The organism is Nocardia sp. NPDC003963, assembly GCF_053605105.1.
In genome coordinates, this window is the sequence record NZ_JBSGIP010000002.1 from 373,457 (window position 1) to 430,263 (window position 56,807).

Sequence of the window (56,807 nt, forward strand, 5' to 3'; positions counted from 1 at the left end):
GACGCGTAGGGCCATTGATTCTCCTGGATACGGGGGATCGCGCCGGCGAAACTGCTGCTCCGCCGCCGCCTTCCGGCTCTGGTCATGGTTCCGGAACAGTGTCTAGAACGTGTTCCAGTTTCATGGTAGCGTCACCGCCATGGGACGTGTAGACGGCAAAGTTGCCCTGATCAGTGGCGGCGCACGGGGGATGGGCGCCGCCCATGCGAAACTGCTCGTGGCCGAGGGCGCGCAGGTTGTCATCGGCGATGTTCTCCACGACGAGGGCAAGGCCCTGGCCGACGAGATCGGTACCGCCGCACGCTATGTGCCGCTGGACGTCACCGAACCCGAGCACTGGGAGACCGCCGTCGCCACGGCCGTCACCGAATTCGGCAAGCTCGATGTCCTGGTGAACAATGCCGGAATCGTGAACGGCGCGCCCCTGCAGAAACTCTCCCTGGAGAAGTTCCGTGCCGTCCTCGAGGTGAACCTGGTCGGCACCTTCCTGGGAATGCGCGCCGCCGTCGAACCCATGATCGCCGCCGGCGGCGGATCGATCATCAACGTCTCCTCCGTCGAGGGCCTGCGCGGTGCGCCGTTCGCGCACGGTTACGTCGCGTCGAAATGGGGTGTCCGCGGTCTGGCCAAATCCGCGGCACTGGAGCTGGCGCCGCACAAGATCCGGGTCAACTCGGTACATCCCGGCCTGATCCGCACCCCGATGACGGAGAACATTCCCGACGATCTGGTGACGATCCCATTGGGCCGGCCCGCCGAATCCGACGAGGTCGCCACCTTCATCCTCTTCCTGGCCAGCGACGAATCCTCCTACGCCACGGGTAGCGAGTTCGTCGTGGACGGCGGCCTGGTCACCGGGGTTCCGCACAAGTAGCCCGAGCACGCGGCGGGATCGTCCGGCAGGACCACCCGCCGCACCACAGGTCAGGCCCCGTAGGCGGCCAGGAAGGTCCGCACCGACGCGTCGACCGCGCGGTCCATCTCCCTGTCCGAAGGCGACTCGTCGCCGAACCGGTGACGCGATCGCAGCGAAGCCGTGAGCAGCGCCGCCCACTGCGCAGCGGCCAGGTCGGGGTCGTCGATGCGGAGCAGGCCCGCGAGCGCGAAACGAGCGAGCCGGTCCGCCAGCACTCGGCCGATATTTTCGGCGACGCCGTCGACCAGCTCGAACAGATCGGGAAACTGCCCGGCCTCGGCACCGAGCAGGCGGCGCAGCGCCCGGGACTCGGGCGAGCAATAGCACCTGATCAATTCGCCCCCCACCGCACGCAGCGTCACCCCGAGATCCGGCCCCGGGTCGGTCAGCCGTTCGAGCACCGCCAGATTCGCGGTCAGCGCGGCCTCCGACAGCGATCGGACAGCCGCCCGGAAGACCTGTTCCTTATCACCGAAATGGCTGTACACGGTCGCTTTGGCGACCCCTGCCTCCGCCGCGATCCGGTCTACCCGGGCCTGCGTATACCCCGTGCTGCTGAACACCGCGAAGGCGGCGTCGAGTATCGCCTGCTGTTTATCGACGCGGCCGCGAACCGGAGGGGGAACCGAATCCATACTGCACACACTAGACCCGCGAGACCAGTTTTCCGGACCGGGAATACTCGCTCCATAGCCACGCTTCTAGACTCATGAGTTCAGAACAATAGACGCGCCGGTCTGATGCTCGGCGCAGGCGAATGGAGAGCGCCCATGAAGACCGCGGTGATCACCGGAGGTACGGACGGTATCGGACGAGAACTGGCGGAAACCCTGCTCCGACGTGGTGACCGCGTGGTCGTCATCGGCCGGGACCCGGCAAAGGCCGACGCCGTCCGCGCCGCCGCGGACCGACTCGGCGCCGCCGACCGACTGGAATTCCTACCGGCCGATCTGAGCCTGATCAGCGAGAACCGCCGTGTCATCGGCCATCTACGCACCACCTATCCGGTCATCGACACACTGGTCCTCGGAGCCCGCTTCTACCGATCGGAACGCGCGCTGACCACGGAAGGCTTCGAGGCCTCGTTCGCGCTGTTCTACCTCAGCCGCCACCTGCTCACTCACGGCCTGGCCGCGGCACTCGGCCGGGCCGCGGCGCCGATCGTGCTGGACCTGTCCGGACCCGGCGGCGAGCTGTCCCGGATCCACTGGGACGATCTGCAATTCGCACACGCTTACGATCCGGACGCGGTGATGCACCAGTGCGGCAAACTCAGCGATCTGCTCGCCGTCGCGTTCGTCCGCCACCACACCGACAGCGGCATCCGCTACCTCCTGCTACATCCGGGACTGACCGCCACCGGTTTCACCGGGTCCTATTCAGCCGCGGACGCGGCCGTCGTGGCCGGGATGCACCGACGCGGCCAGCCCGTGGAGGCTGCCGTCGCCCGCATCATGCGCCACCTCGAACACCCACCGGCGCAACCCCTCTCGGCCTTCATGCAGGACACCCCGGTCGACACCACGGGCGCCGCGTTCGATACCGCGGCGGCCGAGCGCCTCGCGGCTCATACGAGGGAACTACTGACGAATACCGGACCCGGCCGGCCCTCCTGAGAGGTTCATCGGGGCCACCCACCCGAGCACGCCACCGGTAGCGAGTTCGTCATGGACAGCGGACCGGTCACCGGGGTTCCGCACAAGTAGCGAGCGGAGCGGGACCACACTCGGGTCGGCGACCGACCCGAACGCCTTCGCCGCGACCGCGAACGAACCGCCCACCGGTCGCCGAGCGATCGACCGATGCCGACCGCCGGGGCCGTGGCGTCAACAGGCTCCGGCGCGGTCGGGGACCGATTCCGTTCCGGCAACTTCTGTCCCGCGGCCGGCCGGCGAGTTATACAGTGACTCGATGCGTTCGAGGGATCACGGGGCGAGGTCGGCCGCCATCGTGGTGTGCACACTCACAATCGTCGGCGTCGTATGCATTATCGGCAGCGTCTATGCTCTACGGCCCGATAACAACGACGGTCCCGGTGGGGAGATGGCCTGTGGTGCGCCGGTTTTCTGCACCGCGACCCTGCATCGCGAGGTCGCCCACGCATCCGTCGAGTTCCAGGGGTCGCAGATACAGCTCGTCTCGGTCGACGACGATTCCGTAGCGGTCAACGTGGACCCGCCCTGGTGGTACTCGGACCAGCAATCCCGACTCGAACTGGGAAAAAGCGCCGAATGCGCCGGACTCTCCTTGAATCTGACCGAGATCACCGACCGCCTGGTCGTGATCGAGGTCGCTACCCGGTCGAACTACTGAGCCACCCGCGCGCGACGCCGGGCGACCCCGCACGATAGCGGAACCGCTCGCGTGCACGGGCCCCGGCAAAGCTGATGCCACGGCCGATAACGCCGGTCACCGGCCACACACCGGCGCCGCCGGCCGACACCGGATCACCCGGCGATGCGGTCGGGTATCACCCGCTCGGCCACGTCACTGCCGATGCCGCTTTCCTCGTCGGTTTCCCGGCCACCGGGCACCGACCCTGCGGCGACATCATCGAGGTCCCCCGGCCGACCGCATCCCACGCATACCCGGGCGTCCAGCGCACCGGCGGTCACCGCTCCCTCCCGCCGACCCGCGGGCCGCACAACACCGTGCCGTATTCCGTTGCCCGCGTGCACTCCCCACGCGAAATCACGAACCGATCGAAGCAGTCCTCGCATCACGAAACCTCCACTACACAGATCTGTAAAGTCTGTCGTCCTATACGATAGATACACAGACCTGTGAAGGCAAGGGAGGTGTGCATGTCCGGCACCACAGACAGCGGAAAACTGACTCCGGGCGCCCGGCGGATCCTGGAGACCGCCGGCGAACTCTTCTACGCACGCGGTATCCATGCCGTGGGGGTCGATACCATCGCCGCCGAATCCGGCGTCACCAAACGCACGCTGTACGACCGCTTCGGCTCCAAGGACGGTTTACTCGTCACCTATCTCGAAGATCGCGACCGGCGCTGGCGGGGACGTATCGAAACGCATCTGGCCGAGCAGACCGACCCACTGCTCCGGTTGCTGGTGCCCTTCGACGTGCTGCCGGAGTGGCTACCGGGCAACAACAGGGGATGCGGCTTCATCAACGCCTTCGCCGAGCTGCCCGAACCGGATCATCCGGGCCGGCAGGTGATCGTCGCGGAGAAGACCTGGTTACGCGACCTCTTCCGCGAGCTGGCAGCAGCGACGGGAGCCGCCGACCCGGACCTGCTCGCCGTCCAGCTACTCAGCTTGCACGAAGGCGCGATCATCAGCTACTCGATCGCGGGCGAGCGCGACGCCGCAGCCGCGGCGCGGGCAGCCGCGCTCCAGCTCACCGAGCAGGCCGCGCAACGCTGACCCGCTCGGCGAGAAAACGACGGGTCAGCCGCGAACCCGGGCGAGCACAGTATCGACCGCGGAATCGGCGGGCACATCCACGGTCTCCCCGGTGAACCGGTCGCGCAGTTCCACCTTGCCCTCGGCCCAGCCCCGGCCGATCACCAGCACATAGGGCATACCGAGCAGCTCGGCATCCTTGAACTTCACCCCAGGTGACGCGGTGCGGTCGTCGAAGAGAATATCGAGGCCTTGCGCGTTCAGCGCCGAGACCACTTCTTCGGCCCCGGCCCGGGCCGCCTCGTCCTTGTTGGCGATCACCACGTGCACGTCGTACGGGGCGACTTCGGTCGGCCAGCGCAGCCCCTTGTCGTCGTGCTGCTGTTCGGCGATGACGGCGACCATGCGGGAGACGCCGACCCCGTAGGAACCCATCACCAGCCGCACGGGTTTGCCGTTCTCCCCCAGTACATCGACCTCGAACGCGTCGGTGTACTTGTAGCCGAGCTGGAAGATGTGCCCGATCTCGATACCGCGCGCCGAGACCAGCGGGCCACGGCCGTCGGGCGACATATCCCCGTCGCGGACCTGCGCGGCCTCGATGGTGCCGTCCGGAGTGAAATCCCGACCGGCCACCAGGCCGACGACATGTTTGCCCGGCTGGTCCGCGCCGGTGATCCACGAGGTGCCGCCGACGATCCGGGGATCGACCAGGTAGCGGATACCGTTGGCCTGCAGCCCCTTCGGGCCGATATAACCCTTCACCAGGAACGGGTTGGCAGCGAAATCGGCGTCGGTGAGCAGCTCGACCTCGGCGGGCTCGACCGAGGCGCCGAGCCGTTTGTCGTCGACCTCACGGTCGCCGGGTACGCCGATACCGACGATCTCGGTCTTCCCGTCGGGGTGGCGCAGTTTCACCATGACGTTCTTCAAGGTGTCCGCGGCGGTGACCGGGCGGCCGTAGTGTTCGGCGATTCCGGCCCCGTTGGCCCAGTCCACCAGGGTCGCGATGGTCGGGGTATCCGGGGTGTCGTGCACCTGCGCTTCGGGCTTGCCCTCGATGGGCAGCGGTTCGGGTGCCGCGGTGACCACGGCCTCCACATTGGCGGCGTACCCGGACTCCCGGCACACCACGTAGGTGTCCTCGCCGACCGGGCTGTCGGCCAGGAACTCCTCGGAGGCACTACCGCCCATGGCGCCGGAGGTCGCGGCGACGATCACGTACTTCACGCGGAGCCGGTCGAAGATGCGCTGGTAGGCCTCGCGGTGCGCGTTGTAGCTGGCCTTCAGCCCGTCTTCGTCCAGGTCGAAGGAATAGGAATCCTTCATGATGAACTCGCGGCCGCGCAGAATCCCGGCGCGGGGGCGTTCCTCGTCACGGTACTTCGCCTGGATCTGGTACAGGGTGACCGGCAGATCCTTGTAGGAGTTGTACTCGCCCTTCACGGTGAGGGTGAACAGTTCCTCATGGGTGGGGCCGAGCAGATAATCCGCGCCCTTGCGATCCTGCAGGCGGAACAGCGCGTCCCCGTACTCGGTCCAGCGGTTGGTGGCCTCATAGGGCTCGCGCGGCAACAGCGCGGGTAGCGAGATCTCCTGCGCGCCGATGGCGTTCATCTCCTCGCGCACCACCTCCTCCACCTTGTGCAGCACCCGCAGGCCCAGCGGCAGCCACGAGTACACACCCGGCGCGATCCGGCGCACATAGCCGGCGCGCACCAGCAGCTTGTGGCTGGGCACCTCGGCGTCGGCGGGATCGTCGCGCAACGTACGGAGGAACAGTCGGGAGAGGCGGGTGATCACGGTTGCCCAGCGTAGCCCCTGTGCGTTCGCCGGCCACACTCGATTACCGGCGGCGGGCGCACCGCGTCCGCGACCGTCCCGCCGGAACCGCGATATCGCTCCCGCGGGGACCGCGACAGCACTGTCCGTGCGGCCGGGGCAGGCGGGCGCGCCGGACACCGACCGGTACCGTAACCGGTCGTGCTGGTGCTGCTCCCTCCTTCCGAAACGAAATCCGACGGCGGTTCCGGCGGCCCGCTGGATCTGTCGGCGCTGGCGTTCGATTCCCTCACCGAGATCCGCGAACAGCTGGTCGGCGAGCTGGTCATCCTCGCCGGTGATCCGGACGCGTCCCGGTCCGCGCTCGGGCTCGGCAAGAACGCCGACAGCGAACTGGCCCGCAACGCCACGGTCCGCATCTCCCCGACCCGGCCCGCGCTGGAGCGGTACACCGGAGTCCTGTACGACGCACTGGGCGCGGGATCGTTCACCCGGGCACAGCGCGCCAAGGCCGGGGCCCGGATCGCGGTGGGTTCGGCCCTTTTCGGCGCGATCCGCGCCGACGACCCGATCCCGGCCTATCGGCTCTCCGGCGGATCGAAACTGCCCGGCCGCCCCACGCTGGCCGCTGTCTGGCGGGACCACCTGGGTCCCGCCCTGCGCGACGCGGCGGGCGAGGAACTGGTCGTGGACCTGCGCTCGGGGACCTACCAGCAGCTCGGCCGCGTACCGGGCGCCGTCACCGCCACGGTGCTCACCGAGCAGGCCGACGGATCGCGCACGGTGGTCAGCCACTTCAACAAGCATCACAAGGGCCTGCTGGCCCGCGCCCTGGTACTCACCCGGGCCGAACCCACCGATATCCGCGCCGTCGCACGGGTCGCGGACAAGGCCGGACTGCGCGTCGAGATCGCCTCCGACACCGAGCTGGTGGTGCTGACCTGATGGGGCCGGACCTGTCCATGGTCCGCGCACGACCGCAGCGGATACCGGGATAGTCCGAAACGCACGGCCGCGGCGAACGCGCAGGTACGCACGGTCACAGCACACCATCGAGGGTCCCGTCCTTCTTCCCCGAACTTCTCCCGCGCCGGATCCCGCCGCTGCGCTTTCCCGCTGCGACCTGCGCGCGGTTCCGGTACCGGGCGGCTGCGGCGAGCGCCGCGCCGGGCCGTAGGCTCGAGCCTTGTGCCGAACACGTCAGCCGATACCGACAACCTGTCCGCCGGGGACTCCAACTACCTGGTGGGACTCGATCTGAACGAGCGGCGGGTCGTCGTCGTCGGCGGGGGCACAGTCGCACAGCGCCGGTTGGGCCTGCTCATCGCCTCCGGCGCGGTCGTCGAGGTGATCACCCGTGCGGCCACTCCCGCGGTGGAGGCGATGGCCACGGCCGGGCAGATCACCCTCACCCTGCGCGATTACGCCGACGGCGATCTCGACGGCGCCTGGTACGCCATCGCCTGCACCGACGAACCCGAGACCAACGCCGCCGTCGTCGCGGCGGCGACCGATCGCCGGATCTTCTGTGTCCGTGCCGATCACGCGCAGTCCGGGACCGCGGTCACCCCGGCCACCGCCCGGTACGACGGGATGACCCTGGGTGTACTCGCCGGTGGCCGACATCGGCGGTCCGCCGCGGTCCGCACCGCACTGCTCGAGGCGCTGCAATCCGGCGTGGTCACCGACGACGCGTCACCGATGACGCCGGGCGTCGCGCTGGTCGGCGGTGGGCCCGGCGATCCGGATCTCATCACCGTGCGCGGCCGCCGGCTGCTGGCCCGCGCCGATCTGGTGGTCGCCGATCGGCTCGCCCCACCGGAGCTGCTGGCCGAACTCGGACCGGATGTGGAGGTGGTGGACGCCGCCAAGATCCCTTACGGGCGCGCGATGGCGCAGGAGGCGATCAACGAGGCCCTCGTCGCGGGCGCACGGGCGGGCAAGTTCGTGGTGCGGCTCAAGGGCGGCGATCCCTATGTGTTCGGCCGCGGCTACGAGGAACTCGAGGCATGCGTCGACGCCGGTGTGCCGGTGACGGTGGTTCCGGGGGTCACCAGTCCGATCTCGGTTCCGGCCGCCGCCGGTATTCCGGTCACCCACCGCGGAGTCACCCATGAATTCGTGGTGGTGAGCGGCCATATCCCGCCGGACCATCCCGATTCGCTGGTGGACTGGCCGGCACTGGCCCGGCTGCGCGGCACACTGGTCCTGATGATGGCGGTGGAACGGATCGAACAGTTCGCCGCGGTCCTGCGCGCGGGCGGGCGGGCCGCCGATACCCCGGCCACCGTGATCCAGGAGGGGACCCTGCGTGGCCAGCGGGTACTGCGGGCGACCCTCGCCGATGTCGCCGAACGTGTCCGCGCCGAGGGAATCCGGCCGCCCGCTATCGTTGTGATCGGGCCCACGGCCGGGTTCAGCGCCGTGCCGGTAGCGTCCGGCGACGGTCGGTTACAGTGACCCACTGTGCTCGATAACCCCCCAGCTATCCAGTATCCGGTGACGAAACGAGCCTTCGGCCTCGCCATTCTCGTGCTGAGTGGGTTACAGCTGATGGTGGTGCTGGACGGCACCGTCGTGATCCTGGCCCTGCCGAAGTTGCAGGAGGAGATGGGCCTGTCCAGTTCGGGCAGCGCCTGGACCATCACCGCCTACGGGCTCCCGTTCGCCGGTCTGATGCTGCTCGGCGGGCGGATCGGTGATTCGTTCGGACGCCGGCGCATGTTCGTGGTCGGCGTGGGACTGTTCACGCTGGCCTCGATGCTGTGCGGCCTGGCGCAGAGCGAAGAGATGCTCGTCGCCGCACGTGCCTTCCAGGGCACCGGCGCCGCCCTCGCCGCGCCGACCGCGTTCGCACTGGTCGCCAGCACCTTCGCCCCGGGGAAGGTGCGTAACCAGGCTTTCGCGATCTTCGGATCGATGGTCGCTCTCGGCTCGGTGGGCGGACTGGTGATCGGCGGGGCCCTCACCGAGGCCAGCTGGCGGTGGATCTTCCTGATCAATGTGCCGATCGGTGTGCTGATCGTGGTCGGCGCGCTGTTCGCGCTTCGCGATACCGATCATCACCGGCTCACGCTCGATGTGCGCGGCGCCTTCCTCGGCACCCTGGCATGTGCCCTCATCGTCTGGGGTGCCACCGAGGGACCGGAACTCGGCTGGGGCAGCCCACTGGTCTACGGCACCCTGATCGCGGGTGCGGTACTGCTGCCGGTTTTCGTTCTCGCGGAACGTTCGGTGGACAACCCGCTGCTGCCGTGGACGCTGTTCGACAGCCGCGACCGCGTCTCCACCTTCGTGGTGATCCTGCTCGCCAGCGGCATCTTGGGCGCCACCACCTATTTCGCGGGTCTGTTCGTGCAGAACGTGGTCGGTTACAGCCCGCTGGTGGCCGGAGTGTCGTTCATCCCGTTCACCGTCGGCGTCGGCGTGGGTAGTGCGGTGGCCACCCGGCTGGCTCTGCACATCGCGCCCCGGTGGTTGCTGTCCGGCGCGGCGGTGGTGCTCATGGCCGGCCTCGGCTACGGCTCGACACTGGACGCCGATGTGGGTTACTGGTCCACCCTGCTCCCGCTGTTCTCGGTGATCGGTTTCGGAATCGGTATCGCCATGGTGCTCATCCCGCTGTGTGTTCTGGTCGGAGTGCCGCCGGACGAGATCGGCCCGCTCTCGGCGATCGGCCAGATGTTCCTGAACCTGGGCACCCCCATCGCCATCGGCGTGCTCACCCCGCTCGCCGCCTCCCGGACGCTGTCCGAGGGCGGAACCAACAAGAAACCGGCCGAGATGACAGCCGCGGAGATCACCGCACTCGGTGACGGTTACACCCTCGCCCTGCTGGTCGCGGCGATCGGCGGGCTGCTGGTGGGCCTCATCGCCTTGACTCTGCGCTACACCGCGCAGGAAGTCGCCCGTGCCCAGCACGCCCAGGACGAGGCGCAGGCCGCCTGAGAGGTGTTCATCTGCCCCGCCCCTTCGGCGGGGCGGGTGGGGGCTGTGTTCATGGCGGCACCTTCGGCGCCGCGTGGGTGGGGCCCTATCAACCCCGCCGCCCATGCTGACCGTCCGCGAGTAGACAAACGGTGTGGTCCGCATGTCTAAGATCCGGATTAGCAATAGACACGGGTTCGCCTGCCGACCATTCCGATGTGTGGCTCGGTCACAGCCTCCCGGTGATCTTGTTGGGGGTGATCCGCACTGCCACCCGGGGACCGTCGTCCACCGACGCCGGATTGAAGTCGGCGTAGCGCTTACCCGTGTACTTGATCGACATCCGGTCGCCGACCAGCATGTCGGGATCCGGCGTGAGCGTGGCGGTCCCGCGGATCTCGGCGTAGACGTAGGGGTTGTCCGGCGGGATGATCAGCACCGAGATACGCGGATCCCGGGCCAGGTTCTTGCCCTGCACCCGGTCGGTGGTGGTGGAGTAGAGCAATTCGTCCCCGTCCCGGTCGATCCAGGTGACGGTCAGATGCGGATGTCCGTCCCGGCCGATGGTGGCCACCGTGACATACAGCTTGGCATCGTCGATGTACTGCTTGACGGTGTCGGGCAACGAAATAGCGCTCATGTCCTCGACCAACCGCCGCGGCCGGATGTTCATTCCGGCTCAGCCCGGCGGGCTCGCCGCCAGTTGTGCCAGTAGCAGCGCCATCAGCCCGGATTCCTGGGTCTGTTCGGTGATCATCTCCCGGGCCACCTGTTTCACCACCCCGTCGGTGAGCAGCGCGTCGGCCACACGGGCCATGGCGATACCGCCTTCGTGATGGCGCTGCATGAGTTGCAGGAACCGGATCGCGGCGTCGCGACCACGCGCGGCGGCGAGCGTATCGAGTTCGGCCCGGGTGGCCATCCCCGGCATGGCGGTCGCGGCCGGATCGTGCGCGGTGTGGTGATCATGGGTCTGCGCGGGCATCCAGCTCATCGGCTCGGGGCCCGACACCGGCGCGCCGGCCAACCGCAACCAGCCCAGCAGGGTGCCGATCTCGGAGAGCTGGGTGGCTTCGATCTGCCGGGCCAGCCCCTGCACCGCGGGCCCGGCACCGGAATCGAGGCGCTGCACCATCATCAAGGCCTGGTGGTGGTGTGCGGCCATATCCTGGACGAAAGCGATCTCCGTACCGGACAGAATCTCCGGTGGTGCCGGATCGTCGACGAACAGCGGACGGATCGCCGCTCCCAGCACGAGTAACAACCCGGCCGCCACGACGACGGCGATCCCGTTGCGCAGGCGGTTCACGGTCACCTGCCGATCGACCCGTACGAGGCGGCCGCGCCCGGACCGCCGGGACGCCGCCCGCACCGCGTCGTATTCATCCCCGGCCTCCGATACAGCACATCACCCCGGTCACCGAAAGGATTATGGCCGGACCGCCGCGCCCGCGGGCCGATACGCGATGTTCCCGCAGGCCGATGATCCGTCGAATCGGGCCCGGCCCGGACTGAAACACGTTACAGTTCCCGCACGCGGGCGGCCCGACGGCGTGTCACCGAGACGACAGTGGGGCCGGTCTCCGCGCCGAGGCCGGATGGCGTCAGGAGGACGATGATGCCCGACGATGTGAACCCCACCGAACATATGCAGCTCACCACCAGCGAACGCGATCTGGATTCGCTGGCCGGGCAGCTCGCCGAATGGTTGCGACAGCGCGTCCGGGCCGACGATCCACCGGTGATCAGCAATCTGCAACGTCCGCTGGCCGGAGGCCTGTCCAGTGCCTCGGTCCTGTTCGACGCGCGCTGGAAATCCGGGGGCGAACCGGACGAAGGCGCCTTCGTCGCGCGGATGATCCCGGAGGAGGGCGCGTTCCCGGTCTTCGAGAAATACGATCTGGAACTGCAGTACCGCGTCATCGCCGAGATCGCCGCGGCCACCGATGTCCCGGTACCGCGATTGCGCTGGCTGGAGACCGACAGTGCGGCCTGCGGTGCGCCGTTCTTCGTAATGGACCGGGTGCAGGGACGGATCCCGGGCGACAACCCACCCTATGTATTCGCCGGCTGGCTCTACGACGCCACACCCGCGGAACGCGCCGAACTCACCCGCAACACCCTCGATATCCTGGCCCGCATCCACGCCCTGCCCGATCCGGCACAGCGGTTCCCGGAACTCGACGGACCGGGCACCGCGCTCCGCCGCCATCTCGACGCCGATCGCGCCTGGTACGACTGGGCGCTGGCCGCCGACGGCTACGAGATCCCGCTGATCGAGCGCGCTTTCGACTGGCTGGACCGCAACTTCCCCGCCGATCCGGGACCCGATGTGCTGAGCTGGGGCGATGCCCGGCCCGGCAATATCATCTACGACGAGTTCACGCCGATCGCCGTATTGGACTGGGAGATGGCCGCATTGGGGCCGCGTGAACTCGATCTCGCGTGGATGATCTTCCTGCACCGCTTCTTCCAGGACATCGCCACCGGATTCGATTTCCCCGGACTACCCGATTTCCTGCGCCGCGACGAGGTGGTGGCGCATTACGAGAAGGTCAGCGGCCATACCGTCCGGAATCTGGATTTCCACCTCACCTATGCCGCATTGCGGCACGCGATCGTCATGGCCCGGATCAAACGCCGCATGATCCATATGGGCGAGGACACCGCCCCGGCGGAGCGCGACGACTACATCATGCATCGCGCCACCCTGGAGGCCATGCTCGACGGCACCTACGGATGGGACTGAGATGAGCGAAACCACCGCGTACACCCCGGCTACCGCCCCGGGTCCACTCGACGAATACCCGATCCACCAGACGCCGCTGCCGATCGCCCGGGCCGCGTCCAGCGACCGCAACTTCTACGACCGCAGTTATTTCAACGCGCACAACCGCGACGGTGCGCTCATGCTGGTGACCGGGTTCGGGGTGTACCCCAATCTCGGTGTGGTCGACGCCTATGCGGCATTGCGCCGCGGTGACGAGATCACCTCGGTGCGTTTCTCCGACGCCCGCACCGACCGGAGCCTGGATATGGCGGTCGGCGGCTATCGGATCGAGGTCGCGGAACCACTGCGCCGGATCCGGGTGGTGTGCGACCACGAGGACCTCGGGCTCGACCTCACCTGGACCGGTGCCTTCCCGGCCGTCCAGGAACAGCCGCATGTCATGCTGGCCGGTAATCGACCGACCCTCGACGCCTCACGATTCGCCCAGGTCGGCGCCTGGTCGGGCACGATCGCGCTCCACGGCGAGGACATCGCGGTCGATCCGGAGATCTGGACCGGGACCCGGGACCGTTCCTGGGGGATCCGTCCCGTCGGCGAAGCCGAGCCGCCCGGCCGGGCGGCCACCGAGGGATCCGGCGGATTCTGGTGGCTGTACGTACCGCTGCGCTTCGACGATTTCGCGGTGGTGGTGATCATCCAGGAGAACCCGGACGGTTACCGCACCCTCAACGACGCCGTCCGGGTGTTCCCGGACGGTTCGGTCGAACAGCTGGGCTGGCCCCGGATCACCATCGACTACCGGTCCGGGACCCGTCATCCCGAGGCCGCGAGTCTGGAGCTGCGCACGCCCGACGGTAAACCGCTGACCATCGATATCCGTACCGTCACCGGGATACCGCTGCATATCGGCTGCGGTTACGGCGGCGACCCGGACTGGCAGCACGGACAGTGGAAGGGCCGCGACTGGTCCTGGGCCAACAGTTACGACCTGACCGATCCGGCGATCGCCGGCCGGATCCCCTGGGGCGTGACCGACCATATCGCGCACGCCCGCTGCGGAGACGCCGAAGGCTGGGGGCTGTTCGAGCACGCCAGCGTCGGACGGCACGACCCCACCGGTTTCGCGGATCTGCTGTCGGTGGCTCCCTAGCCGTCGAGTACAGCTCGCACGCAGCGGCGGTGCGGGCGGCCGGGGCCGGAACCGGCCGATGCGTAGCGCCGGCAGGAAGGCAGGCGCGCCGGTCAGCGGTACGCGGCGGCCGCGGCGACCACGACGGCCCCGGCAACCTGTCGCGGTACGAGTAGCGGCCCGGTGCCGGACAGCAGCGCCGCGGCTTCGGCCACACCCGGAATGCCCAGCGCCGCGGCCACCCGCGCCGACGGGTTCGGCACCGGGACCCGCGCCATCTGCTCGGCGGAATAGCTGTGCAGCGGTACGCCCAGCACGGCGGCGGCACCCCGGGGCCCCGGCTCGGCAGCCCGGCGGTCCAGGGTCGCGAGGGAGGCGATCCGCTGTCCGGGCAGAGCTTCTGCCAGCGCCGCGAGTATCCGCTCGGTGGACAGATCCGGGCGCAGGCCCAGGCCGACCGCGAGTTCCCTCGAGTACGGCGCGGGGCCGGCTCCGGGCCGTGGGTATCCGCCGGTCACTGTGCGCGCGCGACGGGCGCGGTGCCGTGATGGGCGCGCGCCGCGGCCACGAACCGGCGCACGGCGACCGGGTTCCCGGCCGGATGGGTGTGCAGGTACGACGCGTGCACTCCGTGCACGAGCGCCCCCTCGCGCACCTGCGCGCCTGCGGTACGCCAGCCCCAGGCGGGCGGGGCACCACCGGATTCCACCAGCCGGGTCCGATGGAACTCGTGGCCGCGCACCCTTTCCCCGGTCCGCCACAGCCCGGAATCACCCAGTGCCACCGCTTCCCGGTAACCGAGGGTGAGGCGGGGCCCGAATTCGGCGGTCGCGTCGATCAGGCCCGCCATCGGATGACCGTCCAGCGATCTGGTGAGGTACAGCAGCCCGGCGCATTCGGCGTGGATCGGCAGCCCTGCCCGGGCCCGATCGGCCACGGCGGCGCGCAGTCCGGTGTTGGCCGCCAGCGTACCTGCGTGCTCTTCCGGGAATCCGCCCGGCAGCACCAGACCCGCGGTCTCGGCCGGCAGGGTGTCGTGCAGCGGATCGAAGACCGCGACCCGGGCCCCCGCGGCGCCGAGTAGTTCCCGGTGTTCGGCGTAGCCGAAGGTGAAGGCGGGCCCACCGGCCACCGCGATCACCGGAGCCGGTCCGTCCGGCGGTGGTGCGTCGTCCGCGATCTCCTGTACCGCGTCCCAGCTCGGCCCGGCGGCCGGCGCCGCGGCCAGGGCGGCGACCGCGGCCAGGTCGATATGCCGGGCCGCCAGATCGGTCATCGCGTCCACCGCCTGCCTCGCCGCGTGGCCGTGCTCCACCGCGGGGATCAGACCCAGATGCCGGGACGGGACCTCGAGCTCGGCCAGCCGGGGCAGTGCGCCGAGCACCGGCAGGCCGACCCGGTCGCAGGCGGCGCGCAGCACCTGTTCGTGCCGTTCACTACCCACCCGGTTGAGCACGACCCCGCCCAGTCGGATACCGGCGTCGAAAGTGGCGAACCCGTGTAGCAGCGCGGCCAGGCTCTGGCTGTGGCCGCGCGCGTCCACGACCAGGATCACCGGTAGCCCCAGCAGGTTCGCCACCTGGGCGGTGGAGCCTTCCGCGACGGGATCGACGGACTGTTCGTCGATCCGCCCGTCGAACAGGCCCATCGCGCCTTCCACCACCGCGATATCGCAATCGCGGGCACCGTGGCGGTAGAGCGGGGCGATCCGATCGCGCCCCACCAGCACCGGGTCCAGATTCCGGCCGGGGCGACCGGCGGCGAGGCCGTGATAACCGGGATCGATGTAGTCGGGCCCCACCTTGAACGGGGCGACCCGGCGGCCCGCTCGGCGCAGCGCACCGATGAGCCCGGTCGCGACGGTGGTCTTCCCGCTGCCCGACGCCGGCGCCGCGAGCACTATCCCCGGTGCGACAGTCATCGCGCCGTCTTCCGGCCCGGGCGGTACCGGCGGGCAGCGCACCGGATCCCGGCGGCTTCCGCGGCGGGACCGGCCCACCTCACCATTCGATACCCCGCTGGCCCTTGCGGCCGGCGTCCATGGGGTGCCGCACCTTGGTCATCTCGGTCACCAGATCTGCGGCTTCCACGAGTTCCGGCGGCGCATCCCGGCCGGTGACGACCACATGCTGGTTACCCGGGCGGTTCCGCAGCGTATCGACGACCTCCGCCACATCCACCCACCCCCATTTCAGTGGGTAGGTGAATTCGTCGAGGACATAGAACCGGTGCTCCTCGTCGCGTAGCCGGCGCGCGATCTCCTGCCAGCCGGCCAGCGCCGCCGCCGCGTGATCGGTTTCGGTGCCCTGTTTACGAGTCCACGACCAGCCTTCGCCCATCTTGTGCCACTGCACCGGCCCGCCCGCGCCGGTTTCGTCGTGCAACCGCCCGAGTTCGCGGAAGACCGCTTCCTCGCCGACCTTCCATTTGGCACTTTTGACGAACTGGAAGACCGCCACATCGAAACCCTGGTTCCAGGCACGCAGCGCCATCCCGAAGGCGGCGGTGGACTTACCCTTGCCCGGCCCGGTGTGCACGGCGAGCACCGGCTGATTACGGCGCTGACGGGTGGTCAGGCCGTCGTCGGGTACTTGTTCCGGCATCCCTTTGGGCATGGGATCTCCTCGATCTGTTCGGTTCGGGCTCGCCCGGTGCGATCCGGGCCCGGGTTCAGGCCGCTCGTACGCCGCCGGCGGCACCCGCGCGGACCACCTCGGCCACCGAGGCACCGGTCAATTCGGTGAGCCGCACGACCGTGCCACCCAGGGCGGCCGCCAGGTCGGCGGCCAGGCCCAGCCGGATCATGCCGCGTTCGCAGTCGACCACCACCGAAGTCACACCGTCGCGGGCCAGCAGACCGGCCGCCGCACGGGCGCGCGGCACCGGATCGGTTCCACCGGTGGCCCGGCCGTCGGTGAGCAGGACCAGCATCGGCCGGCGATGCGGGTCGCGGACACGTTCCCGGTACACCAGCTCGCGCGCTGTGCGCAGCCCGGCGGCGAGCGGAGTCTTTCCGCCGGTGCGCAGGCCGGTGAGGCGGCGGACGGCGATATCGATCGAGGATGTCGGAGGCAGGACCAGTTCGGCCTCGCTACCGCGTACCGAGATCACCGCGACCTTGTCGCGCCGCTGATAGGCATCGCGCAGCAGAGTCACCACTGCGCCGGTGACCGCGGACAATCGGTCGCGGGCCGCCATGGACCCCGAGGTGTCGACCACGAACAGCACCAGATTGCCCTCGCGCCCTTCGCGATAGGCGCCGCGCAGATCACCGGGCGCCAGTACCAGCGGACCGGTACGCCGACCGCGGGCCCGCTGATGCGGCGCCGCGGCGCGCAGCGTACCCAGCAGATGCAGGCCGCCGGTGGGCTCCGGGAGGGTGTTCACCACTCGGCCCTGCCGGGTCTGCGCCCGGGACCGCCGACCCGGTGCTCCCTCACCGACCCCCGGCACCTCCCAGCGCGGCGGCCGGACCGGGGTCGCGACCGGGGCCTTCGTCTGCCCCGTACCACCCGGACCGCCGGGATTTCCGGATTTCTCGCCCGGCGCGGTGTCGTCACCGGAGGGGTCGGCGCCACCACCGGGGCCGTCGGGATCGTCGTCGGGATCGCGGGGTCCGTCACCGGATTCCGGTGCCTCGTTCCCACCGGCCGGATCCCGCGGACCGTCTGCCTGCTCGTCCGCGTCGCGCATCGCGTCGTCGAGTTGTTCGGGGGTGATACCGGGTTCGTCGAACGGATCGCGGCGCCGGCGGTGCGGCAGCGCCAGTTCGGCCGCCACCCGTACATCCTCCGCGGTGACGGCGCCGCGCCCGCGCCAGGCGGCATGCGCGGTGGCGGTGCGGGCGACCACCAGGTCCGCGCGCATACCGTCCACGTCGAACGAAGCGCACAGCGCGGCGATCCGGCGCAGTTCCACATCGTCCAGGGCGACCTCGGGGATCCGGTCGCGCGCGGTGAGGATGCGATCGGCGATCTCGGCGTCCGCGGGGGCGTAGGAGGCCGCGAAACCATCGGGGTCGGCCTCGTAGTCCAGGCGGCGCCGGACTACCGCCATCCGGATGTCCACCTCGCGGGAGGCGGTCACGTCCACGGTCAGGCCGAAACGGTCCAGCAGCTGGGGCCGCAGCTCACCTTCCTCCGGGTTCATGGTGCCCACCAGCACGAAACGGGCGGGGTGCGAATGCGAGACCCCGTCGCGTTCGATGTGGACCCGGCCCATGGCCGCGGCATCCAGCAGTACATCGACCAGATGGTCGTGCAGCAGGTTCACCTCGTCCACGTACAGGACACCGTGATGGGCGGCGGCCAGCAACCCCGGCCGGAAGGCCTGTTCTCCGTCACGCAGGACTCGCTCCAGATCGAGCGAGCCGACCACCCGGTCCTCGGTCGCACCGACCGGGAGTTCCACCAGCCGCGCGGGACGGGCGCCCGATTCGTCCACCACCGGTGGTAGCAGCCGGGCCAGCGCCCGGACCACGGTCGATTTGGCGGTCCCCTTCTCACCGCGCACCAGTACACCACCGATTCCGGGATGCACCGCGCACAGGATCAGCGCCAGCTGCAGCTGTTCCTGTCCGACCACCGCGGAGAACGGGAACCCCGCCTCACCACCGTTCGCGGCGGATGCGATCGGTCGGGGTACAGGCCGGGCGATTTCGGTGGAGGACACGGCCCCACTCTAAAACGTGGCCTCGCGCGGTCCGGCCCTCCCCTACCCGGGACGGCCGGGCGGCTAACCCTTGCGCATCGGTACGTGCGCGACACCGTCCTCGATGAACTCCGCACCGTCCACCTCGAAACCGTGTTTGGTGTAGAGGTCGATCAGATAGGTCTGGGCGTTCAGCCGGACCGTATGCGAACCCGTTTCCGCGAGGGCGGCCTGCAGCAGCCGGGTGGTGTATCCGTGCCCGCGTGCCTCCACCGCGGTACACAGCCGACCGATACGGAACGATTTCACACCGTCGTCGTGCTCCTCGAGCAACCGCAGGGTGGCGATGACCTCGCCCTCGTCGTCGAGCCACAGATGCCGGGTCTCCGGCAGCAGATCCTGCCCGTCCAGCTCCGGGTACGCGCACTTCTGCTCGACCACGAACACTTCGACACGCAGCTTCAGCAACTCGTACAGGGTGGGGGTATCGAGATCCTGCGCCCATGACCGGCGGAGTGCAACCGTAGACATCATCGCGCCTTGCTATCACACCTCGGCCGGATATGCACGCGAATGCCCTGCGCCCACTGCCCGCAGCGGACGCACCGGAACGGGGCCCGCGGTGGTTTCGCCCACCGCGGGCCGCCTCGGCGGATTCCCGCGTTCAGACCCCCGCGCCGATAGCCGCGGGTGTGGCGGAACGGTTGAGCTGCAATGCCTTACCGGTCCAGTCCCAGACCTCGCCGAACAGTCGCTGGTTCTCCGACAGCTTGACGCCCAGCGAGGGGACCATCTCCTTCAGCTTCGGGGTCCACTGCTCGTATTCGGCCGGGAAGCAGCGTTCCAGGACGTCCAGCATGGCCGTCACACAGGTCGACGCACCCGGCGACGCGCCCAGCAGTCCGGCGATGGAGCCGTCCTGCGCGGCGATGACCGCGGTACCCAGTTCCAGCACACCACCGGCACCCTTGCGGCGGATCACCTGTACCCGCTGCCCCGCGGTGATGAGCTCCCAGTCCCGGCCCTCGGCCCGCGGGATGAACTCCTCCATGGTGTACACCCGGCCGGACTGCGATTTCAGCAACTCGGTGACCAGGTATTTGACCAGGCTCAGCTCGGTGACGCCGACCCCGAGCATCGGGGCCAGGTTGCCGGGTTTGATCGATTTGAACAGGTCGGCATTGCTACCGTCCTTGAGGAACTTGGGGGTCCATCCGGCATACGGCCCGAAGAGCAGTCCGGGTTTGCCCTTGATGACGCGGGTGTCCAGATGCGGGACCGACATCGGCGGCGCGCCGACCGCAGCCTTGCCGTACACCTTGGCGCCGTGCTGGTCGATCAGGTCGGTATCGATACACCGCAGGAACTGACCCGAGACCGGGAAGCCCGCGAAACCACGGATCTCCTTGATCCCCGCCTTCTGCAGCAGCGGCAGCGCACCGCCACCCGCGCCGACGAAGACGAATTTGCTGATCAACGTACGGGTGCGTCCGGTGCGGGTATTGCGCACCGTGACCTTCCAACTGCCGTCCTTCTGCTTGGCGAGGTTGCGGACCTCGTTACCGAAGCCGATCTCGCCCCCGGAGGCGCCGATATAGGCGAGCAGTTCTTTGGTGAGCGAACCGAAATCGATATCGGTGCCGCCGTCGGACCAGTTGAGGGCGACCGGATCGGAGAAGTCGCGGCCGCGGGCCATCAGCGGCAGCCGGCGGGCGAACTCGTCGGGGCTGTCGATGTACTCCATCCCGGCGAACAGTGGATGCCGGGACAGCGCCTCGTACCGTTTGCGCAGGTACTCGACATCGGCGGCACCGTGTACGAAACTCACGTGCGGGATGGGGTTGATGAAGCGCGAGGGATCGCCGATGATTCCGTTCTCCGCCGCGTAGGCCCAGAACTGGCGCGACACCTGGAAACGCTCGTTGATATCGACGGCCTTGCCGATATCGACCGACCCGTCCGGCTTCTGCGGGCTGTAGTTGAGCTCACACAGTGCCGAATGACCGGTACCGGCGTTGTTCCACGGATCACTGCTCTCGGCCGCGGCGGCGTCGAGGCGCTCGAACACCGAGATCGACCAGTCCGGCTGCAGCTGACGCAGCAGCGCGCCGAGAGTGGCGCTCATGATGCCGGCACCGATGAGGACTACATCGGTCTTTTCAGTCTGGGCAGCGTTCGGCACGGGTGTTCGACTTCCTTGTCCTGATGCGCGGGGCGCGCATCCGTGGGATGCTCCCCCGCTGGGGCACGGGCGCTTGTGCAGTTGTGTACGGGTCGCGATGGTGAGCCCTCCGGGCTCGGCCGAATGTAGGTTACCCGTCGTTCACTATTGCCAATTGTGCACCTCGACACGCGCGGAATCCGCAGCCAGGGCGGCGATTGTGACGTAGATTCCTCCTCCTCGTCACCTTCCGGCCTGCCGTCGATACTCCCCGGTCGCCTAGATTGGAGGCCGTGACGAACGAATCCGCGGCCGGTACCAGCGCCCTCGGACAAGCCACCGGCTGGCAGCCCGATATCCTCGGTGACGATTACGAATACCGCACGCTGGAACTCGGGCCCGATCCCGACGGCGAGGGCGATATCGTCGCGACCCTGGTCCGGCATCTGCCCGAGGCCGAGGCCACGGCCGACGCGGTGCTCTACATCCACGGATTCACCGACTACTTCTTCCAGCGCCATGTCGCCGAGCATTTCACCGGCCGCGGCCATCGGTTCTACGCACTCGACCTGCGTAAATGCGGCCGGTCCCTGCTACCCGGCCAAACCCCGCACTTCATCAGCGACCTCGCCCTCTACGACCGGGAACTCGACGGCGCCCTACAGGTGATCGGCGCCGAGACGGCGGCGAAGGTGCTGGTGGTCGCCCATTCGACCGGTGGCCTGGTGACCTCGCTGTGGCTGGACCGGCTACAGCGCGGCGGCGGCACCGCGGCAGCCGGTATCAGCGGACTCGTCCTCAACAGCCCCTGGTTCGATCTCCAGGGCCCGGCCTATGTGCGCACCGTCGGTACCCAGCTGATCAATACCGTCGGCCGGTTCCGGGGCAAGTCCGCGCTGCCGCTCGGTAAATCCAGCGCCTACGGCGACAGCCTGCACCAGAGCATGAGCGGGGAATGGGACTACGACCTGGACTGGAAACCGCGGGACGGTTTCCCGGTGCGGGCCGGTTGGTTGCGTGCGATCCGCATGGGCCAGGCGCGGCTGCACCGCGGCCTGGATATCGGCGTTCCCGCGCTGCTGTTGCGATCCAAACTCACCGAGTTCGCCCGCGAGTACGGCCCCGCCGTGGACGTCGCGGACGCGGTACTGGATGTCGCGCAGATCCAGCGCTGGGCGGGTTGTCTGGGCGACCGCACCAATATCGTGCCGATCGACGGCGCCCGCCACGATGTGTTCCTGTCGGCCGAGGCGCCGCGGACCGAGGCGTTCCGGGAACTGGACAACTGGCTCGACTGGCTGGCCGGCCGACCGGCCTGATTCACCACATACTGGTGCGCAGCACGATCTCGGTCGCGAACTCCTGATCGGCCTCCGTGGCGATATTGTCGACGTCTACCGCGACCACCCGGAACTCGCCGTAGACATGGCGCCCGGAACTGTCCGCGACCGGCCGGGACAACTGTTTGGTGACCAGTACGGTGGTCGGCAGTTCGACCGCGGGGCAGGTGGGATCGAGTATCTCTCCGGCGCCGTCGGGCGCCGCCGGATGTCCGCGATCCGCGACGACCAGGCTGACGAACCGGCCGAAGCCTTTCGCGCACACCTGCCATGCCACGCTGGCGCCCGCGCCCCGTCCGGCGACGTTCGCCCAGGGCACGCCGATCTCGTCGAGGGCCGCGTACACCCCGGCGGTGTCGAGTCCCTCGGCCGTTTCGAACACGATGGTCCGCAGATCGGAACTGTGCAGACGTGCGCAGACACGGTCGTAGACGTCCGGTGGGTCACCGGAATCGGGTAACAGCAGCACACTGTGCTGGGTCACCGGACCGTCCACCCGCACCGTCCAGTCCCGGTCACCGACCGCGATGCGCCGAGATTCCATGCCGGTTGACGCTACACCGCCCACCGGTGCGGTGGGGACGTCCGGGTCCGCTGTCCGGCGATCGTGCCGCGGTATCCCCGGCGGGAACCGGCCGCGATCAGTTCGCCCCCGAGAGCGCTTCCAGGGTGGTACCGACACCGGGCAGCCCAACGGGCGCCCCCTCGGCGAGCAGGCGGTCCAATCCCGCGATATCCAGATGCTCGGAGACCAGGTCGGCCAGCAGATCGAGTTGAGCGGCGCGCACGGCCGCCACCCTGGTCCCGGGGGCCACGGTGAACCCGGTACGCCCGGCACACCGGGCGACCTGGGCGAGCCAGGTCCGGCGGAATTCATCGGATTCCAGGAGGCCGTGCAGGTGGGTGCCCCAGACCGCTCCGCGGACGCCCCCCTCCCCGATACGCTCGGCGCCCGCCGTCCCGGCACCGCCCGCTGCCGCCCCGGCATCCGCCCAGCCCGTGACGTACAGCCACGGTTCCTCCGTGGACCGCCGGACATACCCGTGGTGGATCTCGTACCCGGTGGCCGCCGGACCCGTAGAGGCGTCCGGTCCACCGGACGCCCCCACCGCGGTGGTGCGGCGCAGGACCTTCTCACGCCCGAATGCGATATCCATATCGAGCAGCCCCAGCCCGGCGACCTCACCCGCACCCGATTCGACGGTATCCACAATGCGGCGGCCCAGCATCTGATAGCCACCGCAGATGCCGAGGATCGGCCGTTCGGCCGCGGCCCGGCGGCCCAACGCCTCGGCGATACCGGTCCGCCGCAACCAGGCCAGATCGTCCACGGTGGCTTTGCTCCCGGGTACGACGACCAGATCGGCATCCGCCAGCGCGGACGGATCGTCCACCCAGCGCACCGCGACCCCGGGTTCACAGGCCAGCGCCTCCACATCGGTGGAGTTGGACACCCGCGGCAGCCGCACCGCGGCGACGGTGAGCCATTCGCTTCCGATGGGGGCGGCGGGGCGGCCCACGGGCGCGCCCGCCACCGTGCTCAGCGAATCCTCGGCGTCGATCCACAACTCCTCGCAGAACGGGAGCACTCCGAGCGTCGGCCGGCCGGTGAGCGCGGTCAGCTGGTCCAGTCCGGGTTTCAGCAACCCCACATCGCCGCGGAACTTGTTGATCACGAACCCGGCGATCAGGCGCTGATCCTCGGGTTCCAGTACCGCGAGGGTGCCGAACAGATGCGCCAGCACCCCGCCCCGGTCGATATCACCGACGACGAGCACCGGTAGATCGGCCGCCCGGGCCAGGCCCATATTCGCCAGATCGGTGGCACGCAGGTTGATCTCGGCGGGCGATCCGGCCCCTTCACAGATCACCACATCGAATTCGTCGCGCAAGGCGGCCAGTTCGGCGGCCACCACCTCGCGCAGCCGGGTGCGATGGGTGAAATAGTCGGCGGCGCCCACGGTGTCCACCACCCGGCCGCGCACCACCAGCTGGGAACGCCGGTCGCTGCCGGGCTTCAGCAGGATCGGGTTGAACCGGACGCTCGGCTCCAGACCGCACGCCTGGGCCTGTAAGGCCTGGGCACGGCCGATCTCGCCACCGTCCAGCGTGACCACGGAGTTGTTCGACATGTTCTGCGCCTTGAACGGCGCCACCCGGACCCCGCGCCGCCGCAGCATCCGGCACAGGCCGGCGACCACCACACTCTTACCGGCGTCGGAGGTGGTCCCGGCGATCAGCAGCGCCCCGCCGGGCCGGCTCACGGCAGAGTGAGGATTTCGGCGCCGGTCTCGGTGACCACGAGAGTGTGCTCGAACTGGGCCGTCCACCTACGGTCCTTGGTGACCACGGTCCACCCGTCGTCCCAGATCTCGTAGTCGATTCCGCCCAGGTTGATCATGGGCTCGATGGTGAAGGTCATCCCGGTTTCGATGACCGATTCCACCGCGGGCTGGTCGTAGTGCAGGATCACCAGACCGCTGTGGAAGGTGGGACCGACTCCGTGTCCGGTGAAATCCCGGACGACGCCGTAACCGAACCGGTTCGCATAGGACTCGATCACCCGGCCGATCACGTTCAGGGCGCGCCCGGGACGTACCGCCTTGATCGCGCGGGCGGTCGCTTCCTCGGTGCGTTCGACGAGCAGTCGCACCTCGTCGTCGACCTCGCCGGCCGGGAAGGTGGCGTTCGTATCGCCGTGTACACCGTGGATATAGGCGGTGACATCGATATTGACGATGTCACCGTCCTCGACCACCGTGCTGTCGGGGATGCCGTGGCAGATCACCTCGTTGAGCGAGGTGCAGCACGATTTGGGGAAACCCTTGTACCCGAGCGTCGAGGGATAGGCGCCGTGGTCGCACATGTATTCGTGGGCGATCCGGTCCAGTTCGTCGGTGGTGACCCCCGGCGCGACCGCCTTACCGGCTTCGGCCAGCGCCCGGGCGGCGATCTGTCCGGCGACCCGCATCTTCTCGATGGTCTCGGTGGTCTGCACCCAGGGCTCGGAACCCTCCTTCGCCGTCTTCTTCCAGACGTACTCCGGCCGTTCGATCCCATGCGGGACCTCGCGGATCGGAGTGGGGGTTCCGGGAAGCAGCGGCTGGCGGGTACGCACGGACATGGCCCCAGAGTAGTCGGCGCAGGCCGGGCGGTCGCCGGGAACCGTACCGTCGGCCCGGACGCCGGGCGCCCGGGCCCGGTATCAGCGGCCGCGGCCGCCGGTACGGACCTCGAACGCGACCCGGTCACCCCGGTAGAGGGCGGCGACCCGCTCGATCGGGCGTCCCTGGGTGTCCACACCGCGGCGCACCACCCGGAACAACGGCACAGCCGGGCGGCAGCCGAGCAGCCCGGCCTCGCGCGGTGCGGCGAGTACGGTCTCGATACGTTCGGTGGCACCGCCGTATTCGACACCGGAATCGCCGATGGTCGCCGACAGCGACCCCAGGGGGTCGAAACCCGCACGCAGCCAGCCGAATCGATCCAGCGATAGATCGATGCGTTCCAGCGCGATCGGTTCGCCGTCGGCGTGCAGCAGACGCTCCAGGGTCATTATCGGGGTCTGTAGCGGTAGTTCGAGATCCCGGGCGATCTCCGCGTCGGCTGTACCGTCTTCCCAGGACAGCAGACTGCGCACGACACCGGATCCGTCTTCGACGGTGGGTTCGGGGGCCAGCGGGCGGACGACCTTGGGGCGGGCCAGTACGGTACCCCGGCCCTGTCTGCGGATGCGGCCCTCCACCGCGAGATCCCGTAGGGCGTGCCGGACGGTTTCCCGGGCGACCCCGAAACGGCCGGCCAGTTCCCGTTCGGCGGGTACCCGGTCGCCGGGGCGTAGCTCGCCGAGCATCGTGTCCAGTTCGGCACGTACCCGGTAAACCTTCGACAGGGCGGTGATTCCCGGCACCGCTGCTGTCACTGTGTCGAGGTCTCGGTGTGCCGTTACGGCGCCCACGACCTCTTCGGTCTGCCTCATGGCAGAAATTACCTCCAATTGGCCTGTACCGTCGGGTTAACCGGACATTCGCCGTGGAAACCCATTCGGTCTAGGCCATTCGACATTCTGCGGTCTTTCGCGTGCCATACTCGGAGGTTCGACGACGTCCAGCGGACTGGACGTGGCGGTGATCCGCCGAACCCCTACTGCACCGGCAACCGCCGGCGCCCGCCCGCGACCTCGGCGATCAAATCCGTATAACCGTCGACGAGTTCGGCCAGGTGGTACCAGTGCCGGTGCGTCCGGTCGCTGCGAACTCCGTCGGCCTCGATCGCTCGGTTCGCGGCCACCCAGCTGCCTGCCATCCGGTCGATCACCGCACCGAGACTCTCGGTGTGCAACGAGGCGCCGTTGCGGTGCTGCGGCATCCTCCGGGTGATCCAGTCGTTGATGTCGTCCACGAGTTCTGTTCTGCGACAGTCGATCTCGGCAATCTCTGCCATATCGCGAAGATGCGCGCGACGCTTGTGCAGTTCGACCAGCGCGTGCGCGAAGCGCAGCAGCACACGCTCCTGAACCCGCCGTCCCTGGAAGGCGCACAGCAGTTGTGGCGCAGTCGGCAGGGTTCCCAGAGTGGGTGCGCTCATCTGCACCACTCGATCTCACCCGGCACCATCGCACTCTGTACCAACATGATCGGCTCTCGATTCGGTAATCCCGGACATCGGATCGTTGTTCACAACAAGGCTAGCTGGATCATGCTCTTACATATGCAAGAACACAAGACTTCGATACGCAATGTTGCGAACAGCGTCCTGCGCAAGCCTAACGACCCTTCCCGCGGAACCGGACACGGTCCCACCGAAAACGCGTACCCGCCATGATCGTTCCCGCCGGCGGCCCGAATCACCGCCGCCGCGAACCATACCCGGCACACCGCCGAGACCAGGCCCGACCGCGCCTTACGCGACCACATCGCAACCGTGCCGAGACAAACCCGCACCGCGTACCGGGAACCATACCGCCACCTATGGTGCTGTGGCACAACGACCCCGGCCGCATCGCCCGCCGTACAGGGCCTACGAGACCGGCTCGGCACCCGACCCTTACGAGCCTTCCCCGGGAAAACGGTCGTGCAGCCGCGATGCACGCTCAAACGCAAAGTACCGGTTGCCAACTGTTTGCGGCAATTTCCGGATGTCGTGGACCGCGGTCCATCTCCGCTGCGGCGCGGAAGCGCCGGTCCCACTCCCGGAGCTCGATGGCAACGGTCGGTCGCCGACACGGCCACGCCATGCGGTATGGATTCTCTGGACCGTTGTCGACAAGGATGTGGACCCCGATGAGCAGTAACCCAGACCCTCGAGCCGCCGCCGCGCAGGCAGCCGCCGAGCTCACCGGCTCCGGCGGACCGTTCGAACTGTCGACCGAGACGGTGCTCGGTGCCCCGATCGCCGTCCGGCGTCATCGGCACCGCTCACTGCGCGAACTGCTCGATGCCGCGGCCGCCTGGGGCGAGCGCGACTACCTGGTCACCACCGACCGGCGCATCTCGTTCACCGAGCACGCGGCCGCCGCCCAGGCCCTGGCGCGGGCCCTGGCCGACCGGTACGGCGTCGGCCGCGGCGACCGGATCGGCATCCTGGCCGCCAACAGTCCCGAATGGGTGATCACCTTCTGGGCGGCGCAGTACCTGGGCGCGGTCGCGGTCGCCTACAACGCGTGGTGGGCTGCCCCGGAGATCGCCTACGGTATCCGGCACACCGAGCCGACGGTCGTGGTCGCGGACCCGAAACGCGCTGCCCCGGCCGCTGATACCGGGATCCCGGTGCTCACCACGACCGAGGACCTGCCGCAGCTGATCGCCGACCATCGCGGGGCGGCCCCGATCGTTCCGGTCGCCGAGGACGATCCGGCGGTGATCCTCTACACCAGCGGCACCACCGGACGTCCCAAGGGCGTGGTGCACACCCATCGAAACCTGATCGCGATCGCCGACTACCACCGCTACACCGATGCGCTCGGCGCGGCGCTGGCCGGCCGCGCCCACCGGGAGCCGAGCGATAAGCGGTTTCTGCTCACCTCACCCCTGTTCCATATCGCCAGCCTGCACAATCTCGTGATCCCGCGGCTGTGCACCGGCGCCGCCGTGGTCCTGCACACCGGCGCCTTCGACGCCGAACAGGTGCTGACACTGATGGCCCGGGAACGAGTGACCAACTGGGGTGCGGTACCGACCCTGGCCGCGCGCCTGCTGGACCACGATCTGCGTGGGTACGACCTGTCCGCACTCACTTCGCTGTCCCTGAACGCGGCCCCCTCCTCGCCGGCCTTCCAGCAGCGGCTGCGCGCCCGGTTGCCCGGCACCGGTATCGCGCTGACCACCAGCTACGGCCTCACCGAGAGCGGAACCGCCGCAACCGTCGCGACACCCGCGGAACTCGCCGCCGAGCCGGAAACCGTCGGACGCCCGATTCTGGGAGTTTCCGTCGAGATCCGCGATCCCGCCGGGATTCCCGTGGCGGAGGGCACCGAGGGCGAGATCTGGATTCGCAGCCCGTACGTCATGCTCGGTTACTGGCGTGACGATGCGGCCACCGCCGCGGCCGTCGACAGCCGGCGCTGGTTGCGGACAGGTGATTTCGGCACCCTGTCGCAGGGTGCGCTCCGGATGGCCGGGCGCCGTACCGATCTCATTCTGCGCGGCGGAGAGAACGTGTACCCCACCGAGATAGAGAACATCCTCGACGAGCATCCGGCGGTGCGCGAATCGGCGGTACTCGGCGTGCCCGACGACGATCTCGGTCAACGGGTCGCGGCAGTGGTGGTCACCGACGACCCGGACGCTCTCGGCGCCGACGAACTCCGCGCGTTCACCGCCCGGCGGCTCGCCTACTTCAAGGTCCCCGAACGCTGGACGATCACCGCCTCGCCGCTGCCGCGCAATGCCACCGGGAAAGTGTTGCGCCGCGAGATCACGCCGTGAGCACCGTTTTGTGACCACTGCCGATCCCATCGGGGGTCTTTCCTCGTTATTGTTGCTCCACAGAAGGTGCGGCGGGCGATCATCGACGGCCGACGGGCCGCGCCACGCGCGAGTCGAAAGGGATGACATGGCAGGCAAACGCACCGTCCTCACGGCGGGCCTGCGCCGGCTCTCGGTGCTGCTGCTGGAGATGCGCGACGACGCCGGACTGAGCAAAGAGGATGTCAGCGCTCGGACCGGTATCAATGTGACCACGCTGTATCGCATCGAAACCGCACAGGCTCGGCCGCAGCGCCGGACGCTGATGACCATGCTGGACCTCTACGGCGTCGAGGAGGCTCGGCGCGACGAGGCGCTGGAGTTGCTGTCCGACGCCCAGAAGCCCGGTATGTCAAGGCCCTACGAGGCGAGCCTGTCGGAGGTGTACGCCGCGTACATCAATTTCGAATCGGTGGCACTGTCGGCCCGGCACTACCAGACCTCCTTCATTCCCGGGCTGTTGCAGACCGAGCAGTACGCCATGGCCGTGATCGATACCTGCATGCCGAAATTGGAGGCATCGGATCTGGAACGCCGAGCGCGCGCCCGGATGGACCGGGCCGCGGTCCTGGCCAAGGACGAACCGCTCGAATTGTGGGTGGTACTGGACGAGGCCGCCATCCGCCGGATGGTCGGCGGCCCGGAGGTCATGGCCGGCCAGTTGCGCAGGCTGGGCGAGGCGACCAAACGCAAGAACGTGATCCTGCAGATCCTCCCCTTCGACGCGGGCGCCCATCCGGGGATGGCCGGATCCTTCACCATTCTCGACTTCCCCGATCCCACCGATCCCGAACTGGTCTACGTCGAGGGCATTTCCGGTGACGCACTCGTCGAGGGGCATACCGAGATCCGGCGTTTCGGCGTCATGTTCGACCAGTTGCGGGCGATGGCGCTGAGTCCCCGGGACTCCGCGGTCGTGATCGCCGAAGCCGCGGCGACCGCCGAAGCCCTGGCCTGACCTCTCGAACAACTCCGGAGAACAGGAGTCCCTGCCGTACCGAGTGGGTACACAGATCGGAACTGTTCGATTCACGGCTCGTACGGCCACTGCGGGGATGAGGGGTTCTCTTGGCAGACGTCACCGACCGGACCGATCCGGCATCGCAGCCGGAGCTCGTCCGGGTCATGGGCCCGTGGCTGCTGTTGCTGTTCATTGTCGGCGATATCCTCGGCACCGGCATCTACGCACTCACCGGCCGGGTGGCCGGGGAAGTCGGCGGGGCGGTGTGGGTCCCGTTCCTGGTCGCCTTCGTCGTCGCGATGATCACCGGCCTCAGCTATCTGGAACTGGTCACCAAATACCCGCAGGCCGCCGGGGCCGCGCTCTACACACACAAGGCATTCGGGATCCATTTCGTCACGTTCATGGTGACCTTCGCGGTGATGAGTTCCGGTATCACCTCCGCCGCGACCGCGGCGAAGGCCTTCGCCGCGAACTTCGCCGAGGCCTTCGAGTTCGACGGCAACGGGCCGATGCTCACCGTTATCGCGCTGGCGTTCATGGCCGCCGCCGCCGCGATCAATCTGCGCGGCGTCGGCGAGAGCGTGAAAGCCAATGTCCTGCTCACCTGTGTGGAACTGTCCGGCCTGCTGATCGTGGTGTGCATCGGGCTGTGGGCGCTCGGGTTCGGTAACGGCGATTTCGGCCGGATCGTCGAATTCGATACCGGGGACCGTACGGCGTTCGGCGGGGTCATCGCGGCGACGACGCTGGCTTTCTATGCCATGGTCGGGTTCGAGGATTCGGTGAATATGGCCGAGGAGACCAAGGAACCCAGCAGGATCTTCCCGAAGATTCTGATCAGCGGGCTCCTGATCACCGGTGCGATCTATGTCGTGGTCTCCATCACCGCGGTAGCGCTGGTCCCACCGGAGCAACTCGCCGAGGGCGATACCCCGCTGCTCCAGGTGGTGGAGATCGGCGCACCGGGCTTCCCGACCCAGATCTTCGCCTTCATCACCATGTTCGCGGTGGCCAACTCGGCACTGATCAATATGCTCATGGCCAGCCGGCTGCTGTACGGAATGGCCAAGCACAAGGTGCTCCCCCGGATCCTGGGCCGGGTCAATCGGAGCCGGCGCACCCCACACGTCGCGATCCTGTTCACCACGGTGCTCGCCTTCGGTCTGCTCACGTTCGTCGACGAGGTCCCCGAGCTCGGCGGCACCACCGCACTGCTGCTGCTCGTGGTCTTCACCATCGTCAATATCGCCGTGCTGGTACTGCGGCGTGACACGGTCGGGCACGAGCATTTCCGCACCCCGACACCGCTGCCGGTGCTCGGTGCGGTGTGCTGTGCGTATCTGGCGACTCCGTTCACCGACCGCAATCCCCAGCAGTACGCCATCGCCGGCGTCCTGCTGGTCATCGGCATCGTGCTGTGGGCGTTCTCCGCGCTGTGGAACAAACAGCACAATGTCCGATCCCTGGGCCCGGAGGCCGATATCGAGTAGCCTGCCACGCTCCCGCCCAGGTCGCCGGTTCTCCACCGGTGCGCGGGAATTCGCGGAAGTGACGAGCGGACCCGCGATCGGTAACGTATTCGCCGATGACAAGCATGGACGCCAGGTTCGGCGATGCAGCTGGGTCGGTGCCCCTGCCCAGCCCGTGGGACCTCAACGCCTACCTCGCCGAGGTGGCCGCGCACCGGAAACGACCGATCTCGTTACAGCCGGCCCACCGGTCGGCGCTGGCCGATCTGGGGTGCAACGGTAACGGCCTCTGGATCGCCCGGAAGAACGACGACATCATCGTCTTCGACGCATCGGCGTCGGGCCGCAACGCCGACCATATCGTGCTGCACGCGATCGGCCATATGCTGCTGGGCCACGGCGGGCCCGGCGCCGAGGACCCCGACACCACCCGTATCTCGCTCGGCGCTCTCAACGCCTCACTGCTCGACGCGCTCGCCACGATCGCGCCCGGATCGATCACCCAGATCCTGGGCCGCGACGATTTCGGTGCCGACCGGGAACGCGAGGCGGGAGTGTTCGCCGAGATGACCATGGTCTACGCGGCACTGCCCCGGCGGCGCACCCGGTCCTTCTGGCCGTTCGGACGTCGCCGCAACAAATAGCACCCCCGGCGCGCTGGACGGGTACGGATCATCCCGATCGGCCGATGAGGGTCTACGCTTGTGCGCCGTGGCCGAACCGCAGACACCCGCCCCGCATCCCGGTATCGCCCCGCTGGCCGGATTGCTCGGTACCTGGCGCGGCGCGGGCCAGGGCGATTACCCGACGATCGAGCCTTTCGGTTATCTGGAGGAGATCACGTTCGGCCATCTGGGCCGCCCGTTCCTCACCTACCGGCAGCGCACCCGGCACGCCGAGGACAACCGTCCGCTGCATGTGGAGACCGGTTATCTGCGCTGCCCCGGCCCCGACCGGGTGGAGCTCATCCTCTCCCATCCCACCGGGATCACCGAGATCAGCGAGGGCAAACTCACGCTCGGCGACGACGAGATCCGGCTGGAACTGGAATCGACGGCGATCGGCCTGAGCTCCACAGCCAAATCCGTGACCGCGCTCAGCCGCACGATCCATATGCACGCCGGAGTCATCGACTACACCCTGCAGATGGGTGCCGTGGGCTTGCCCCTACAGGATCATCTCGCGGCCGCCCTGCATAAAATCTGAACGGTGCGTAACGAGTAGATCACGGATTTCGGTGACCTGGGTCACGATTTGCTCGTCATCGATTTTCTGGTCCTCTCCATCTTGTCTCGGTGCGCATTACCGGCTTAGGTTGACCTGAGCAGCAAATCATCAGATAACTCTTCCGCAGAGCCCGGTCGCACAGCAGCAATCCGAGCTCGCTGTCTGTCGAACCTCTGATTCGGAGGGAGCCGGAAATGAAGCGTTCCGCCGTTGCTTTCATCACCGCCGGACTGATTCTGGGGGGTACCGGGGTCGTCGAGATCCTGGGCACCGATACCGCTTCGTCCGCCCCGGTCACCGACCGGACGGTATCGGTCGTCGCACCCGCGCGGGTCAGCGATGCGGTAACCACCGATACCCGCATCACCGATATCGGTCACGGTTTCGCGACCAGATCGGGAACCGAATCGGCCGGGCAATAACGGACAGCCCCGGCGCGGATCAGTACCCCCGGGGCAGGGCGGCGAGCATATCCCGCGTCACGGCTACCGCGTTATCGGAGCTTCCGCCTCTGACCAGCAGAGTCGCGAAGGCGATATCGCCCCGGTATCCGACGAACCAGGAATGCGAGCCGCCCTCCACCTCCGCTTCGCCGGTTTTGCCGAACACCTCCCCCTGATCGGCGATCCGCTCGGCCGTGCCCGAGACGACCACCTGACGCATCATCGTCCGCAACCCGCGCACCACGTCCGGATCGAGGGCGGGCCGCTGTCCGTCGACCGCCGTTTCACGGCCGGCGATCAGATACGGAGTCGGCGCGGACCCGGAGGCGACGGCCGCGGCCATGAGGGCCATACCGAACGGGCTGACCACGACCCGCCCCTGCCCGATTCCGTCCTCGGTGCGCTGGGTGCGATCCGCGGCAGCGGGAACCGACCCGGAAAAGGTCGGCAGTCCCGCCACGGTGTAATCCGGACCGATACCGAAAGCGGCCGCGCTGTCGGTGAGGGCGGACTCCAGCAATTTACTGGCCAATGCGGCGAACGAGGTATTGCACGACCGGGCGTACGCGGTGGCCATGGGAACGTCACCCACCGTGAAGTCGTTGTAATTCGGAATCATCCGCTCCCCGATGGTGATCGCGCTCGGGCAGGAGACCACCGTATCCGGGGTCGCGATTCCCTCCGCGATCGCGGCCGCCGCGGTCACCGTTTTGAACACCGACCCCGGCGGGTACTGACCGATCGTGGCGACGGGTCCGTCCCGATCGGCGGCCGTGTTCTGCGCCACCGCGAGAATCCCACCGGTCGAGGGTTCGATCACCACCATCATGGCCTGTTCCCGGCGCCCGTCGACCGCGCGCTGGGCCGCGTTCTGGATCCGGCGGTCCACGCTCAGCGCGAACGACGGCGCCGGCTGGGCCGCCACCTCGTGCAGTACCCCGGTCTCCGCGCCGTTGGCGTTGCGGGCCACTACCCGCCAACCGGCCCGGCCGTCGACATCGGCGATCACCGTCTGCCGTACCTGAACCATCAGATCGGGCGCGAACTTCCGGTCGGTGGGAGTCATATCCCACTCCTGGGTCACCCGGACTCCCGGTAGCCCGATGAGCTGGGGCCCGGCCCGCCCGAACTCGACCTCGGTCAGCACGACCACCGTGTACACACCGTCGGCGGCACGAGCGGAATCGAGGATGCGCTCGGGCGTGAGCCGCTCGTCGATATCGACCAGGGCCTGCGACAACGCCGCCGCCACCCGCTGCGGATCCGCGCAGTCGGCAGCATCGAAGGTCACCCGCGAGACGGTGCCCGGCACCAGCACATCGCTACCGGACTGTTCGTTCACCCGCGCCCGCGGCGCAGGCTGTACCGACAGGGCCATGGTCTGGGTGTCACCGAGCCGGGGATGAACTGCCGTACCGTTCCACCGGACCGTCCAGGAACCTCCGCTACGCACCATCGGCAGTTGTCCCGAATAGGTCCAGTCGCGGCCGCCGGACAACCGCCATTCGTAGGTGTAGTCGACAGTGGCGGTATCGCCGGAGATCCGCGCGGCGCCGGTGTTCGCGTGGAGTTCCTCGGCGCCCAGTTCGTCCCAGGCCGAAGTCAATGCGGCGAAGGCCTTTTCGGGACGATTGGTCCGGTCGGCGGCGGTCTCGATATCGCGTGCGGCGAAGGCACTGAGGAAACTGTCCGCGGCGGTGATCGGTCCGGCGGAACCCGCACCACAGCCGGTCACGGCGAACACGAGCGCCGCGACCACGATCACGAGCACGCACCGGATCGCCATCGCAGCCGATGGTAGGCGACCGAGCCCGGTGATCACCTGCGGCACACCGGATCCGGCCCGGATCAGTCGAGCAGCACAGTGGCGAATGTGGCGATCTGCCGGAATCCGACCGCCCGGTAGGCGCGGCGGGCCACCTCGTTGTAGTCGTTGACGTACAGGCTGGCGGTCCGGCCCGAGGCGACCACGGAATTGGCCACCGCCGCCGTGCCCGATGTACCCAGCCCCCGTCCCCGGTGTTCCGGGTGCACCCAGACTCCCTGGATCTGGCCGGTGCGCCGGGATTGGGCACCCACCTCGGCCTTGTACACGACCTCGCCGTCGACGAACCGGGCCCACGCCCGGCCCGCCTCGATCAGGCCGGCCACCCGGCGCCGATAGCCGCGGCCACCGTCGCCGGCGCGCGGATCGACCCCGACCTCTTCGATGAACATCGCGATCGCCGCCGCGAGATACCGGTCCAGTTCCTCGGGACGCACTTGGCGCACCTCGGGGTCGGCGGCCGATACAGCGGTGTCGGTGAGCGCGAGCAACGGCTGTGCGCCGCGTACCTCACGTTCCGGACCCCAGTGGTCGGCGAGCATCTCCCACAGCGGCAGGGCCAGCTCCTGCCGCCCGACCACCGAGGAACACATCCGGGGCCACCGGATCGCACGATCGGCGAAGGCACGCAGCGCGTCACGCCCGCCCCGCAGCGGGATGAGGTTCACCCCGGAGAAGCACAGCGAATCCGACGGACCGCCGTGACTCCAGAGTTCACCCTGACCGCACCGGTTGTCCAGACCGTATTCCTGTAGCCGGGCAGCAACCATGCAGGTGGCCACCGGATCATCGTCGAGGACCCGGAGTACCTGCGCCAGGTCCCGTTTGGCGAGCTGACGCGCGGGAACGTACTTCGCGCGCCGGGCCGGCTCCAGCAGACTCCGCACCTACAACAGCCTGCCATGAACCGCGCCGGGACGGTACGGATATCCGGAAAGCCCGAGCAGCGCCCGGCGCGGCGCAACCACAACGACCGGCCCGCCGTGGCGACGGGCCGGTGACGAGAGTTCGTCAGCCGACGCTGACGACCGGTTCCCCGGTAGCGGCGTCCTCACCCATCTCCTCGGCGATCCGCATGGCCTCCTCGATGAGCGTCTCCACGATCTGCGCCTCGGGCACCGTTTTGATGACCTCGCCCTTCACGAAGATCTGCCCCTTGCCGTTACCCGAGGCGACACCGAGATCGGCCTCCCGCGCCTCACCCGGACCGTTCACCACACAACCCATCACCGCCACACGCAGGGGCACTTCCAGACCGTCCAGGCCGGCGGTGACCTCGTTGGCGAGGGTGTACACGTCCACCTGGGCACGGCCGCACGAAGGGCAGGACACGATCTCGAGCTTGCGGGGTCGCAGGTTCAACGACTGCAGAATCTGGTCGCCGACCTTCACCTCTTCGGCCGGCGGCGCGGACAGCGATACCCGGATGGTGTCGCCGATTCCCTCGCTGAGCAGCGCCCCGAACGCGACCGCGGATTTCACGGTGCCCTGGAAGGCCGGACCCGCCTCGGTGACCCCGAGATGCAGCGGATAGTCGGACTGCGCGGCCAGCTGCCGGTATGCCTCGACCATCACCACCGGATCGTTGTGCTTGACCGAGATCTTGATATCGCCGAACCCGTGCTCCTCGAAGAGGCCCGCCTCCCACAACGCCGATTCGACGAGCGCCTCCGGAGTCGCCTTGCCGTATTTGGCCAGCATCCGCTTGTCCAGGGAACCGGCGTTCACGCCGATCCGGATCGGGATACCGGCGGCCCCGGCCGCCTTGGCGACCTCGCCGACCCGTCCGTCGAATTCTTTGATATTGCCCGGGTTCACCCGGACCGCCGCGCAACCGGCATCGATCGCGGCGAAAATGTAGCGGGGCTGGAAATGGATATCCGCGATCACCGGGATCTGCGATTTCTTCGCGATCATCGGAAGCGCGTCGGCGTCCTCCTGGCGCGGGCACGCCACCCGGACGATATCGCAGCCCGACGCGGTCAGCTCCGCGATCTGCTGCAATGTCGCGTTCACATCGTGTGTTCTGGTCGTCGTCATCGACTGCACCGAGATCGGGTGGTCACTTCCCACACCGACACCGCCCACCATCAGTTGACGGGTCCTGCGCCGCGGCGCGAGCACCGCGGCCGGTGCGGCCGGCATCCCCAATCCGACTGTGCTGGTCACTTTCGGCTGCCTACTTTCGTGAGTTTCGGGCCGTCCGACCCCGAGTCTAGACGCGATGCCCACCGAACCCCCGCCCAGCCACAGATGAGCCCCACCACTCGGAAACGGCGGAAACCGGCGTCGCGAATCCACCGGACCGCGATGTCGCCGCGGGTACCGACTCCAGCCGATCGTCGATACCCGCGACACCGGGAACTACGCCATTGCCAGCTGCTGGCAACGATCGATGATGTCCTGGGAAACGCCGATGCCCAGCAGGCAGGCAGTACCCTGAACAGGCGAGATCAGCGTTCCGCTATAGCACTTCTGCAATGCCCATTTCGCGAATTTCCCCTGGTTACCCTCGGCTTCCAGGCAGTCCGTGAACGGATCCCCCGCTATCGGCCGGACGACGGTGTTCTGCCGCTGCACACCGTCCTGCCAGAGGGCCACGGCGCGGGTGCCGTCGGCCCGGTCGGTGACCAGCTTTTCCGCGTAGCCCACGATCTGCTCTGTGTCGTCGACCACGAAATGCACGGTTCCGCCCGATCCGGCCGAATACTCGACGGGCACCCGCACCAGCTGCAGGCCGTTGCTCGAGGCCTCGACCGAGATCTGATCCACGGCCAGATCGCTCATATCGGTCCGCAGCGGCAGCGACTGCGCCGTGATCGCCTCGGTGACGACGGCCTTCGATTCCTCCGCGGTGACCTGCCCCGGCGCCGCGGCGGCCGCCGCACCCATCCCCGCCGTACTCAGACAGCCCCACACCACGAGCGCCCACGAGACCGTGGACATGACAGTACGAAATTTCACTGGATCCCCTTCGTTACCTAACGGCGGCAACGACGAGCCGACGCAGCACACGATCGGCTCTGGTGGAGCGCGGAGGAAACCCCCACCCGGCACGCGGGTACCGGGCAATCGAGATCGGGCCAACTCCCCTCGGCCCTGTGTCGTTACCGCAGTTCATCGTAGGGGACGAGACCGGTGGCGACAAGTGCCACGCAACGACCGTCGTTGTGCCACAACGAAAACGCGCATCGATGGTCGCGACAGCCGATCCGGACGACGCCGGATCCGCCGCGGCTAGAACAGTTTGATCGGATTGACGATATCGGCGGCCAGCGTCAGCAACATGTAGGCGCCGCCCAGCACCACCGCCGCGTAGGTGATCGGCAACAGCTTCAGATAGTCCACCGGGCCACCCGGCGGCAGTCCACGCAATCCCCGGACGGTGTTGCGGATCTTCTCGAAGAGGACCACGGCGATATGCCCGCCGTCGAGCGGTAACAGCGGGAGGAGATTGAAAACACCCAGGAAGAAGTTCAGGCTGGCCAGCAGGAGAATGAACCAACCCCACATACCGGCCTCGAAGCTCTCGCCGCCGAGCCGGCTGGCTCCGTACACACTCACCGGTGTATCCGTGTCCCGTTCGCCACCGGAGACCGCCTCCCAGAGAGCGCCCACCTTCTGCGGAAGTTGCACCAGGGATTGGGCGGTTCGCACCGCCAGGTCACCGGTGAACACGGCCGATGCGGGAATGGCGGCGATCGGGCCGTAGGTGACCGGTCCCTGATTCTCCAGGGTCACGCCGACCGCGGAAATCTCCCGTGTCGTGCCGTCTTCGCGGTAGCGCTGGACCCGCTCGGGCACGACCTCGATGGTCAGCGCGCGGCCGTCGCGATCGACCGTATAGGTGAGAGGCCCGGTCTTCTGCTGGGTCGCGGCCTGGAATTCCGACCAGGTGCCGACAGCGACGCCGTCGACGGCCGTCACGGTATCGCCGGGCAGCAGACCGGCCCGTTGGGCCGGCCCGGCACCCGAACATTCGGCGTAGCTCAGATCAGCGTTCTGCGCCGGTACACAACCGACCGCCCCGACCGTCGCGGTGGGCTCGGTCAGTCTGGGCAGACCTTCGGTCATCGCCAGTACCGCGATCAGCAGGAACGCGAGCAGGAAGTTCATGAAGATACCGCCGAACATGACGACCAGGCGCTTCCAGGTCGCCTGGCGGTACATCGCCCGGTCCAATTCCTCGGGTTCCAGCTCGTCCAGAGCTGTCATCCCGGCGATATCGCAGAAACCGCCCAGCGGGAGCGCCTTGACGCCGTATTCGGTCTCACCGCGCCGGAACGAGAAGATCTTGGGGCCGAAGCCGACGAAATACCGGCGCACCTTCATTCCGGTGGCCTGCGCAGCCCACATGTGCCCGCATTCGTGTAATGCCACCGAAAGTGTGATGCCGAGGGCGAACAGGACGAATCCCAGAACGAACAGCATGTGGTCTACAGCCCTCCTGCGATATGCAGATCATGACGCCGGCCCGCACGGAAGACCGATACGGCCGCGAGCACGGTGTCCACTGTAACGGCAGGCATCGCGCTTCTCGACCACCCTGTGGTGGCGTCATCCACCGGCGACGACCTCCGCGCGGTCGCGGGCCCAGGTATCGGCTGCCAGCACTTCGGCGAGATCCACGGGCTCGGTGCGCCACTGGTCGGCCGCGGCGAGCACCCGTTCGACGGTGCGCACGATTTCCGGGAACCGGATGCGGCCGTCGAGAAACGCCGCCACCGCGGTTTCGTTCGCGGCGTTGTACACAGCGGTCACGGATCCGCCCTGGGTACCGGCATACCGGGCCAGGTCCACCGCCGGGAACACCGCACTGTCCACCGGTTCGAAGGTCCACGTGCTCGCGGTGCCGAAATCACAGGCGGTCGCGGCACCCGGGACCCGATCGGGCCAGCCGAGCGCCAACGCGATCGGCAACTTCATATCGGGCGGACTGGCCTGGGCGAGGGTGGATCCGTCGGTGAACGTGACCATCGAATGCACGATCGACTGCGGATGGACAGTCACCTCGATCCGGTCGTAGGGGATACCGAACAGCAGATGCGTTTCGATGAGCTCCAACCCTTTGTTGACCAGAGACGCGGAATTCAGGGTGTTCATCGGACCCATGGACCAGGTCGGATGGACCTTCGCCTCGGCGGGGTTCACATCGTCGAGCATTTCGGTGGTCCAGCCGCGGAAAGGCCCGCCGGAGGCCGTGAGGATAAGCTTCTCGACCTCCTCGCTCCGGCCGCCGCGCAGGCATTGCGCCAGCGCCGAATGCTCGGAATCGACCGGCACGATCTGTCCGGGTTTCGCCGCCCGGGTGACCAGCGAACCGCCCGCCACCAGCGATTCCTTATTGGCGAGCGCCAGGGTCGCCCCCGATTCGAGCGCGGCGAGGGTCGGCTCCAGCCCCAGAGAGCCGACGAGCGCGTTGAGCACGATATCGGCGTCGGTACTGCGGACCAGTTCGGTCACGGCATCCGCTCCGCCGAGGGACACTCCGAGGGCACGAGCCGCCTCCGGATCCGCGACAGCGACATTGTCGGTACCGGTGGCGGCCATCTGGCCGGCCAGCAGCTCGGTGCGTCCGCCCCCGGCCGCCAGACCCACGACCCGGAAGCGGTCCGGATTGGCGGCGATCACCTCGAGGGCCTGGGTACCGATGGAACCTGTGCTACCGAGGACGAGGACTCTGCGGATATCTGACACGTGCCCATTGTCACCGACCGCGCCCCTACTGGCTACGACGGCCGGTCGTATGCCACGATATCGGGTATCTGATCCCTTGAGAAGGAGTGATCGTGTCCGCCACGGAACTCGAACCCGCCACCGACCACGTAGTCACCAAGGTGGACCCTGCAGAAGTTCCTTCCGCGGCCTGGGGATGGAGTGGCGAATCCCCTCGTACCTTCCGCATCGCCGCCGTGGTGGTGGGCTTGATCCTGTTGGCGATGATCGTCGGCAACCATTCGGGCAAGGTCGAGGACCTGTACCTGATCGGCTTCGCGGTCACGCTGTTCGGGATCGTGATCCGGGATATCGTGCTCCGCCGGAAGCCCCGTTGAGGGTCTCCCGCTCCTACCGAGCCGAGTGATTCGGGCGCCCCGGGCGGGCCTCCCTTCGTAACCACTGCCGGCACGAGCCGAGGATCCGTCCTGTGCTCGGCAGATCTCGATCCGTTCGTCACCGGTCCGGATCCTCAGGTCGCAGTATCGCCGCGCCCCTCGACGATATCGACCACGTATTCCGCGATCGCCAGCGAAGAGGTCGCCGCGGGCGAGGGCGCGTTCCGGACCGCGGTGACCGGGCCCAACCGGTCGATCCGGAAATCGTCCACCAGGGTGCCGTCGATATCCACCGCCTGGGCCCGTACTCCGCTGCCCCCGCGGACCACATCGGCGGCGCCGATCGCCGGAATGTACCGTCGCGCCCGGCGCATATACGCCCTCGCGGACAGTGAGCCGTACATCTCGTCGATCCCCGTACGCCAATGCTGTCGCGTCATCCGGCGGAATCCGGGCCAGCGCACGGTATCCGCGAGGTCGCGCGCCGAGAAGTCGCCGCGGCGATAGCCTTCCCGCGCAAAAGCGAGCACCGCGTTGGGGCCCACCTCCACTGTCCCCGAGACCCGCCGGGTGAAATGCACTCCCAGAAACGGGTACCGCGGGTCCGGTACCGGATACACCAGTCCGCGGACCATATCCGCCTTCGCGGCGACCACGTTCATGTACTCACCGCGAAACGGTACGATCCGCGGCCCGGGGTCGGCACCCGCCCGCCCCGCCACGGTATCGGCGTGCAAACCCGCGCACACGATCACTCGATCCGCGCGCAACACCTCGTCACCCGTGACGATCTCGATCCCCGATACGGTCCGCGTAATACTGTCCACCCCGGCCGACAACCGCACTTCCCCACCGGATTCCACCAGATCCGCGGCGAAGGATTCCGCGATCCGGCGGAAGTCGGTGATGGCGGTCCGCGGCGAATAGAGTGCGGCGATCCCCTCCGCGAACGGTTCGATCTCCTGGATCTCGGTCCGGTCCACCCGGCGCAGGCCGGGTACCGTGTTGTCACCCGCGCGGACCCGCAGTGCCTCGAGCCGTGGTATCTCGTCGGCGTCGACTGCGATCACGAGTTTGCCGCATTCGTCGTAGGGCAGTTCGCGTTCGGCGCAATACTCCCGCAGCAGCGACCGCCCCCGCGCGCACAGTACGGCCTTCAGGCTGCCCGGCCGGTAATAGATCCCGGCGTGCACCACCCCTGAGGTGTGGCCGGTCTGATGCGCGGCGACGCGATCTTCTTTCTCCAGCACCACGATTCGGTCACCGGGGCGTCGGGCGGCCAGTTCCCGCCCGATCGCCAGTCCCACGATCCCCGCACCGACGACGGCGACGACTCGATCACCCATGCACCGTTCTCCTCACACCGTGTCACCACCGCGCGGCCCGCATTCCACTGGATCCGGGGATGCTCGGACGCGCCGAACGGGATCGTCGCATCCACCCGGTCGCGCGGCAACAACGTCCGGCGAAAGACGTATATCGCTGCCTGCATCGGCCCGAGCGGAATGCCCGTCCCGCGGGAGGCACCGGCCGCCGAACAGCGACGATCGAATATCGGCGAATGTTCGCCGCCGGGTGCCCCGGCCGAGTCAGCCGGCGCCGGCGTTCAGCCCTCCGCCGCCAGCTGACCGCACGCTGCCGCGATCTCCTGCCCGCGGGTGTCCCGGACCGTGCACGGAACCCCCTGCTCCTCGACGCGGCGGACGAACTCCCGCTCCACCGGCTTGGGGCTGGCGTCCCATTTGCTGCCGGGAGTGGGGTTGAGCGGGATGACATTGACATGCACGCGCGAACCGAGCGCCTTGTGCAGCTTCCGGCCCAGCATTTCCGCACGCCACGGCTGATCGTTGATATCCCGGATCAGCGCGTACTCGATGGATACCCGGCGACCCGACTTGTCGGCGTAGTACCGGGCGGCATCGAGAACCTCGGCCACCGGCCAGCGGTTGTTCACCGGGACCAGCGTGTCGCGGAGTTCGTCGTCCGGGGTGTGCAGGGAGACCGCGAGCGTCACCGAGAGATCCTCGTCCGCGAGTTTGCGGATCGCGGGAGCCAGACCGACGGTGGAGACCACCACATTGCGCTGGGAGATCCCCAGGCCGTCCGGGGCGGGTGAGGTGATGCGGCGGACGGCGTTCACCACCCGCTTGTAGTTCGCCAGCGGCTCACCCATTCCCATGAAAACGATATTGGACAGACGCCCGGGGCCGCCGGATACCGCACCGTCACGCAGATCGGCCGCCGCGGCGCGAACCTGGTCGACGATCTCGGCGGTGGACAGATTGCGGTTCAACCCGCCCTGTCCGGTCGCGCAGAAGGGACAGGCCATACCGCAACCGGCCTGGCTGGAGATGCACAGTGTGGCCCGATCGGGGTAGCGCATCAGCACGCTCTCCAGCAGGGTGCCGTCACCGGCCCGCCACAGCGTCTTGCGGGTCTCGCCGGCATCGCAGGCGATCTGCCGCACCGGGGTGAGCAGCGGCGGGAACAGTGCCTGCGACACTTTCTCCCGGACCGCGGCCGGGAGATCGGTCATCTGCTCGGCATCGGCCTGCAACCGCCCGTAGTACTGGCGCGCGATCTGGTCGGCGCGGAACTTGGGCAGACCCAGCTCGGCCATCGCGGCACGGCGGCCGTCCGCGTCGAGGTCGGCCAGGTGGCGAGGTGGCATACCACGGCGCGGTGCGTCGAACACCAGGGGCAAAGAGGCGGTCATAGTCCTACCAGTGTGTCATCTCGGTGAATGTGATCTGTGCCGAGCCGCCCCGCGAGACGCACGCCCCGGACCGAGACCGACCGGCGGGCCCGAAATCCGTGCGCAGCCGATAGCCGTCGGCAATCATCGACATATGGCGACCTCCGATGATCCGACACCCGAGACCCGCGCACTACCGAAGGATCTCCCACCGGCGGGGGCGCCGGGCGCGCCCACCGGGCGGAAAACCGCACCCGATGTTACCGGCGGAAAACCGGCGGCCGGGAAGCGTCGGCGAAAGGGGGTGGAGAAATCCCGCGTCGGCAACGCCTGGATCGCGCTGATCGTGGCGGCGCTGCTCGGTATCGTCCTGCTGATCTTCATCCTGCAGAATTCCGAGAACGCCGACGTGGAGATGCTGTTCTGGAACTTCTCGTTACCGCTCGGGGTCACGATCCTGTTGTCGGTGATCGCCGGAGCCCTGGTGATGGCACTGGTGGGCGGGGTACGCATCGTGCAGCTGCGCCGCGCCGCGCACCGCAACTGAGCCTCAGAGCAGGGTGCTGAGCACCAGCCAGGACACGAAGGCCGAAGGCAGCATGGAGTCGAGCCGATCCATGATGCCGCCGTGGCCGGGCAGCATGGTGCCCATATCCTTGATGCCCAGCTCGCGTTTGATCTGCGATTCGACCAGATCGCCCAGGGTCGCGACGACCACCAGCCCGATACCGAGCACCACACCGATCATCGAGTTGGCCTCGAGCAACAGCGTGACGGTGAGCAGTCCGCCGATGATCGCGAAGACCAGGGAGCCGCCGAAACCCTCCCAGGATTTCTTCGGACTGATCGAGGGCACCATGGGGTGGCGGCCGAAGAGCACCCCGGCGACATAACCGCCGACATCGGAGCACACCACCAGGATCATGAAGGTCAGCACCCGCAGGTTACCGTCGGGCTCCTCCAGGAGGAGCAACACCGCGAACGACGCCAGCAACGGAATCCATGCCAGGGTGAACACCGTGATGGCGGTATCGCGCAGGAAGTTGCGTGGGGCGGTACGCAGCCCGTGGTCGAACAGCCGCCACACCATGCATACGAGCGCCGTAGCCGCGAAGGCGCCGGTCACTCCGCCCGGGCCGAACGGCCAGCCCAGCCAGAACACGGCCTGGCCACCGACGATCAATGGTGTCCGGGGCACCAGCACATCGGCTTCGCGCAGCCGCTTGGCGACCTCCCAGGTCGCGATCCCGACCGCGACCCCGGCGACGCCGATGAACACCTTCGGAACGAAGATCAGGACGGCGATACACAACAACCCGAGGGTCAGGCCGACCGCCAGGGCCGCGGGTAAGTTCCGTCCCGCGCGAGACCGCTTCGGCTCGGCGCCCGCGGGCGCGCCGGCCGGGGCCGGTGTCGGTTCGGATATGCCCTCGGCCGGCGGCTGCGGTCGGGCCGCACCGGTCGCGGCGGCTTTCTCGGCCACGATTGTCCCGTCGCTCAACTCGTCGTCGTTCCGTTCGTTCCCACCCGAAGCGGGCGTCGCTCGCTCCGCTGTTCCCATTGTGCGGCAGTCCACCGGCCGGATGCCGGGTCGACCGCCGGTCCGGTGCCCGTTCGGCACGAACACCGTCTTCCGCGCGACATCTACCGCTCATGCCGCTCTCGGACAATCCTGCGCGCCGGGCGTGACCGGCATGCCTGCGCAAGGTACCACCGCGAATCCGACGGGCTCCGCCGCCCGCCTCGCTCAGACCTCGAGCAGTTCGGACTCCTTGTGCTTCACCAGCTCGTCGATCTGGCCGACGTATCTGGCAGTGGTCTTGTCCAGTTCCTTCTCGGCACGCCCGACCTCGTCCTCGCCGGCTTCGCCGTCCTTCTGGATGCGGCCCAGCTCCTCCATGGCCTTGCGGCGCACATTGCGAATCGCGACCTTGGCGTCCTCGCCCTTCTGCTTGGCCTGTTTGACCAGCTCCCGGCGTCGTTCCTCGGTGAGCTGCGGAATGCTGATCCGCAGGATGTCACCGTTGTTGGTCGGGTTCACGCCCAGGTCGGAGTTGCGGATCGCGGTTTCGATCGGACCCAGCTGCGCCTGCTCATAGGGTTTGACCACCACCATCCGCGGTTCCGGGACAGTGATGCTCGACATCTGGGTGATCGGGGTCGGTGCTCCGTAATAGTCGACCACGACCCGGGAGAACATCCCCGGATTCGCACGCCCGGTACGGATTCTGCCGAGATCGTCCTTCGCCACCGAGACGGCCTTCTCCATCTTCTCCTCGGCGTCGAAGAGCGCTTCTTCAATCACGACCGTTCCTCCACTGCGTCGTCATCGTCATGACCCGCGGGCCCGCGGTGTCAGGATCGAACCAATGTGCCGATCTTCTCACCGGCCACCGCCCGGGCGATATTGCCCTTGGTCAACAAATTGAACACCAGCATCGGCATCTGGTTGTCCATGCACAAACTGAACGCCGTCGCGTCGGCGACCTTCAGATCGCGTTCGATCACTTCCTTGTGTGTGATCTCGTGATACATGGTGGCATCGGGATCCAGCCGCGGGTCGGCGTTGAACACACCGTCGACCGCCTTGGCCATCAGCACCACCTCGGCGCCGATCTCCAGCGCCCGCTGGGCCGCCGTGGTGTCGGTCGAGAAGTACGGCATGCCCATCCCGGCACCGAAGATCACCACGCGCCCCTTCTCCAGATGCCGCTTCGCGCGCAGCGGGAGATAAGGTTCGGCCACCTGCCCCATGGTGATCGCGGTCTGCACCCGGGTATCGATGCCCTGCTGCTGCAGGAAATCCTGGAGCGCCAGGCTGTTCATCACGGTCCCGAGCATGCCCATGTAGTCGGACCGCGCGCGTTCCATACCGCGCTCTTCGAGTTCGGCACCGCGGAAGAAGTTCCCACCACCGATCACCACCGCGACCTGCACCCCGGATCCCACGATTTCGGCGATCTGCTCCGCCACAGTCTCCACCACATCGGGATCGAGGCCCACCGCACCGCCGCCGAACATCTCACCGCCGAGCTTCAGCAGTACCCGGCGATATCCTGGGCGGTCGGTCCCCGGGTGCGTCATCGGTTGGCGTCTCCTTCGGCAATCGGTGTGTTCTCGGTGGGTGCTCATGGTGGTGGCGAGCGCACGGGTGGTCGCCGAGGTCCGGGACCCATCCGCTGCCTTCGCCGGCCGGGTCCGGACGCGATGTGGCACGCCGGTCTCGGCACCAACAGAAAGCGGCCTCTATCCTGCCCTACTCCCCCGCACGCCCCCGTACTAGGGCCCCGCTGCGGAGCCGTCCGGGGCCGGTCTCAGAGCGAAACCCCCGCCGCGTCCACCGCGACGGGGGTTTCCTCCTGGTCCGAGGACCGATCAGGCCTGGCCGACCTCGAAGCGGGCGAATGCGGTGACGGTGACACCGGCCTCGTCCAGCAGCGCCTTCACGGTCTTCTTGTTATCGGTGACCGACGGCTGCTCCAGCAGGACGACGTCCTTGAAGAAACCGTTGACGCGGCCCTCGGTGATCTTCGGAAGCGCGGCCTCGGGCTTACCCTCTTCGCGGGCGGTCTGCTCGGCGATACGACGCTCGTTCTCGACGAGATCGGCGGGCACCTCGTCACGGGTGACGTACTTCGCCTTGAGCGCGGCGACCTGCATGGCGGCGCCACGGGCGGCTTCGGCGGCCGCGTCACCGGAACCGGTGTACTCGACCAGTACGCCGACGGCGGGCGGCAGATCCGACGCACGCTTGTGCAGGTAGGTGGCGACCGGGCCGTCGAGAGAGACGACGCGACGCAGTTCCAGCTTCTCGCCGATCTTGGCGGCCAGCGCCTGGAGCGCCTCGTCGACGGTCGTACCGTCGAGAGCCACGGCCTTGAGCGCATCCACATCGGCCGGCTTCGCGGCCGCCGCGGCGGCGGCGATCTTATCGGCCAGTTCCTGGAATTCCGCGTTCTTGGCGACGAAGTCGGTTTCGGAATTGATCTCGACCATCACGCCGTCCTTGGCGATGACCAGGCCCTCCGCGGTGGTGCGCTCGGCCCGCTTGCCGACATCCTTGGCGCCCTTGATGCGCAGCAGCTCGACGGCCTTGTCGAAATCGCCCTCGGTCTCGACCAGCGCGTTCTTACAATCCATCATTCCGGAGCCGGTGAGCTCCCGCAGCCGCTTCACGTCAGCGGCGGTGTAGTTCGCCATCGGGGGCGAGCCTCCTTCGAGAAAGTCTGTACCGGGCAGTGGTGGTCACGACTCGCCGAGCCGTGACCACCACTGTGGGAAGTTCGGTTCGGCGGCGCTCACCATGGCAGTAGCCGGTGAGCGGCCGCCGAACGCGAGGTTACGACTCAGGCGTCGGCCGGAGTCTCCGCAGGCGCCTCGGCCGGAGCTTCGGTCGGGGCGACGGCCGGAGCCTCGGAGCTCGGGGTGGCCTGCGCCAGCAGTTCCTGCTCCCACTCCGGCAGCGGCTCGGCAGCGCTCGCCTCGGGCTTGTCGTCGCCGCCGGAACGGCCGGCCCGGGCCTGCACGCCCTCGGCCACCGCGGAGGCGACGACCTTGGTGAGCAGCGCGGCCGAACGGATCGCGTCGTCGTTACCCGGGATCGGGTAGTCGACCAGATCGGGATCGCAGTTGGTGTCCAGGATCGCGATGACCGGGATGTTCAGCTTGCGGGCCTCGCCGACGGCGATGTGCTCCTTGTTGGTGTCGACGACCCAGATCGCCGACGGCACCTTCTGCATATCCCGGATACCGCCGAGGGTGCGGTCCAGCTTGTTCATCTCACGCGTGAGCATGAGGATTTCCTTCTTGGTGCGACCCTCGAAACCACCGGTCTGCTCCATCGCCTCGAGTTCCTTGAGGCGCTGCAGGCGCTTGTGCACGGTGGAGAAGTTGGTGAGCATGCCACCGAGCCAGCGCTGGTTCACATACGGCATACCGACCCGGGTGGCCTCGGCCGCGATGGACTCCTGCGCCTGCTTCTTGGTGCCGACGAACAGGACCGTGCCGCCGTGGGCGACGGTCTCCTTGACGAATTCGTAGGCCTTATCGATGTAGGTCAGCGTCTGCTGCAGATCGATGATGTAGATGCCGTTGCGGTCGGTGAAGATGAACCGCTTCATCTTCGGGTTCCAGCGACGGGTCTGGTGCCCGAAATGCGCGCCGCTGTCGAGCAGCTGCTTCATTGTTACGACAGCCATGGCTCTCGTATCTCTCTTTCGTTGCCGGTTGACGCAGCAAGCCGGCGGCCTGCTGCCCTGGCACCACAGAACGCTCGGACCCGATCGGCGGATCGGGACCAGCCGAGACGTTCCCCTGTTCCGGAATCACGCCGGCCCCGGCCGGCTCCAAGAGGAACACGGTGGGTCAGCGTCGTGTGAACAAGCACGGTGGTGCGCGAAGTCGGTCCATGCGAACACAGACCGCTCGGCCAGTTTACGGCGTGGGCTGTGCGAACTGGAAATCGCCCGGTCGGATCCCCTGTGGAACGGCGTTCCGGGCGCACGGATGAAACATCGCTTGTTCACAGGGGCCGAGTTGTCCACAGGTACCGGAATTGCGGGTTCCGGGCCCGTCGTGCCCCGGGCAGGCTGACCATATGACCTGCGAAACCACCACCGGGTCCGCTGCGGCGACCGCAGCGGACCCGGACCTCCCTCCGGCACCACGGAGCTGGCCCCATATCGCCCGCCGCGCCCCGGCACCGAACACGAGCGAGCGCCCGACTGTGCCGCTACCGGTGGGCTGGCCGCGGCGAACCGCCGAACGATCACCGGAGCGGCACGATATCTATCGCGGCCGCGGTACCGGACGATGCGTCGGCCACATACCCGCGCCGGATACCGTCTCGACGGCCGCCGCGCCCATGCGCTCCGGCCGCACGCCCGGCGCCCGACCGGTCCGCCACCGAGCGATATCCACCACTCGGTCGGCGGAGAACACCCTTCCCGAAACCACCCCGGCGCCCCCGCCGAGCGATCTGGCACGACGGGCCAGACGTTACGAGCGCCGAATGATCGGCCGCGCGCCCGACCCTCATCCGGACAATCGCGCCGAGCCGGTGTCGCCACCTCCCGGGGCTGCCCAGTGGTCGCAACGGACGACGCCGCGACGGCCGACCCGGTTTCCCGCCGTACAGCCCGGATCGTCTCCGCTTCCCGCCACGGCACCGGCACGCCGCGCGCCCGGCCGTCACCTCCGGCGTTCTCCCGGGCGAGTGCCGATCCGGCGGCCCGGCCCGGACGACCGTCGGCTGGCGGGTATCGCCCCGCAATGGAAGCGAGTGCGCCGCCACAGGTCACCGGCCGTACGACGGAAACTGGATATGCTGATCGGCACCGCGCTGACCACGATCTTCATCGCCTTTCCGCTCGGCCCGGGAACGACGGCCGCGGCCTATACCGGCGATTCCGCCGTGGTCTCACGCTCCGGATCGGAGACCGGCCGAACCGCAGCCGGTATCGGCCCGGCCGCGCCCACGACCCCCGACTCTGCTCATATCCACCGCGCTGCCGCTCATATCCACCGCGCTGTCGCGGAGGTGGCCGCCATCGGCCCATCGCTCCACTCCGGCGTTCCCGATCCGGACCCGATCGCCGAAGCGGCTACCGACGCACCCGCGGCACTCGGATCCGAGCCGACGCCCGCCCCGGGCGGGACTCAACCCGGTTCGGGACACCACGGCGAGGCCGGGCCCGCCGATACCGGGTCCCGGGCCGGGGATACCACCGGGGCACCGTCCGGATCGAGCCGGAAGGGCAGCTGCGGAACCGGATCGAATGCGGGCTCGGCCGCCGGGTCGAGTTCGGTGTGCCGGATGATCCCGCTGCTCCGAGACCTCGTACGCGAACTGGTGAAGCTCGCACCGCAGCCGGTACCGGCCTGTCCGTGCCCGGGCCGAGCGCTGTGACACGGGCGCGCGGCCACCCGGGACCGGGGTAGCCGGATGGCCGGGCCGAGGGGATCGAGTCGTCCACACCACCGGCGGACCGGGCGGACAGCGGGGATCCGCCCGCTCCGCCGGCCGGTTCGCGTGGCGACAGCAGCGGTCATCGCGGCCGCGGCACTGATCGTTGCCGGGCCTGCGGCGGCGATACCGGATACCCGGTTCGACTGGCCGCTACGTCCACGACCGGTCGTCGGTCGGCCGTTCGATCCACCCGAGCAGGATTGGTTGCCGGGTCACCGAGGGGTGGACCTGGCCGGAACTCCTGGTCAGGCTGTCTACTCGGCGGGTCCGGGGATCGTGGCCTTCGCCGGAACCGTGGGCGGGAAACCGGTCGTGGCGATACTGCACGAAGGCGGTTTGCGAACCACCTACGAACCGGTGGAGAGCGAGATCCCGGTGGGCCGGCGGGTCACCAGCGCTACGCGGATCGGCGATCTGGCCGCCGGCCACGCCGGATGCACCGCACCCGCGTGCCTGCACTGGGGCCTACGACGAGAGAGCAGCACATATGCATCGCGGGAGTACCTGGACCCACTCGGCCTCCTGCAGAGGACTCCGATCCGGTTGAAACCGCTGGCGCCGGACTCCGGTCACTGACCCTTCGAGCTTCGGACGAACGAGCGAGAAAGTCTTCCGCATGTAAGGCAGAAGCACGATCGGAACGGTCAGCGGCGTCGTACCCACCGGCCGCGGAAATACGGTCGGCGATCTCGGCGCACCACCTCGCCCGCACCGGCCCCGCCGGGCCGGCCTCCACGGCCCGGCCCGGTGGTCGCCGATAGTCGGCCGCTTCCGCGCGTTGTCGATTGCGAGCGTCGCGCGCAGCGCCGAAACCTCCGCCGGTCCCGTGCGTTCATCGCGCGGGCGAGCGCCGGAACCGCTCTCGGCAGCGCAGCGGTGGGCGGGCCATACTTTCGCTTCGGTGGAAACGGCCGGGACCGGTGCCGGTCGTGCACGAGCGGCTCTTCGGCCGCGCCGGACTCTCCGGTTGCCGCAGCCGAAACATGGGTTGCGTGGCCGGAGGCTGTCCACGGCGATACTTCACCCGGGTGGACCGGGATGCACCACCACATATCCGGTGATGACCAACGCTGCGATCGTCACCGCGACGACCGCCGAAAAGATTGTGGCCACCGCCGAATCGTCGGCCCCCAGATGGAGGCGGCGATTGCGGCGATACCCCAGAGCCGCGACGGTCAACAGGACCAGGCAGGCGATTCCCGGCAGGAGCGCGGCCGGATTCCATCCTTCTTCGAAGACGGTGCGCAGCAGCAGGAGCGCGACCGCCACACATCCCAGGCAGGTGCGCCGCCAGGACAGCGCCGTCCGCTCCGCGGCCAGCCGGATCTCGGTCGAAGTCATACCTTCACCGGCCTCAATGCAGAAGTACGGCCGTACAGGCGAGGATCGCCACGAATGCGGTACCGGCGGACAGCACCGGCACCAGCACGGTGCCCGGTAGCGGTCGCCCCTCGTCCATGGCGAGTCGGATCCGCCGCCAGTGCAGATACGCACCGACGGCCACCACCAGCGAAAGCACCAGACAGCTCACCGCCAGCGCGGTACGGAAATCCGTATTCCACTGCTCCTGCACGACTGCGTGCACCGCGACCCCACCGGCCAGCAAACCGAGCGCGGTGCGAATCCAGGACAGGAACGTACGCTCGTTGGCGAGGGTGAACCGATAGTCGATCGGTGCCACCTCGTCGGCTGCCGCTTCCCCGATTTCCTCGCGCCCCGGACTCATCCGGCGATCGCGCTGGTCGTGGTCTGCACGCTAACCTCCCGCTGTCCCGGTCGGCCGCAGTTGGACGGCTCCGCCGGACAGCGTAAGCGCCGTACTGCGAGACGTCCAACGACCGGCTCCGGACGCGACGCAGCACGTGATCTGTTCGTATTCGAGATCCTCGATCGGCCGGCGCTGTGCGGCCACCGATCGTCCCGGCCGCGGGACGCGACACCTCGGACAGGGCTCAGGCCCGGGGGTGGGCCTGGTCATGGGCTTTTCGCAGCCGGTCGATGGAGACATGGGTGTACAGCTGGGTGGTGGCGAGACTGGCGTGTCCGAGCAGTTCCTGCACGACTCGTAGGTCGGCGCCGCCTTCGAGGAGATGGGTGGCGGCTGTATGCCGGAGACCGTGTGGACCCAGATCGGCGGTACCCGGGATTGCGGATACGACCGCGTGCACCACCGTCCGGGCCTGCCGCTGGTCGAGTCGGCGGCCGCGTCTGCCCAGGAGCAGCGCGCGGCCGGAGTCGGGTGTGGCCAGTGCGGACCGCCCGTAACGCAGCCATTCACCGATTGCGTGATCCGCCGGTCCGCCGAAAGGCGCGGACCGCTCCCGGTTGCCCTTGCCGAGGACGCGCACCAGGCGCCGTTCCCGGTCGATATCGTCGATATCGAGTCCGCACAGCTCGCCGACCCGGATCCCGGTGGCATACAGCAGTTCCACGATGAGACGATCCCGCAGCGCGAGCGGATCGTGCTGCTGAGCCCCCGATGCCGCGGCGTTCAGCACGCGGCCTGCCTGCTCCTGCCCGAGAACGGCGGGCAGACTTCGGTGGGCTTTCGGCGCGGCCAGCCGGAGACCGGGATCCACGGTCAGTCGCCCGGTCCGGGTGAGCCATGCGGTGAACGCCCGTGCCGCCGAGGCCCGCCGCGCCGTACTGGTTCGAGCCGCACCACGATCGGCGTGCGCCGCAAGCCACGATCGCATGGTCGGCAGATCCAGTTCGCGCACCGAGGCATCGGCGGCACGGTCGACCAGATGTCCCAGGAGCGACCGGATATCTCCTACGTAGGCGCGCACCGTATGCGCTGATCGGTTACGACCGAGCCGCAGGTGCCGCCCATATTCGGTCAGCAGCGCTTCCAGGTCCTCGGGCAACTCACGCACTGTCACACAGTCGCCCCCGGGCCCCCGCTCCGCAAGCCCACGCGCCGATATCTGCCGGGTTCGCACCTTCTCCAGCGCGCCCCGCCTCCGACGCCGTCGACCGGTGTCCCCGACGCAGGACCACGCATACGCGAGATGCACCCGGCACCCGGCACCCGACCTCCGGCATCGGCACCCGGCACCCGACCTCCGGCATCGGCACCCGGCACCCGGCACCCGGCTTCCGACGTATGTTGCCGCCTCGGAGGCGGCTGGGCGGCAGGCCGGCCCCTCTCGATATTCGTTCGGCGCGGAAGATGAAGCCTTTCTCGCCGACCATGAGGCCGTCGCCCGCACCATCCGCACAGCACACATCGCTGTGACAGACGCGATGGAGCCCGTGAGGATCTGGGTTGTGCACTTCACAGCCATGCTCAGCTTCTCGGCCCGGCCCCACCGGTCGCCGTGCACGCGCCGGTGCACTGTTCGCGCACCACTCTCGATCTCTGCTGCTCCCGCTGGTCGCGGCCGGTCGCTTCTCGTGCGCTACCCGACGTCGGAGTCGAAAGCTCCACCCCCTTTCTCCGCGCGGCCCAGCCGGAACCAGCCCGCCTCGCCGCGGGCAACCACTCCGGCCAGATCGAGCGCTACGAGTGCGGCCCGGACGTCGGCTGTCTCCAGCCCCGCAACGGCGGAGAGTTCGTGCGGCCAGCTTCCACCGATATCGGGTAGCGCCGCCAGCACCTGCGCCTGGACGGTCCCGGGTCGATCGGCCGGTGGCGACTGCGAGCAGGTGTTCACCGGTAGATGCAGGGGCGCGGCCTCTGCCAGTACATCTTCCGTGTCGGTGACGAGCACCGCCTCACCGTCGCGGATCATACGGTGGCAACCGACCGACGCCGCCGAATCCACCGAGCCCGGTATCGCTAGCGCGGGGCGACCGATCCGGCGCGCCCACTTCACGGTGTTGCGGGCCCCGCTGCGCATTCCCGCCTCGATCACCAACACTCCGTCGGACAGGGCCGCGATCAGCCGGTTCCTCGCCAGGAAGTGGTGTTTACGCGCGGTTGTGCCGGGTGGGTATTCACTCACCACCAGCCCGGTGTCCGCGATCCGGGCGATGAGACGTTCGTGCTGGGCAGGATAGGGCCGGTCCGCACCACTGGCCAGAACGGCGATGGTGGATCCGCCGACCGCGAGTGCGGCCCGGTGGGCAGTGCCGTCGATACCGAAGGCAGCGCCGGAGACGATGGTCCAGCCGCGGGCCGCCAGCTCCCCGGTGATCTCACCGGCCACCCGGTCGCCGTATCCGGTGCTGCAGCGAGCACCCACCACCGCCATCGCGCGTTCGGTGAGTTCGCTCAGATTCCGCCGGCCACGGACCCAGAAAATCAGCGGTAGGGCGCCGTCCGGATCTCGGCCCGGCGCCAACTGGGCGAGCCCGAGCATCCGCCAGGCAGGCCATTCCGCGTCGTCGGGGGTCACGAGCCGGCCGCCGCCCGCGCGGATGGTCTCCAGATCCCGTGCGGCCGTATCGAGTTTCCGCCGCCGCTCCGTCGCGGTGCGCAGTACCGGCGGCAGCGTACTGTCGCGCACCGCGCGTGCGGCCTCGCACACCCCGACAGAATCGATCAGTGCGGTCAGTGCCGGACACGGTCCCAGCACCACCCGGGACAGGTACGCCCAGGCCAGCTGCCGCTCCTCGTAGTCACCGGCAGAATTGCGCACCCTCGGGGCGCCCGTTCCGGCGGGTTTCATCGCGGACTCCGCTGCCGGAAATCGAGAGCTTGCATCACATCGTGCGCAGTGGGTGTGTCACCACCACGCAGATCGCAGACCGTCCACGCGACCCGCAGGGCCCGGTCGGCGCCGCGTGCCGAGATCCGGCCGAGCCGCAGCGCCGCCTCGACCGGCGCTGTCGTCTCGGTCGGCAACGGGAACCGCCGACGCAGCGCATACCCCGGAACCTCGGCATTGGTGCGCCAACCGTCGTCGCGCCACCGGGCGACGGCGGCGGCCCGGGCCGCGGTCACCCGACCGCGGACGGTGGCACTGTCCTCCGATTCCGCCGCCGCGAGTCCGGCACCCGACACCGGATGCATCTGTAACCAGATATCGATCCGGTCCATCAGCGGACCGGACAGTTTGCCGAGGTAGCGGCGGCGAGCGAGGGGAGCGCAGATACAGTCCACATCGCGAGCGGGGGCGCAGGGGCAGGGATTCGCGGCGAGTACGAGTTGAAAACGCGCCGGGTACCGGGCCACTCCGTCGCGGCGCGCGATCCGGACCTCGCCCTCTTCCAACGGCGTCCGCATCGCCTCCAGTACTTTGGCACCGATCTCGGCGCACTCGTCCAGGAACAGCACTCCCCGATGGGCGCGACTCACCGCCCCGGGCCGCGCCTGCCCCGAGCCGCCGCCCACCATGGCACTCACCGAGGTCGAATGATGCGGCGCGACGAAAGGCGGGGCGGTGATCAGCGGTTGTTCGTCGGAGAGGGTGCCCGCGACCGAATGAACGGCGGTGACCTCCAGTGCCTCGTTCTCCGACAGCGGTGGCAATACCCCGGGTAGGCGCTGCGCCAGCATGGTCTTCCCGATCCCGGGCGCCCCGGTGAGCAGCAGATGGTGCCCACCGGCGGCGGCGACCTCCAGTGCCCAGCGCGCCTCGTGTTGCCCGGCGACATCACGAAGGTCTCCGGTCGAGGTCGGCCGAGGTGCCGTGCGGACGCCCACGGATTCCTCGAGCCCCCCTTCGCCACGCAACCAGTCGACGGCGGCGCGTAACGTCGGCGCGCCCAGCACCCGGATCCCGGCGACCAGCCCCGCCTCGGGCAGGGATTCCTCCGGAACCACGACTGTCTTCCGGCCTGCCCGGCGGGCCGCCAGTACGGCCGGCAGGATGCCACGGACCCGGCGCACCCGCCCGTCGAGCGCGAGTTCGCCCAGCAGCACCGTGCCGCCGAGCCGCTCCGCGGGCACGATATCGGCAGCGTCGAGCACGGCGGCGGCGAGCGCGAGATCGTAGACGGATCCGACCTTCGGGAGCGTCGCCGGTGACAGCGCCAGGATCACCCGGCCGTCCGGCCATTTCTCGCCGGTGTTCGCCACCGCCGCCCGGACTCGGTCCCGGGATTCCTGGAGCGAGGTATCCGGCAAGCCGACCAGATGCACCGAGGGCAGCCCCTGTCCGATATCGGCCTCGATCTCCACCACCTGCCCGTCGATACCGCGCACCGCGATCGAGCAGGCCCGGCCGAGGGGCATCAGAACACCGCCCGGAGGTGATCGATGACCGGGTCGGTGGTACGGGAGAGCAGAATCGAGACCACGTCGAAGCG

The 56,807-nt window shown here is 68.4% G+C and carries 56 protein-coding genes (2 of these 56 running past the window's edge); 20 read left to right on the plus strand and 36 right to left on the minus strand.

The features are described 5' to 3' along the window. On the minus strand, positions 1–15 hold the 5' portion of the coding sequence (locus tag ACWEWT_RS10350) for an NAD(P)H-dependent amine dehydrogenase family protein (RefSeq protein WP_452558011.1). It extends 1,062 nt beyond the left edge of the window; the window shows 15 of its 1,077 coding nt (coding positions 1–15); it begins with the start codon at positions 13–15; its stop codon lies beyond the left edge, outside the window. 124 nt (positions 16–139) lie between these two features. Here ACWEWT_RS10350 and ACWEWT_RS10355 point away from each other — a divergent pair, with 124 nt between their 5' ends. Continuing rightward, positions 140–874 carry a glucose 1-dehydrogenase gene (locus tag ACWEWT_RS10355; protein ID WP_452558012.1) on the plus strand — a complete coding sequence of 245 codons (735 nt, stop codon included), beginning with the start codon at positions 140–142 and terminating at the stop codon, positions 872–874. Between the two features lie 50 nt (positions 875–924). On the opposite strand, the gene ACWEWT_RS10360 is transcribed toward ACWEWT_RS10355, so the two are convergent. Beyond that, entirely contained in the window at positions 925–1,551 is a 627-nt protein-coding gene (locus ACWEWT_RS10360) for a TetR/AcrR family transcriptional regulator (RefSeq protein ID WP_452558013.1), read from the minus strand. A gap of 135 nt (positions 1,552–1,686) precedes the next feature. Here ACWEWT_RS10360 and ACWEWT_RS10365 point away from each other — a divergent pair, with 135 nt between their 5' ends. Both ACWEWT_RS10365 and ACWEWT_RS10370 read left to right on the plus strand, forming a co-directional pair. Next, positions 1,687–2,532 (plus strand): SDR family NAD(P)-dependent oxidoreductase, encoded by an 846-nt coding sequence (locus tag ACWEWT_RS10365; protein ID WP_452558014.1) that lies wholly within the window; start codon positions 1,687–1,689, stop codon positions 2,530–2,532. A 295-nt stretch (positions 2,533–2,827) separates the two neighbouring features. Beyond that, the gene (locus tag ACWEWT_RS10370; protein WP_452558015.1) at positions 2,828–3,229 is read left to right on the plus strand and encodes a hypothetical protein; all 402 of its coding nucleotides are present in this window, start codon (positions 2,828–2,830) and stop codon (positions 3,227–3,229) included. 134 nt (positions 3,230–3,363) lie between these two features. Here the strand turns inward: ACWEWT_RS10370 and ACWEWT_RS10375 are convergent, their stop codons facing one another. Further along, positions 3,364–3,531, minus strand: coding sequence for a hypothetical protein (locus ACWEWT_RS10375; RefSeq protein ID WP_452558016.1), 168 nt, complete (start codon positions 3,529–3,531; stop codon positions 3,364–3,366). Between the two features lie 189 nt (positions 3,532–3,720). On the opposite strand from ACWEWT_RS10375, the gene ACWEWT_RS10380 reads away from it, so the two are divergent. Then, the gene (locus ACWEWT_RS10380) at positions 3,721–4,305 is read left to right on the plus strand and encodes a TetR/AcrR family transcriptional regulator (protein WP_452558017.1); all 585 of its coding nucleotides are present in this window, start codon (positions 3,721–3,723) and stop codon (positions 4,303–4,305) included. A 24-nt stretch (positions 4,306–4,329) separates the two neighbouring features. Here ACWEWT_RS10380 and ACWEWT_RS10385 read toward each other — a convergent pair whose 3' ends face one another. Continuing rightward, positions 4,330–6,087 carry a proline--tRNA ligase gene (locus ACWEWT_RS10385; RefSeq protein WP_452558018.1) on the minus strand — a complete coding sequence of 586 codons (1,758 nt, stop codon included), beginning with the start codon at positions 6,085–6,087 and terminating at the stop codon, positions 4,330–4,332. A 180-nt stretch (positions 6,088–6,267) separates the two neighbouring features. Here ACWEWT_RS10385 and yaaA point away from each other — a divergent pair, with 180 nt between their 5' ends. The 3 genes from yaaA (at position 6,268) to ACWEWT_RS10400 (ending at position 10,014) form a co-directional block, all read left to right on the plus strand. Beyond that, a complete protein-coding gene (gene yaaA / locus ACWEWT_RS10390; RefSeq protein ID WP_452558019.1) occupies positions 6,268–7,011 on the plus strand; it encodes a peroxide stress protein YaaA in 744 nt (247 codons plus the stop codon). Between the two features lie 243 nt (positions 7,012–7,254). After that, the gene (cobA, locus tag ACWEWT_RS10395) at positions 7,255–8,526 is read left to right on the plus strand and encodes a uroporphyrinogen-III C-methyltransferase (protein WP_452558020.1); all 1,272 of its coding nucleotides are present in this window, start codon (positions 7,255–7,257) and stop codon (positions 8,524–8,526) included. Positions 8,527–8,565: 39 nt separating this feature from the next. Beyond that, the gene (locus ACWEWT_RS10400) at positions 8,566–10,014 is read left to right on the plus strand and encodes an MFS transporter (RefSeq protein WP_452558021.1); all 1,449 of its coding nucleotides are present in this window, start codon (positions 8,566–8,568) and stop codon (positions 10,012–10,014) included. 208 nt (positions 10,015–10,222) lie between these two features. Here the strand turns inward: ACWEWT_RS10400 and ACWEWT_RS10405 are convergent, their stop codons facing one another. Both ACWEWT_RS10405 and ACWEWT_RS10410 read right to left on the minus strand, forming a co-directional pair. Continuing rightward, on the minus strand, positions 10,223–10,633 hold the full coding sequence (locus tag ACWEWT_RS10405; protein WP_452558022.1) for a PPOX class F420-dependent oxidoreductase: 411 nt from the start codon (positions 10,631–10,633) through the stop codon (positions 10,223–10,225). A 39-nt stretch (positions 10,634–10,672) separates the two neighbouring features. Next, on the minus strand, positions 10,673–11,308 hold the full coding sequence (locus ACWEWT_RS10410) for a DUF305 domain-containing protein (protein ID WP_452558023.1): 636 nt from the start codon (positions 11,306–11,308) through the stop codon (positions 10,673–10,675). A gap of 300 nt (positions 11,309–11,608) precedes the next feature. Between ACWEWT_RS10410 and ACWEWT_RS10415 the strand changes: the two genes are divergently transcribed. Together ACWEWT_RS10415 and ACWEWT_RS10420 are read left to right on the plus strand one after the other, a co-directional pair. Then, on the plus strand, positions 11,609–12,742 hold the full coding sequence (locus ACWEWT_RS10415) for a phosphotransferase family protein (protein WP_452558024.1): 1,134 nt from the start codon (positions 11,609–11,611) through the stop codon (positions 12,740–12,742). A 1-nt stretch (position 12,743) separates the two neighbouring features. Then, positions 12,744–13,874, plus strand: a complete 1,131-nt coding sequence (locus ACWEWT_RS10420; protein WP_452558025.1) for a hypothetical protein — start codon at positions 12,744–12,746, stop codon at positions 13,872–13,874. A 92-nt stretch (positions 13,875–13,966) separates the two neighbouring features. On the opposite strand, the gene ACWEWT_RS10425 is transcribed toward ACWEWT_RS10420, so the two are convergent. From ACWEWT_RS10425 to mqo, 6 genes are all read right to left on the minus strand, one after another. Continuing rightward, positions 13,967–14,371 carry a cobalamin biosynthesis protein gene (locus ACWEWT_RS10425; RefSeq protein WP_452558026.1) on the minus strand — a complete coding sequence of 135 codons (405 nt, stop codon included), beginning with the start codon at positions 14,369–14,371 and terminating at the stop codon, positions 13,967–13,969. Then, positions 14,368–15,774 (minus strand): cobyrinate a,c-diamide synthase, encoded by a 1,407-nt coding sequence (locus ACWEWT_RS10430; protein WP_452558027.1) that lies wholly within the window; start codon positions 15,772–15,774, stop codon positions 14,368–14,370. Before ACWEWT_RS10430 ends, ACWEWT_RS10425 begins: the two co-directional genes overlap by 4 nt. 79 nt (positions 15,775–15,853) lie before the next feature. Further along, positions 15,854–16,468 (minus strand): cob(I)yrinic acid a,c-diamide adenosyltransferase, encoded by a 615-nt coding sequence (cobO, locus tag ACWEWT_RS10435; RefSeq protein ID WP_452558028.1) that lies wholly within the window; start codon positions 16,466–16,468, stop codon positions 15,854–15,856. A gap of 55 nt (positions 16,469–16,523) precedes the next feature. Beyond that, positions 16,524–18,485, minus strand: a complete 1,962-nt coding sequence (locus ACWEWT_RS10440; protein ID WP_452558101.1) for a magnesium chelatase subunit D family protein — start codon at positions 18,483–18,485, stop codon at positions 16,524–16,526. A 102-nt stretch (positions 18,486–18,587) separates the two neighbouring features. Continuing rightward, complete coding sequence (locus tag ACWEWT_RS10445; protein ID WP_327150448.1) at positions 18,588–19,037, minus strand: GNAT family N-acetyltransferase; 450 nt, start codon at positions 19,035–19,037, stop codon at positions 18,588–18,590. Between the two features lie 130 nt (positions 19,038–19,167). Continuing rightward, positions 19,168–20,628, minus strand: coding sequence for a malate dehydrogenase (quinone) (mqo, locus tag ACWEWT_RS10450; protein WP_452558029.1), 1,461 nt, complete (start codon positions 20,626–20,628; stop codon positions 19,168–19,170). 329 nt (positions 20,629–20,957) lie between these two features. On the opposite strand from mqo, the gene ACWEWT_RS10455 reads away from it, so the two are divergent. Further along, positions 20,958–21,983, plus strand: a complete 1,026-nt coding sequence (locus tag ACWEWT_RS10455) for an alpha/beta hydrolase (RefSeq protein ID WP_452558030.1) — start codon at positions 20,958–20,960, stop codon at positions 21,981–21,983. Between the two features lies 1 nt (position 21,984). Here the strand turns inward: ACWEWT_RS10455 and ACWEWT_RS10460 are convergent, their stop codons facing one another. The 5 genes from ACWEWT_RS10460 to ACWEWT_RS10480 all read right to left on the minus strand — a co-directional run bounded on the left by ACWEWT_RS10460 (position 21,985) and on the right by ACWEWT_RS10480 (position 26,507). Continuing rightward, entirely contained in the window at positions 21,985–22,548 is a 564-nt protein-coding gene (locus ACWEWT_RS10460) for an alpha/beta hydrolase (protein ID WP_452558031.1), read from the minus strand. A gap of 97 nt (positions 22,549–22,645) precedes the next feature. Further along, a complete protein-coding gene (locus tag ACWEWT_RS10465; protein WP_452558032.1) occupies positions 22,646–24,268 on the minus strand; it encodes a cobyric acid synthase in 1,623 nt (540 codons plus the stop codon). Next, on the minus strand, positions 24,265–25,128 hold the full coding sequence (gene map / locus ACWEWT_RS10470; protein ID WP_452558033.1) for a type I methionyl aminopeptidase: 864 nt from the start codon (positions 25,126–25,128) through the stop codon (positions 24,265–24,267). The genes ACWEWT_RS10465 and map overlap by 4 nt, the downstream gene beginning before the upstream one ends. Positions 25,129–25,209: 81 nt before the next feature. Then, positions 25,210–25,857 (minus strand): GntR family transcriptional regulator, encoded by a 648-nt coding sequence (locus tag ACWEWT_RS10475; RefSeq protein ID WP_452558102.1) that lies wholly within the window; start codon positions 25,855–25,857, stop codon positions 25,210–25,212. A gap of 290 nt (positions 25,858–26,147) precedes the next feature. Further along, complete coding sequence (locus ACWEWT_RS10480; RefSeq protein WP_452558103.1) at positions 26,148–26,507, minus strand: DUF4254 domain-containing protein; 360 nt, start codon at positions 26,505–26,507, stop codon at positions 26,148–26,150. A gap of 779 nt (positions 26,508–27,286) precedes the next feature. Between ACWEWT_RS10480 and ACWEWT_RS10485 the strand changes: the two genes are divergently transcribed. The 6 genes from ACWEWT_RS10485 (at position 27,287) to ACWEWT_RS10510 (ending at position 33,051) form a co-directional block, all read left to right on the plus strand. Beyond that, on the plus strand, positions 27,287–28,930 hold the full coding sequence (locus ACWEWT_RS10485; RefSeq protein ID WP_452558034.1) for a class I adenylate-forming enzyme family protein: 1,644 nt from the start codon (positions 27,287–27,289) through the stop codon (positions 28,928–28,930). Positions 28,931–29,057: 127 nt separating this feature from the next. Beyond that, complete coding sequence (locus ACWEWT_RS10490) at positions 29,058–29,927, plus strand: helix-turn-helix domain-containing protein (protein ID WP_452558035.1); 870 nt, start codon at positions 29,058–29,060, stop codon at positions 29,925–29,927. Between the two features lie 167 nt (positions 29,928–30,094). Continuing rightward, positions 30,095–31,423 carry an APC family permease gene (locus ACWEWT_RS10495; protein WP_452558104.1) on the plus strand — a complete coding sequence of 443 codons (1,329 nt, stop codon included), beginning with the start codon at positions 30,095–30,097 and terminating at the stop codon, positions 31,421–31,423. 95 nt (positions 31,424–31,518) lie between these two features. After that, a complete protein-coding gene (locus tag ACWEWT_RS10500; protein WP_449900311.1) occupies positions 31,519–32,046 on the plus strand; it encodes a hypothetical protein in 528 nt (175 codons plus the stop codon). A 67-nt stretch (positions 32,047–32,113) separates the two neighbouring features. Then, positions 32,114–32,608, plus strand: a complete 495-nt coding sequence (locus ACWEWT_RS10505; protein WP_452558036.1) for a peroxynitrite isomerase — start codon at positions 32,114–32,116, stop codon at positions 32,606–32,608. 215 nt (positions 32,609–32,823) lie between these two features. Beyond that, entirely contained in the window at positions 32,824–33,051 is a 228-nt protein-coding gene (locus tag ACWEWT_RS10510) for a hypothetical protein (RefSeq protein WP_452558037.1), read from the plus strand. 19 nt (positions 33,052–33,070) lie between these two features. On the opposite strand, the gene ACWEWT_RS10515 is transcribed toward ACWEWT_RS10510, so the two are convergent. The 6 genes from ACWEWT_RS10515 to dxr all read right to left on the minus strand — a co-directional run bounded on the left by ACWEWT_RS10515 (position 33,071) and on the right by dxr (position 40,594). Beyond that, the gene (locus ACWEWT_RS10515; protein ID WP_452558038.1) at positions 33,071–34,858 is read right to left on the minus strand and encodes a penicillin-binding transpeptidase domain-containing protein; all 1,788 of its coding nucleotides are present in this window, start codon (positions 34,856–34,858) and stop codon (positions 33,071–33,073) included. 62 nt (positions 34,859–34,920) lie between these two features. Continuing rightward, positions 34,921–35,784: a GNAT family N-acetyltransferase gene (locus ACWEWT_RS10520; protein WP_452558039.1), complete on the minus strand. Its 864-nt coding sequence runs from the start codon at positions 35,782–35,784 to the stop codon at positions 34,921–34,923. Positions 35,785–35,908: 124 nt separating this feature from the next. Beyond that, positions 35,909–37,066 carry a flavodoxin-dependent (E)-4-hydroxy-3-methylbut-2-enyl-diphosphate synthase gene (gene ispG, locus ACWEWT_RS10525; RefSeq protein ID WP_452558040.1) on the minus strand — a complete coding sequence of 386 codons (1,158 nt, stop codon included), beginning with the start codon at positions 37,064–37,066 and terminating at the stop codon, positions 35,909–35,911. Positions 37,067–37,261: 195 nt separating this feature from the next. Beyond that, on the minus strand, positions 37,262–37,861 hold the full coding sequence (locus ACWEWT_RS10530; RefSeq protein WP_452558041.1) for a hypothetical protein: 600 nt from the start codon (positions 37,859–37,861) through the stop codon (positions 37,262–37,264). A 273-nt stretch (positions 37,862–38,134) separates the two neighbouring features. Then, entirely contained in the window at positions 38,135–39,328 is a 1,194-nt protein-coding gene (locus ACWEWT_RS10535; protein WP_452558042.1) for a M50 family metallopeptidase, read from the minus strand. A 126-nt stretch (positions 39,329–39,454) separates the two neighbouring features. Next, a complete protein-coding gene (dxr, locus tag ACWEWT_RS10540) occupies positions 39,455–40,594 on the minus strand; it encodes a 1-deoxy-D-xylulose-5-phosphate reductoisomerase (protein WP_452558043.1) in 1,140 nt (379 codons plus the stop codon). A gap of 92 nt (positions 40,595–40,686) precedes the next feature. Here dxr and ACWEWT_RS10545 point away from each other — a divergent pair, with 92 nt between their 5' ends. Next, positions 40,687–40,950 carry a DUF2631 domain-containing protein gene (locus ACWEWT_RS10545; RefSeq protein WP_452558044.1) on the plus strand — a complete coding sequence of 88 codons (264 nt, stop codon included), beginning with the start codon at positions 40,687–40,689 and terminating at the stop codon, positions 40,948–40,950. A 134-nt stretch (positions 40,951–41,084) separates the two neighbouring features. On the opposite strand, the gene lhgO is transcribed toward ACWEWT_RS10545, so the two are convergent. Both lhgO and rlmN read right to left on the minus strand, forming a co-directional pair. Continuing rightward, a complete protein-coding gene (lhgO, locus tag ACWEWT_RS10550; RefSeq protein ID WP_452558045.1) occupies positions 41,085–42,296 on the minus strand; it encodes an L-2-hydroxyglutarate oxidase in 1,212 nt (403 codons plus the stop codon). Between the two features lie 260 nt (positions 42,297–42,556). Beyond that, complete coding sequence (gene rlmN / locus ACWEWT_RS10555) at positions 42,557–43,666, minus strand: 23S rRNA (adenine(2503)-C(2))-methyltransferase RlmN (RefSeq protein ID WP_452558046.1); 1,110 nt, start codon at positions 43,664–43,666, stop codon at positions 42,557–42,559. Positions 43,667–43,799: 133 nt separating this feature from the next. Between rlmN and ACWEWT_RS10560 the strand changes: the two genes are divergently transcribed. Beyond that, positions 43,800–44,192, plus strand: coding sequence for a lipopolysaccharide assembly protein LapA domain-containing protein (locus tag ACWEWT_RS10560; RefSeq protein ID WP_452558047.1), 393 nt, complete (start codon positions 43,800–43,802; stop codon positions 44,190–44,192). Positions 44,193–44,195: 3 nt separating this feature from the next. Here ACWEWT_RS10560 and ACWEWT_RS10565 read toward each other — a convergent pair whose 3' ends face one another. The 5 genes from ACWEWT_RS10565 to rpsB form a co-directional block, all read right to left on the minus strand. Further along, positions 44,196–45,146 carry a phosphatidate cytidylyltransferase gene (locus ACWEWT_RS10565; RefSeq protein WP_452558048.1) on the minus strand — a complete coding sequence of 317 codons (951 nt, stop codon included), beginning with the start codon at positions 45,144–45,146 and terminating at the stop codon, positions 44,196–44,198. A 246-nt stretch (positions 45,147–45,392) separates the two neighbouring features. Then, positions 45,393–45,950 (minus strand): ribosome recycling factor, encoded by a 558-nt coding sequence (gene frr, locus ACWEWT_RS10570; RefSeq protein WP_452558049.1) that lies wholly within the window; start codon positions 45,948–45,950, stop codon positions 45,393–45,395. Positions 45,951–46,000: 50 nt separating this feature from the next. Further along, positions 46,001–46,729, minus strand: a complete 729-nt coding sequence (pyrH, locus tag ACWEWT_RS10575) for a UMP kinase (protein WP_452558050.1) — start codon at positions 46,727–46,729, stop codon at positions 46,001–46,003. 291 nt (positions 46,730–47,020) lie between these two features. After that, a complete protein-coding gene (gene tsf, locus ACWEWT_RS10580) occupies positions 47,021–47,845 on the minus strand; it encodes a translation elongation factor Ts (protein WP_452558051.1) in 825 nt (274 codons plus the stop codon). Positions 47,846–47,991: 146 nt separating this feature from the next. Next, entirely contained in the window at positions 47,992–48,843 is an 852-nt protein-coding gene (gene rpsB / locus ACWEWT_RS10585) for a 30S ribosomal protein S2 (RefSeq protein ID WP_452558052.1), read from the minus strand. 1,124 nt (positions 48,844–49,967) lie between these two features. Here rpsB and ACWEWT_RS10590 point away from each other — a divergent pair. Both ACWEWT_RS10590 and ACWEWT_RS10595 read left to right on the plus strand, forming a co-directional pair. Next, entirely contained in the window at positions 49,968–50,552 is a 585-nt protein-coding gene (locus ACWEWT_RS10590; RefSeq protein ID WP_452558053.1) for a hypothetical protein, read from the plus strand. 123 nt (positions 50,553–50,675) lie between these two features. Continuing rightward, a complete protein-coding gene (locus tag ACWEWT_RS10595) occupies positions 50,676–51,188 on the plus strand; it encodes a M23 family metallopeptidase (protein ID WP_452558054.1) in 513 nt (170 codons plus the stop codon). Between the two features lie 444 nt (positions 51,189–51,632). Here ACWEWT_RS10595 and ACWEWT_RS10600 read toward each other — a convergent pair whose 3' ends face one another. From ACWEWT_RS10600 to ACWEWT_RS10625, 6 genes are all read right to left on the minus strand, one after another. Continuing rightward, positions 51,633–51,953 carry a DUF202 domain-containing protein gene (locus ACWEWT_RS10600; RefSeq protein ID WP_452558055.1) on the minus strand — a complete coding sequence of 107 codons (321 nt, stop codon included), beginning with the start codon at positions 51,951–51,953 and terminating at the stop codon, positions 51,633–51,635. Between the two features lie 13 nt (positions 51,954–51,966). After that, positions 51,967–52,338 carry a YidH family protein gene (locus tag ACWEWT_RS10605; protein ID WP_452558056.1) on the minus strand — a complete coding sequence of 124 codons (372 nt, stop codon included), beginning with the start codon at positions 52,336–52,338 and terminating at the stop codon, positions 51,967–51,969. 226 nt (positions 52,339–52,564) lie between these two features. After that, the gene (locus tag ACWEWT_RS10610; RefSeq protein ID WP_452558057.1) at positions 52,565–53,488 is read right to left on the minus strand and encodes a tyrosine-type recombinase/integrase; all 924 of its coding nucleotides are present in this window, start codon (positions 53,486–53,488) and stop codon (positions 52,565–52,567) included. Between the two features lie 525 nt (positions 53,489–54,013). Then, the gene (gene dprA, locus ACWEWT_RS10615; protein WP_452558058.1) at positions 54,014–55,225 is read right to left on the minus strand and encodes a DNA-processing protein DprA; all 1,212 of its coding nucleotides are present in this window, start codon (positions 55,223–55,225) and stop codon (positions 54,014–54,016) included. Next, on the minus strand, positions 55,222–56,733 hold the full coding sequence (locus ACWEWT_RS10620; protein ID WP_452558059.1) for a YifB family Mg chelatase-like AAA ATPase: 1,512 nt from the start codon (positions 56,731–56,733) through the stop codon (positions 55,222–55,224). The genes dprA and ACWEWT_RS10620 overlap by 4 nt, the downstream gene beginning before the upstream one ends. Further along, positions 56,733–56,807: the end of a YraN family protein gene (locus ACWEWT_RS10625; RefSeq protein WP_452558060.1), read on the minus strand. It continues 282 nt past the right edge of the window; 75 of the gene's 357 nt are visible here — the last part of the coding sequence; its start codon lies off the right edge, out of view — the gene reads right to left on this strand; its stop codon occupies positions 56,733–56,735. Before ACWEWT_RS10625 ends, ACWEWT_RS10620 begins: the two co-directional genes overlap by 1 nt.

Excerpts from the sequence above, each read along its gene's own strand:
- ACWEWT_RS10355 (WP_452558012.1), top strand. The coding sequence starts at position 140 with ATGGGACGTGTAGACGGCAAAGTTGCCCTGATCAGTGGCGGCGCACGG.
- ACWEWT_RS10360 (WP_452558013.1), bottom strand. The coding sequence starts at position 1,551 with ATGGATTCGGTTCCCCCTCCGGTTCGCGGCCGCGTCGATAAACAGCAG.
- ACWEWT_RS10365 (WP_452558014.1), top strand. The coding sequence starts at position 1,687 with ATGAAGACCGCGGTGATCACCGGAGGTACGGACGGTATCGGACGAGAA.
- ACWEWT_RS10370 (WP_452558015.1), top strand. The coding sequence starts at position 2,828 with ATGCGTTCGAGGGATCACGGGGCGAGGTCGGCCGCCATCGTGGTGTGC.
- ACWEWT_RS10380 (WP_452558017.1), top strand. The coding sequence starts at position 3,721 with ATGTCCGGCACCACAGACAGCGGAAAACTGACTCCGGGCGCCCGGCGG.
- ACWEWT_RS10405 (WP_452558022.1), bottom strand. The coding sequence starts at position 10,633 with ATGAGCGCTATTTCGTTGCCCGACACCGTCAAGCAGTACATCGACGAT.
- ACWEWT_RS10415 (WP_452558024.1), top strand. The coding sequence starts at position 11,609 with ATGATGCCCGACGATGTGAACCCCACCGAACATATGCAGCTCACCACC.
- ACWEWT_RS10420 (WP_452558025.1), top strand. The coding sequence starts at position 12,744 with ATGAGCGAAACCACCGCGTACACCCCGGCTACCGCCCCGGGTCCACTC.
- ACWEWT_RS10430 (WP_452558027.1), bottom strand. The coding sequence starts at position 15,774 with ATGACTGTCGCACCGGGGATAGTGCTCGCGGCGCCGGCGTCGGGCAGC.
- cobO (WP_452558028.1), bottom strand. The coding sequence starts at position 16,468 with ATGCCCAAAGGGATGCCGGAACAAGTACCCGACGACGGCCTGACCACC.
- ACWEWT_RS10445 (WP_327150448.1), bottom strand. The coding sequence starts at position 19,037 with ATGATGTCTACGGTTGCACTCCGCCGGTCATGGGCGCAGGATCTCGAT.
- mqo (WP_452558029.1), bottom strand. The coding sequence starts at position 20,628 with ATGAGCGCCACTCTCGGCGCGCTGCTGCGTCAGCTGCAGCCGGACTGG.
- ACWEWT_RS10460 (WP_452558031.1), bottom strand. The coding sequence starts at position 22,548 with ATGGAATCTCGGCGCATCGCGGTCGGTGACCGGGACTGGACGGTGCGG.
- map (WP_452558033.1), bottom strand. The coding sequence starts at position 25,128 with ATGTCCGTGCGTACCCGCCAGCCGCTGCTTCCCGGAACCCCCACTCCG.
- ACWEWT_RS10475 (WP_452558102.1), bottom strand. The coding sequence starts at position 25,857 with ATGCTCGGCGAGCTACGCCCCGGCGACCGGGTACCCGCCGAACGGGAA.
- ACWEWT_RS10485 (WP_452558034.1), top strand. The coding sequence starts at position 27,287 with ATGAGCAGTAACCCAGACCCTCGAGCCGCCGCCGCGCAGGCAGCCGCC.
- ACWEWT_RS10490 (WP_452558035.1), top strand. The coding sequence starts at position 29,058 with ATGGCAGGCAAACGCACCGTCCTCACGGCGGGCCTGCGCCGGCTCTCG.
- ACWEWT_RS10495 (WP_452558104.1), top strand. The coding sequence starts at position 30,095 with ATGGGCCCGTGGCTGCTGTTGCTGTTCATTGTCGGCGATATCCTCGGC.
- ACWEWT_RS10500 (WP_449900311.1), top strand. The coding sequence starts at position 31,519 with ATGACAAGCATGGACGCCAGGTTCGGCGATGCAGCTGGGTCGGTGCCC.
- ACWEWT_RS10510 (WP_452558037.1), top strand. The coding sequence starts at position 32,824 with ATGAAGCGTTCCGCCGTTGCTTTCATCACCGCCGGACTGATTCTGGGG.
- ACWEWT_RS10515 (WP_452558038.1), bottom strand. The coding sequence starts at position 34,858 with ATGGCGATCCGGTGCGTGCTCGTGATCGTGGTCGCGGCGCTCGTGTTC.
- ACWEWT_RS10535 (WP_452558042.1), bottom strand. The coding sequence starts at position 39,328 with ATGCTGTTCGTTCTGGGATTCGTCCTGTTCGCCCTCGGCATCACACTT.
- lhgO (WP_452558045.1), bottom strand. The coding sequence starts at position 42,296 with ATGGGTGATCGAGTCGTCGCCGTCGTCGGTGCGGGGATCGTGGGACTG.
- rlmN (WP_452558046.1), bottom strand. The coding sequence starts at position 43,666 with ATGACCGCCTCTTTGCCCCTGGTGTTCGACGCACCGCGCCGTGGTATG.
- ACWEWT_RS10560 (WP_452558047.1), top strand. The coding sequence starts at position 43,800 with ATGGCGACCTCCGATGATCCGACACCCGAGACCCGCGCACTACCGAAG.
- pyrH (WP_452558050.1), bottom strand. The coding sequence starts at position 46,729 with ATGACGCACCCGGGGACCGACCGCCCAGGATATCGCCGGGTACTGCTG.
- tsf (WP_452558051.1), bottom strand. The coding sequence starts at position 47,845 with ATGGCGAACTACACCGCCGCTGACGTGAAGCGGCTGCGGGAGCTCACC.
- rpsB (WP_452558052.1), bottom strand. The coding sequence starts at position 48,843 with ATGGCTGTCGTAACAATGAAGCAGCTGCTCGACAGCGGCGCGCATTTC.
- ACWEWT_RS10590 (WP_452558053.1), top strand. The coding sequence starts at position 49,968 with ATGCTGATCGGCACCGCGCTGACCACGATCTTCATCGCCTTTCCGCTC.
- ACWEWT_RS10600 (WP_452558055.1), bottom strand. The coding sequence starts at position 51,953 with ATGACTTCGACCGAGATCCGGCTGGCCGCGGAGCGGACGGCGCTGTCC.
- ACWEWT_RS10605 (WP_452558056.1), bottom strand. The coding sequence starts at position 52,338 with ATGAGTCCGGGGCGCGAGGAAATCGGGGAAGCGGCAGCCGACGAGGTG.
- dprA (WP_452558058.1), bottom strand. The coding sequence starts at position 55,225 with ATGAAACCCGCCGGAACGGGCGCCCCGAGGGTGCGCAATTCTGCCGGT.
- ACWEWT_RS10620 (WP_452558059.1), bottom strand. The coding sequence starts at position 56,733 with ATGCCCCTCGGCCGGGCCTGCTCGATCGCGGTGCGCGGTATCGACGGG.